Origin of the sequence: Streptomyces sp. NPDC048506 (assembly GCF_040651315.1) — a bacterium.
GTDB lineage: Bacteria > Actinomycetota > Actinomycetes > Streptomycetales > Streptomycetaceae > Streptomyces.
This window is the reverse complement of record NZ_JBEZIX010000004.1, coordinates 1-55,447: the sequence shown is the minus strand read 5'-3', so window position 1 is coordinate 55,447 and position 55,447 is coordinate 1. Positions and strand designations below refer to the sequence as shown.

Below are 55,447 nucleotides of genomic sequence, written 5' to 3'. Positions count from 1 at the left end.
CCGCCGACCTCTACGCCACCGGGCTTGCCGCCGTACCGGACTCCACCGAGATGCAGCGCGGCCTCGACCAGGCCACGTACCGCATGCTGCGCGGGGTGCGGTGGCTCGCCCTGCTCTGCGTCGCCTTCGCCGGGACGGGGATGGACCTGTTCGCCGTCGAGGGCAAGGTGCAGAGGGAGCTGCCGCTGCCACTCGGCCAGCGCCTGTGGTTCCTCGTGGTGGCGACTGCCATCTGGCTCGTCGGCGCCCTGCTGCGCTACCGGCGCCGGCGCGCCGGCGTCCAGCTCAATGTGCGGTCACTGATACGCCGCCGCCGGTGGCCCCGCATAGTGCTGGGCCAGGCGGCCTGGGCCATGCTGTGCGCCGTGCTGATTGCCGAAGTCCCCTGGACGGACCGCCTGTTGCCGCAGGTACTGTTCTGGGCAGGGCTCGCGCCGACGTTCGCCACGACCTGGTTCGACCGGGAGAAGACCCGGTGAAGTACGGCCCGAGCCGCGGCCGGGTCTCCTTTCCTCCGCGGCCGTCACGCAGGCGGCACGGCATCGTTGAACGTCAGCCCCGTGAAGGGTTGGCGGTAGGTGTGCTGTGCTGTGTTGAGGAGCCGGCGCAGGAGGCGGCTGTCGGGGGCGACGGCGGTGACGAGTGTCGCGGGGCCTGCGAGCGGTGTCAGCACGGCCTGGCTGTCTTGCCGGGCGCCACCGAGAAGCCGCACTTCAGGGGCGTTCTCCTCGAAGGCCGGGTCGACGACGAGGAGTTGTCCGGTTGCGCGGTTGCCGGCGAGGACGGCCGGGCCGTCCCAGCCGGGTTCGCCCGGCCCGTACGCGGCCTGTTGGTCCAGCAGAGTGCGTCCACCACGTCGGACGGTGAGCCGGGTGGTCACATGGCCGGGCGGTTCGCCGGTGCGTCCGAGGATCTGCTCCTCACGTAGTACGAGCCGTGCGGAGGGGGCGAGGTCAATGGTCCATGTCTGGCGCAGATCACTGCCTGCCGCGCAGATCAGCGGTTTGGGGAGCCAGTGGAGCCGGGCGTGGTCTCCTACGGTCAGGTGCACGTCGTAGGTGGCGGGTGCGGAGGTCGGGCCGCGCAGGGCGAGGGTCGCGGCGGCGGAGGTGATGTGCAGCGCGGCGCCTTGTTGGACGGTGACTTCGAACCGCAGTCGGTCGCCGCCGAGGGGGGCGCTCATGGCTCCGACGATGCAAACCCGGGCCTGGGTACCGAGCGAGCGCAGGCGGCGCAGTTCGAAGGGGCCGTCGCCGTCCAGGACGGGCAGAGCGGTGGTGCCGCTCCGGGCGGCGGCCAGGATGCGGGCGGTGGCGCGCACTCCGACGGCAGTCCGGTCAGTGGCCGAGGCGGTCTTCGGGTGAGTGCAGGTGGTGAGGGTCATGCGGGGCCCGCGCTCCAGTCGGTGAGGCGTTCCCGGATCCAGCCGGTGACCGGCTTGATGCCGCCGTCGGTGATGAGGGAGGTGAAGGCGACGGGGAGTTCGCCGCGCTGGGCCTTGGCGTCGCGCGCCATGCCTTCCAGGTCGGATCCGACGTAGGGGGCGAGGTCGGTTTTGTTGATCACCAGGAGGTCGGCGGTGGTGACGCCGGGGCCGCCCTTGCGGGGGATGTCGTCGCCGCCGGCGACGTCGATGACGAAGATCTGGGCGTCGACCAGGCCCTTGGAGAAGGTCGCGGTGAGGTTGTCGCCGCCCGACTCGACCAGGACGAGGTCCAGCGGGCCCACCGCGTCCTCCAGGTCCTCCACGGCCTCCAGGTTGGCGGAGATGTCGTCGCGGATGGCGGTGTGCGGGCAGGCGCCGGTCTCCACGGCGGCGATCCGCTCGGCGGGCAGGACTGCTTCCCGGAGCAGGAATTCGGCGTCCTCGCGGGTGTAGATGTCGTTGGTGACCACGGCGATGGACAGCTCGTCGCGCAGTACGCGACACAGCGCGGCGACGGTGGCGGTCTTGCCCGAGCCGACCGGCCCGCCCAGGCCGATACGCAGGGCACGCCGGCGCCCGCTCTGCTGCGCTCCGCCTCGGCTCTCTTTGCGGTCTTCGGGTGCCGAGCCGGGCTCTACGGGATCGGCGGCGCTGTAGGTGCGGCGCTCGGGGAAGGTCTCGTCGTGGTCGCGGTGCATACCGGCTCCGGTTCTGCGTGGTGTGCGTGTGGCGTTCGGGGGTTTGGAGGGTTCTTGACAGTCAGGAGGCGAAGAGGCGTACCGGCCAAGCGGCGTGCTGCTGGGCGTTGATGTCGAGCAGCGGTGCGGAGGCGGCGGGCAGCGCGTCAAACCCTTCGTCGGGAATGCGCGCGGCGGCCGCAGTCGCCGCGGTGGCGGTCCGATCGAGGTCGGGGGCGAGGCGGGCGAGGACGGCGGTGGCGTCGAAGGGGTCCAGGCTCAGCAGCCGGACCGCCGCCGTGGCCGGCCCGCTGACCGCTTCGTACGCCGCCGTGTACGCGGCATCCAGCGGGGTCAGTCCGGCGGACCGTGCGGCCAGGCCGAGTACCACCGGTTGGTGAGCGCCCTGTGGCCGGGCCGTGGCCAGTGCGTCCAGCTCGGCCGAGGGCCAGGTCGCGCGGGCTGCCCGCATCATCTGCCGTCCCAGCTTGCGGGCGGTGATCCGTAGCGCCAGGACGGGTGTGCGGGCGTCGGCGGCCTCGTCGACCGCCACCGGATCATGGCCCGCGGCGGTCGCGGCGGCGAGCGCCGCGGCCACCAGGCCCGCGGTGTGCAGTCGCCCACGGCAGAAGTCCTCCAGCGAGTGCGGGTCCTTGATACGGCCCGCTGCTATGGCGGCTTCGGCCCCGCCGGAGTGCGCGTGTCCTCCGGCGGGGAACCGGCCATCGGCCAGGACGAGCAGTGCGGCACGACTCATCTTTCGCAGTTCACCTTCCGTTGCCCGGCTCCATGGCGCGGGCCTCTGTGCCGTCGCCTCGCCTGCTCGTCAGGGCTCAGAAGAGGAAGTACCTCTGGGCCATGGGGAGTTCGCTCGGATACTTCCGCTCGACGACCTGGCCCGCGACGGATGTCGTCACGTCCGCCACCTTCGCGCCCCCGGCGATCACCTCGTAGGTGTCGGGGTCGACCTCGACGTCGGGGGTGGCGTCGTTCTCCTTCATGTCCGTCTTGCGGACGCCACGCGTGCTGGTGATGGCCTTGAACTGCTTGGCCAGCCCGAGCCGTTCGGCCAACCCGCTGTCGATGGCCCGTTGGGTGACGAAGTTGAAGGAGGTGGCGCGAGGCGCGAGGCCGGTGGCGCCCCACATGGCGCGGGGGAGGACCGGCTGCGGGGTGGGGATGGAGGCGTTGGCGTCGCCCACCTGCGCGTACGCGATCTGCCCGCCCTTGATGATCTGGTGCGGCTTGACCCCGAAGAACTTCGGCTCCCACAGCACCAGGTCGGCCAGCTTGCCGGGCTCCACGGACCCGACCACCGCATCGATGCCCTGGGCGATCGCCGGGTTGATCGTGTACTTCGCGACGTACCGGCGGGCGCGCCTGTTGTCGGCACCCTTTTTGCCCGTTGGGCGTTCCTCCTCCGGCAGCCTGTCCTCCTCCAGGAAGCCCCGGCGGACCTTCATGACGTGCGCGGTCTGCCAGGTGCGCGTGATCATTTCGCCGATGCGGCCCATGGCCTGGGCATCCGACGACATGATCGAGATGGCGCCGAGGTCGTGCAGGATGTCCTCGGCGGCCATCGTGGAGGGTCGGATCCGGGAGTCCGCGAAGGCCAGGTCCTCCTCGATCTTCGGGTTGAGGTGATGGCAGACCATCACCATGTCGAAGTGCTCCTTGACCGTGTTGATGGTCAGCGGCCGGGTGGGGTTGGTGGAGGCGGGCAGGACATTCGGCTCCTTCACCATCTTGATCATGTCGGGGGCGTGCCCGCCACCCGCACCCTCGACGTGGAAGACGTGGATGGAGCGAACGGGGCGGCCGTCGCTTCCGTCGCTTCCGTCGATCGCCGCGATGGTGTCGTCGACGAAACCCGCCTCGTTCAACGAGTCGGCGTGCAACGCGAGTTGGACGCCGGTCTGCTCGCAGACCTCCAGGCACTTCTTCAGGACGGCCGGGGTGGCACCCCAGTCCTCGTGGATCTTGAAGCCGATGATGCCCGCGTCCACCTGGTTGAGCATGGAGTCCTCGGACATGGTGGCGCCCTTGCCGAGCAGCCCGACGTTGACCGGGAAGGCGTCCAGTGCCTCGAAGGTGCGGGCGATGTGCCAACAACCGGGCGTGACCGTGGTGGCGGTACTCCCCTCCGCCGGCCCGGTACCGCCGCCGATGAGCGTGGTGACACCCGCGGACAGCGCCTCGCCGACCTGCTCGGGGCAGATGAAGTGGACGTGCGTGTCGACCCCGCCGGCGGTCAGGATCTTCCCGTTGCCCGCAATCACCTCCGTCTCGGGACCGATGACGAAATCCGTGGGCGCCGGGCCGTCGTCGTTGTGCCGGTCGGCCCCGTCATGGAGACGATCCATCGTCTCGTCGTTGTACGCCTTGCCGAGCGCGGTGATGTGGCCGTCGCGGATGGCCACATCGGCCTTGACGATGCCCCAGTGGTCCAGGATGACGGCGCCGGTGATGACGGTGTCCGGGGGTTCGATGATGTCGCCGGCGTCGGAGTCACCGGACGCGTCCGGCTCGACGGGCTTGTCGTCACAGCGACGGTCGCGTGGCGCGATGGACTGCCCCATCGACTCACGGATCACCTTGCCGCCGCCGAAGACCATCTCGTTCCCGCTGCGCCCGGGACCGCCGGCCCAGTCGTCCTCGATCTCGATCCGCAGTTCCGTGTCGGCGAGGCGGATGCGGTCGCGGGTCGTCGGGCCGAACCGGTCCGCGTACTGGGCGCGGGTCAGGGGGTCGGACGGCTTGGGGGGCTCAGGGCAGCAACACTCAGTCATTGAGCTCACCCCCGACCTCATCGGAGGAATCTTGGATACTGCCGAGGGGGCCGCCGATCTCGCCGCGCAGGCCGTGCACCACACGCCTGCCCTCGATGGGTACGAGCTCGACGTCCTCGGGCACGTTGGGCTCGAAGCGCACGGAGCTGCCGGCCGGGACGTGGAGGCGCTTGCCCCGGGCGGCCTCACGGTCGAAATCCAGGCCGGCGTTGGCTTCGTGGAAGTGGTAGTGGGAACCGACCTGGATGGGACGGTCGCACGGGTTGTTCACGGTCAGCGGTGTGACCTCGCGGCCCTCGTTGAAGCGCACGAACTCGTCGTCCGGCTGCGTGGAGAAATCCACCTGGCCCGGGCACACGAGCGGCTTGTCCTCGTCGCCCGCTTCAGGGAAAGGGTCGTGGACGGTGACCAGCTTCGTACCGTCGGGGAACGTGGCCTCCACCTGCACGTTCTTGATCATCTCCGGGACGCCCTCCATGACCTCCTCCCGGGTCAGCAGCTTCTTCCCGGAGGACATGAGTTCGGCGACCGTTCTGCCCTCGCGCGCACCTTCAAGGACATGGACGGTTAACAGCGCAACGACCTCGGGGTAGTTGAGCCGAATCCCCCGTGCCCGACGCTTCTCGGCGACATCCGCCGCCACATGAATCATCAAGCGCTCTTGTTCGTGTGGAGTCAGGTGCATAGCCCTACCCTGCGTTCGCCCTGTCCAGAGCTCATGCCCTGGACATCGGAGCCGGGACCGGTCATGACCGTCGACAGCCCGGGGTGGGGCCTCCACGGCCTCACTCCCACGCCGCGCGGCGCAGCTTCCTTGGCCATCCGGCCCCAACCCTCGTGACGACGAACATGGACACACGGGCAGAGTCGAAAACGCCCCACAGTCACACCACGCCCGTACGAGTGAGCCGTAAGGATTCTTCCGAGAAAAGCGAGGGATTCAGCTGTATGGCCTGGTCGACTGCCCCCTCAGTGGGGATGCCCTCCGACAGACCTGCGTCGTGGAGCACCGGCTGTCCTTGCCGCACTGGCACCCCGGGTGGCCGTCGCTTCCCCTCACGGCTGTGGCATGAAGATCCACAGGTTTCCGCTGCCGTTCGGCTGCCCGTCCATCGACCATCGCAGACAGCAGCACAATGGCACCGATGAGCATCGCCCTCTGCCGGAGCCGGCCGCGCTGGAGCGATCTCGACGTCGTGGGCATCGCCACCGACCACTGCGTGAAGGCCACCGCGCTGGACGGCGTACGAGCGGGCTTCGCGGTACGGGTCCTGCTCGACTACGCCGCCGGCGTTGCCGCCGACAGGACCAGTGCCGCGATCAGCGAGCTGCGCCAAGCGGGTGCCGACGAAACAGCGCGCCCGGGAACCGCCCCTGCGGCCGGGTCCTCGCGCCCGTTCTCCGCCCGAGCCGCCGACCGCGGGTGGGGCGGGACCTTCTCCATGCGGGCGGGCTCACACCCCCGTCAGTCGTCCTCCTCGTCCTGTTGATCCATCAGGCGGTACTCCTCGTACACAGCTGTCCCTGGCGCCGCCACATGCACCTCGGAGTCCGACCAGTCGGAGTCGTGGAATTCGCGGAAGAACAAGTTGGCGATGCTGTCGTTGATTTCGATGCCGGCCACGTGCAGGGCCGGAACGCGGAACGGCTTCTCACGCGGCCAGGGATCATCGCCCGCGTCGTCCACATGGATGTCGATGCCGAGCAGCGGCAGATCGTCGGAGGCGAAGGTCTCCGCGTCAGCCAGATAAAGGTGGTCGTACGGCAGGCCGTGGCCGGTGTCGGGGGCGGCGGCGAGCACCGTCTCGGGCACCAGGCCCCGGTACTTCTCCTTGTCGATCGGGGTGACATACGAGATGGCTCGCTCGTAGTCGCAGACGTCCTGCGAGCCTTCCTCGAAGGTGACGGGCATCTCCAGGGCCCGCAGCAGGCGAGCCCAGCCGACAGGGTCGGTGAAGTCGGTCCGGAGAACGGGAGCGGCGTCCATGCGGGGCAGGCGTATCGGTCGTGGGTCGTGATTCATGCCGTGGACGTTAGCGTTGGGCTCTGACAGGACGAGGAGTCCTCGACTCACAAGGGCGACTGTCACAGGCCCTGCACAGCCACGAGTGAACCAGTGCCGCATCAGAGAACCTTTGCCCTGACGCTTCGGCGTGCGTTCCTCGGGACGAAGAAGTCCGCCGTATGAGTCGGCGCCTGCCCCAGTACTGTGGCTTCGTATGACCGACGCCGAGATCGAGATCACCGCAGACCTGGTCCATGACCTGTTGCAGGAGCAGCATCCGGACCTTGCAGGGCTGGTCATCCGCGAGGTAGCGGGCGGGTGGGACAACCAGCAGTGGCGCCTTGGGGACGAGTTGGCCGTGCGCATACCGCGTACAGAACGTGCCCCGGACCTTCAGCGCAAGGAGCGCCGGTGGCTGCCCGTCCTGGCCCCGCGCCTGCCGCTCCCGGTCCCGAACCCTGTACGGATCGGTGAACCGTCCGCGCGCTTCCCTAAGCCCTGGACCATCATGACGTGGGTTCCCGGCGAGCCGCTGGACTACACCGCGATCAGCCGCGGCGACCACGCGGCCGACACTCTGGCGGGCTTCCTCAGCGCGCTCCACGTGGAGGCGCCCGCCGAGGCGCCGATCAGTTCGGACCGCGGCGCTCACCCCAAGAAGTGCACGGACGGCTTCGACCGCTTCTTTCAAGCCGTTGTCCCCGGCGGCATTGCCGACGATGTCCGGGCCATCTGGGACGATGCCGCTGCGGCGCCCGAGTGGCAGGGTCCGCCGGTTTGGGTGCACGGTGACCTTCATCCCGCGAATGTCGTCGTCTCGGACGGGACGCTCTCAGGCGTGATCGACTTCGGTGACATGTTCGCCGGCGATCCGGCGTGGGACCTCGCGGCCGCATGGGTAGTCCTTCCTGCGGGCGCCGCCTCACGCTTCTTCGACGTGTACGCGCATGCGGACGAGGCGACGATCCGGCGCGCCCGCGGGCTGGCTGCTCTGAAAAGCCTGTTCCTCATGCTGATGGGTCAGAACGGAGACCGGGGCCTTCCTGGCGGCAAGCCGACATGGGGACCCGCGGGCCGGGCAGCGCTCGATCGTGTTCTGAGAGGCGGTTTGATGTAGGCACGGAGCGACGATCCTCATCCGATACTCGCTGCCGGAACTGCCGGAACTGCCGGAACTGCCGGAACTGCCGGAACTGCCGGAACTGCCGGAACTGCCGCGACGTCGCTCTCGCGTCGCTCACGATGCCCTCCTCGTGGAGACGAACAGACCCTGTCGGCTCGTGACGCCCTTGAGGCGGTCCTCTAACTGGTCGGTACCGTGCGGCAGGTGTGGAACGGGCTCCCGGCCGGGCAGCGCGCGAACGCGGTGATCTTCGCGGCGGACTACAGCGAGGCCGGCGCCATCAACGAACTGGGCCGCAGCGCCGGGCTGCCCACCGCCGCGGGCTCCCGGAACACCGACTGGTGGTGGGGTCCGGGCAACCCGCACGCGACGACCGTGGTGGCCGTCGCTCCTGGCCCCGCCTACGCCTCCGGGTTCGAGACCCACCTGCGCCAGTACTTCCGGAGCGTCCGCGTAGCCGCCACCCTCGCCAACCCCGATGGCGCGCGAAACATCGAATGGGGCGGACACGTTTACGTCTGCACCGGCCTCGTCCGCGCCCTGGGCGCGATCTGGCCCGAAGGAGTAGGCCCGGCACGCCGGCATCTGGACATCGCGCGTGAACTCGCCGATGGCACCATCGGCGAATAGCCACCGAGCTGAACGCTGTTCACCGGATGAGCCGTTCTCAAGGCCAACGAGAGTGCTTCGGCAGCTCACCCACGCCAAAGGCCCGTGAAGGCGTAAGACAGGTGCGTCGGGATGGGCGACGTCGCTCGTTGATGAGGTGAGAGGAGTCGGGGATGCGTTGTGTGGCGATCGCCGCGGGCGGCGCCAGTTCGGCGTCGTCGTCAGGGCCGGTATCGGAGTGGATGGTCCGCTGGGATTTCCACGATGACGACTTTGTGGCCGTCCGGGTCGGCGATCCACATCTCGATCAGGCCCCAGGGCTCCTGCACGGGCGGCCGCAGCACCTCCACCCCGCGCGCCAGCAGCTCCGAGTGGGCCGCCGCCGCGTCCGCCACCTGGAGCCACAGTTGGAGGGTGTCCGCCGGGGCCTGCGCGGCGCGGCCGGAGACCTCCAGGAAGCCGCCGCCGAGGAAGTACACCGTGCCGCGCTCCGGTCCGGTACCGAACTCCCGGTAGATCTCCAGCCCCAGCGCCTCGCCGTAGAACGCCCGTGACCGCTCGGGGTCGGACGGCCGCAACAGCACCCTGCTGCTCAGTACGTGCACCATGGCAGGACCCTATGTCGCCGGGCCGCGCGGCCCGGTGCAAGACCCGGGGCGCATGGCCCTGACGAGACCCCAGGGGCGCTTGTTAGCCTCGATTCAGCCATTTGCCCGGCTGTGACCGTCCCGGCTGAGAGGACCCGAGGCACCATGCCCACCACCGAGCTCACCTTTCGCACCGCTCTCGACACCGACATCCCCGGACTCGTCGAGTTGATCGAGTCGGCGTACCGCGGGGACGCGAGCCGGGCCGGCTGGACGACCGAGGCGGACCTGCTGGAGGGGCAGCGCACCGACCCCGACGGCGTGGCCGCCGTGGTGCGCAACCAGGACGGCCGGCTGCTGGTCGCCGAGCGGGACGGCGAGCTGATCGCCTGCTGTCAGATTGAACACCGCGGGGACCACGCGTACTTCGGGATGTTCGCGGTGCGCCCGGCGCTTCAGGGCGGCGGGCTCGGCAAGGTCATCATCGCTGAGGCCGAGCGCACCGCCCAGGAGATCTGGGGCGCCCGCGAGATGCGGATGACCGTCATCAAGCAGCGCGAGGAGCTGATCGCCTGGTACGAGCGGCGCGGCTACCGGCGCACCGGCGAGCTCTCCCCGTTCCCGTACGGCGACGAGCGGTTCGGCATCCCGCAGCGGGCCGACCTGGAGTTCGAACTGCTGGTCAAGCCGCTGGGGTAGGACGTCCGCACGCCGGGCCGGCTGCCGGGCGGGCCGCCGTGCTCACAGCCGGCCCGCCCGGATGATCCGCTGGAGGAACTGCCGTGTGCGGTCGTGCTGCGGGTCCCCGAAGACCTGCTCCGGGGTACCGCGTTCCCGGACCACCCCATCGTCCAGGAAGCAGACCTGGTCGGCGACCTCCCGCGCGAAGCCCATCTCGTGGGTGGCGATGACCATGGTCATACCGTCCTCCTTGAGGTCCCGGACCACGCCGAGCACCTCGCCGACCAGCTCGGGGTCGAGCGCCGCGGTGATCTCGTCGAGCAGCAGCAGCCGGGGCCGCCCGGCCAGCGCCCGGACGATCGCCACCCGCTGCTGCTGGCCGCCGCTGAGCCGGTCCGGGTACTCACCGGCCCGCCCGCCGAGCCCCAGCCGTTCCAGCAGCTCCCGGGCGCGCGCCTCGGCCTCGGCGCGCGGCACCCCGTGCACCCGGCGCGGCGCCAGCGTGACGTTGTCCAGGACCGTCATGTGCGGGAAGAGGTTGTAGGCCTGGAAGACCACACCGATCCGGCGGCGGACCGCGTCCGCGTCGGCCCGCGGGTCGGTGATCTCCTCGCCGTCCAGGAAGATCGCGCCGTCGTCGATCTCCTCCAGCAGGTTCGCGCAGCGCAGCAGCGTGGACTTGCCCGAGCCCGAGGCGCCGATCAGCGTGGTCACGGTGTGCGGGGCGACCTCCAGGTCCACGTCCCGCAGCACCACCGTCCCGCGCCCGTACGTCTTGCGCACGGACTCCAGCCGCAGCACCGGCCCGCTGCCTACAGCGTCCGTCCCGAGGCTCACCGCGCCCTGGTCGGCGGGGCGGGCCGTGTCGTCCGTCGTGGTCATACGAGGCCTCCCTGGGAGCGTCGGCGGTCCATCCGGGTCGTGACCCAGTCCGTGAAGCGGGTCATCGGAATCGTCAGCGCGACGAAGACCAGTCCGGCCACGACGTACGGCGTGAAGTTGAAGTCCTTGCCGGCGATGATCTGCGCCGCGTACACCGCGTCCACCGCGCCCGCGACGGACACCAGGCCGGTGTCCTTCTGTAGCGAGACCAGGTCGTTGAGCAGCGGCGGCACCACCCGCCGCACCGCCTGCGGCAGCACCACGAACCGCAGCGCCTGGCCGCTGGAGAGACCCAGCGACCGGGCCGCCGCCCGCTGCGAGGGGTGCACCGATTCGATACCGGCCCGGAAGACCTCGGCCACATACGCCGAGTACGTCAGCACCAGCGCGGAGCCGCCGAGCACCACCGGATCGGTGGTCACGCCCTGCAACCGCAGCGCCGGCACCCCGAAGACCACCATCAGCAGGCAGATGATCAGCGGCAGCCCGCGGAAGAAGTCGGTGTACGCGGTGGCCAGCGCGCGCAGCGGGAAGAACACCGGTCCGCGCAGGGTCCGGGCTACCGCCAGCAGCAGCCCGAGCACCAGCACCGCCGCCCCGCACACCACCAGCAGCTGGAGGTTGAGCAGCAGCCCGTCCAGCACCTTCGGCAGCGCCTTGCGGGCGTACTCGGCGCTGAAGAAGGTCGCGCGGGTGCGCGGCCAGCCGGGGGAGTGGGTGATGACCAGGACCAGCACGAGGCCGGTGACCAGGGTGCTCAGCGCGGCGACCGCGGTGGCCCGCCGGGCGCGGGCCCGCCGGAAGCGCTCCCGCTCGATGCGCCGCTGCGAGGGCAGGTAGCCGTCGTCGGCCGGCCGTCCCGTCGGTGCCGTCAACGTCCCTTTTCCGTACGTCACTTGAGCACCGGTGCGTCGACCGCGTCGGACAGCCACTTCTTCTCCAGCGCGGCGAGCGTGCCGTCCTTGCGCAGCGCATCGACCGCGGCCGTCACACACCCGGTGATCCGGCTCTCCTTGTCCAGGACCAGGCCGAACTGCTCCGCGGCCCTGCCGGTGCTCGCGAACTGGCCGACCACCTCGGCGTCCTTCACCTCCGCCGAGGTGATGTAGAAGGCCGTCGGCAGGTCGGTGACGATCGCGTCGACCTGACCGTTCTTCAGGGCGGTCTTGGCGAGGTCGTTCTTCTGGAAGGGCGCGGCGGGGCGGGTGGGCCGGATGGTGTCGTTGACGACGTCCAGGCTGGTGCTGCCGACCTGGGCGCCGAGCCGGACGCCCCGGAGGTCGGCGATGCTCCTGGCCCGGGCGGCCTTGGAGCCCTTGAGCGCGATGACCGCCTGCCGCACGTCGTAGTAGCCGGCGGAGAAGGCGACCGCGCGCTTGCGTTCGGCGCTGATGGACACCTGGTTGATGTCGAAGTCGAACCTCTTCTCACCGGGCGCGAAGGCGCTGTTGAACGGCACGGTCTGCCAGTCCACCGCGCTCCTGCCGTACCCCAGCCGCTTGGCGACGGCATAGGCGACCGCCGACTCGAAACCCTTGCCGCTGGCCGGGTCGTCGTCGATGAACCACGGTGCGTAGGCGGGCTTGTCCGTGCCCACCGTGAGCTTCCCGGCGGCCACGGTGGGCAGTTTGCCGCGGTCACAGCTCTGCTTGCCCTGCCCGGCGGCCCGCGGGCCACCGGGGGACGCGTCCTGCGGAGCGCAGCCGACGGCCGCGGCGAGCAGCACGACGGTGGCGCAAACGGCAAGGCGACGAGGGCGGTTGACTAGGCGCATGCCCGGAGAGTGGCAGTGCCCGAGCCCGTCTGTCGAGATCAACGGGGCGAATGTCCGCATGGTGGAAGCCTGTTGCGCCTCTGTGAACTGCGGATTTCCCCGGTCCGGGACGTTACGCGGTGAATCGCACCGCGCGCCTGATCTCCGGACGGTCGGTCACCACGCCGTCGAGCCCCAACCCGCGTGCCAGCCGGAGGTGATCGTGGGTGTTGACCGTCCAGCCGAGCACCTTCAGCTGCGCGGCGTGGGCGCGCTCGACCAGTTCGAGGGTGAGCCGGCGGATGTTGAGGGAGAGCATCGTGGCGCCGACGGCCTGGGCGCGGTCGACGACGTCGGTGCCGTAGCGGCTGCCGACCAGCGCGGTGCGCACGCCGGGCAGCAGGGTGCGGATCGCGGCCAGCGCCTCGTCGTGGAAGGAGATCACGTCGACCCGGCCGACCAGGTCGCGTGACCGCATCACCTCGGCGAGCGCCTGCGCGGCCGCCACGTCCTTGATCTCCGCCTGCAACGGGGCCTTGACCGCCTCGACGACCTCCTCGAAGACCGGGATCCGCTCGCCCTGCCCGGCGTCCAGCTCGCGCAGCTCGGCGAGGGTGCGCTCGCCGATCGGACCGGTGCCGTCGGTGGTCCGGTCCACGTCCGCGTCGTGCATCACCACCAGCGCGCCGTCCTTGCTCAGGTGCAGATCCAGTTCGATGACGTCGAGGCCTTCGTGCTCGGCGCGTACGAACGAGCGCAGGGTGTTCTCCGGCTCGACGCCCATGATCCCGCGGTGCCCGATGGTGAGAAAGGACAAGGCTGCCTCGCTTCTGTCGGCTCGGTACTGCTGTCGGCTCTACGTCTCTGCGTCAGTACATCGCTACGTCAGTGTCGACCGTCGACCGTCGGCAACGGCGGTACGAAATGGCGCTCAGCCTAACGGGCAGGGGTGCGGCGAACCGGGTTGCCGAAGGGACCGCGGTGTGTCCAGTACGGGTACCCGCCATAGCACGCTTCAGACCGTCTCACCCGTGCGTGGGCGAGTCCTGCCCGCACTGACCCGCGTGTGGCATATGCCACTGCCGTGGCCGACGGAGGAACCGCGGAATCCCTTGCCGCAGCGGGCAGGAAGTGTGGCGGATGCCGTTGGAGGCAGGAAAAATGGGCGTGAGGGCGGGGTGTGGACAGAATAATTTTCAGCTACCCCACTTGAGTGGGGGCTCCTGAGCTGGTTACCGTGTGCTCACCACACGATCTACCGCCGGAGGGCAGTCATGACGGAAATTCTTTCGCCTGTGGGTGTCCCGTGGGGCACTCTGACCGCAGAACGTGTGGTCGACAACCCGGCGTGGCCCGTGCTCAAGGGCGCGGTCGAGACCATCCGCCCCTGGCAGTCCAAGGACGGTTCGATCGACCTGACCGCCGAGGGCGCGCCCACCGCCGAGGCCGTCCGTGCCGAGGTCGAGCGGGTGATAGCGGCCGTCGAGGAGCTCGCCCCGCTGCTCCCGCACGACGCCGCCTACCACCAGGCGCTCGTCGTCGACCTGCGCCGATGGGCCGACGACGGCTTCGCGGTGCCGGACTTCCTGGACTCGCTGCTGGCCTTCCAGCCCGCCCGGCACCGTGCCGACGGCCTCCAGCACCTGGTGCTGTTCCCCATGTACACCCAGAACGGCAACCCGGACCGCAACTTCGAGGCCGTCGTGCTGCGGATGGTCTGGCCGGACTGGCTCGCCGAGCTGGAGCGCACCCGCTACGACAACCCCCTCTTCTGCGGCATCACCTTCGAGGACTTCACGGCGGGCTACGACACCAACTCCGCGGTGCTGTTCCCGGAGACGATCGCGGTGCGCCAGGCCCCCGAGCGGTTCAGCTGGGGCGGCATCTTCTGCGACCGTGAGGCCGCCCGCTTCCGCCGGGTCAGCGCGGCCGCCGTCGACACACTGGGCATCGAACTGCCCGAGGACGTCCGCGAGATGCTCGACGACCAGGAGCGCTGCCAGGAGGCGTTCGTCCTGTGGGACATGGTCCACGACCGCACCCACAGCCACGGCGACCTGCCGTTCGACCCGTTCATGATCAAGCAGCGCCAGCCGTTCTGGATGTACGGCCTGGAGGAGCTGCGCTGTGACCTCACCGCCTTCAAGGAGGCCGTGAAGCTGGAGGCCGAGGGGTACTCCCAGGCCCGCGACGTGCAGTTCGCAGTGATCTTCGACCGGATGTTCCGCTTCCCCGTCACGGGCGACCGGGTCCGCAACTACGACGGCCTCGGCGGCCAGCTGCTCTTCGCGTACCTGCACAAGCACGACGTCGTACGCTGGACGGACAACACCCTGCATATCGACTGGGAGCGGGCGCCGAAGGTCACCAACCAGCTGTGCGGCGAGATCGAAAAGCTCTACCGCGACGGCATCGACCGGCCCAAGCTGGTCCACTGGTTCGCCGCCTACGACCTCGTCTCGACCTACCTCGCACCGCACCCGGGTTCGGTCTGGGCCAAGGGTCCCGACGCCCTGGACCTGGACCAGCCGCCGCGCAAGCTCGTGGACGACGTGCTGCCCGACGAGTTCCCGCTGAGCATGTTCTACGAGGCACTCGCCAAGAAGCTGCGTGCTGTGATCGTCTCTACCAAGGGCATCACGGCCCACAGCGACGCGCTGGCGGCGGCATGAGCACCGACCGGAACGACCGGCCGAAGGCCGTCCAGCAGCAGGACGAGGAGGCGACGGAGATGGTTACTTCGACGGGCGGCCAGGGGCCGCTGGAGGGCGCGGTCATCGCAGTGGCGGGGGCGGCCGGACCGGCCGGCCGGGCCACCCTGCTGCGGCTGGCCGAAGCGGGCGCGGTGGTCGTCGGCTCTGACTCCAACCCCGAGCGGCTGGCGGAGGCCGTGGACGCGGCCCGCTACGCACACGGCGGCGCCACGGTGATAGGGGACACCGTCGACCTCCTCGACCTGGATCAGACCCGTGAATGGGCGGCCCGTACGGAGAAGGAGTTCGGCCGGATCGACGGTCTGGTACACCTGGTCGGCGGCTGGCGCGGCTCGTCGACCTTCGCGGAGACCGACCTGGCGGACTGGGACGTCCTGCACAAGCTGTTGATCCGCACCGTCCAGCACACCTCCCTCGCCTTCCAGGACGCCCTGGAGCGGAGCGGCAACGGCCGCTTCGTGCTGATCAGCGCGGCGGGGGCGTCCAAGCCCACCGGCGGAAACGCCGCCTATGCGTCCGCCAAGGCCGCGGCCGAGGCGTGGACGCTCGCCCTGGCGGACGGCTTCCGCAAGTCGGGGGGTGAGCAGGGGCCGGACGCAGCGGCTGCCATCCTGATCGTGAAGGCGCTCGTCAACGACCAGATGCGCGCCGAGCGACCGAACGCAAAGTTCGCGGGCTTCACGGACGTCACGGAGCTGGCCGAGGCCATCGCCGGGGTCTGGAGCCGGCCCGCGCAGGAAGTGAATGGAAAGCGTCTGTGGCTGACCCCCGAGCCGTGACCGGAGCGAAGACCGACGCCCGGCAGCACCACGACCCAGAGATACGTGGCTTCGCCAGCGACAACTACGCGGGTGTCCACCCGGAGGTGCTCGCCGCGATCGCCCTCGCCAACGGAGGGCACCAGATCGCCTACGGCGAGGACGACTACACCGCGCACCTCCAGCGGGTCTTCCGCAGCCACTTCGGGCAGCGCGCCCAGGCGTTCCCGGTGTTCAACGGCACCGGCGCCAACGTCGTCGCCCTCCAGGCCGTGACCGACCGCTGGGGCGCGGTGATCGCCGCCGAGACCGCGCACATCAACGTCGACGAGGGCGGTGCGCCCGAGCGGGTCGGCGGGCTGAAGCTGCTGACCGTACCGACCGAGGACGGCAAGCTCACCCCCGAGCTGATCGACCGCCAGGCGTGGGGCTGGGAGGACGAGCACCGCGCCATGCCGCAGGTCGTCTCGATCGCCCAGAGCACGGAGCTGGGCACGGTCTACACGCCCGAGGAGGTCCGGGCGATCTGCGAGCACGCGCACGAGCGCGGCATGGTGGTGCATCTGGACGGTTCGCGGATAGCCAACGCCGCGGCCACGCTCGACGTCCCGATGCGGGCCTTCACCAATGCGGTCGGCGTCGACATCCTCTCGTACGGCGGGACGAAGAACGGCGCCGTCTTCGGCGAGGCCGTGGTGGTGCTCAACCCCGACCGGGTGCGGGCGATGAAGCACCTGCGCAAGCTGTCCATGCAGCTGGCCTCCAAGATGCGCTTCGTCTCGGTCCAGTTGGAGGCCCTGCTCGCCAAGGACCTGTGGCTGCGCAACGCCCGGCACGCCAACACCATGGCGCAGCGGCTGGCGGCCGGCGTCCGGGAGATCGACGGGGTGAAGATCCTCTACCCCGTGCAGTCGAACGCGGTCTTCGCGCGGTTGCCGCACGACGTCAGCGAGCGGCTTCAGAAGCGCTACCGCTTCTACTTCTGGGACGAGCAGGCCGGCGACGTGCGGTGGATGTGCGCCTTCGACACCATGGAAGAGGACGTCGACGGGTTCCTCGCGGCGCTGCGGGAGGAGATGGCTCGCTAGCCGCGCGCCGGATCCCCCACCCGGCGGGCGTGGTGCGTTTGCGGGAGGGGCCGCTCCTCGGGACGACGTCCCGAGGAGCGGCCCCTCCCGTGCGTGGGGGTGGCGGGCGTGGTTCGCGCACCACTCGGGGTTCGCGCACCACTGACAGTGAGTGCAGTGGACTGGACTGCTCGGTGCTATTTGCTGAACCGTGCCCGAGCGTGCTCCAATGCCTCCACGCATCCCACCGCACTCCGAGGAATGGCCCGATGCCCAGCGAGTCCCTGTCCCTGCACGTTTCCGACGAGGTGCGCACGCTGGCGCCCGGCTTCGGCTATCTCGCCGTCGAAGCGCGCGGACTGACCAACGGGCCCAGCGACACGGCCGGCGCGGCGCTCCTGGACGAGGCCACGCGTCGGCTCACCGAGCGCCTCGACGGGCGCGCTCCGCAGGACGATCCGCACATCGCCGCCTGGCGCGCCGCGTACACCGCCTTCGGCAGCAAGCCGTCGCGGACCCGTAACTCCGCCGAGGCGCTCGCCAGGCGTGCCCTCGCCGACGGCGGACTGCCGCGCATCAACCGGCTCGTCGACGTCTACAACGCCCTCAGCGTCGCCCACCTCATCCCCGTCGGCGGTGAGGATCTGGACCGCATCCAGGGCGGGATGAGGCTCGTACGGGCCACCGGCGACGAGCCGTTCGCCACCGCGGCCGGCGGTGCCGAGGTCGTCGAGCACCCCGACGCGGGCGAGGTGGTCTGGTGCGACGACGCGGGCGTCACCTGCCGCCGCTGGAACTGGCGCCAGGGCGTCCGTACCCGGCTGACCGAGGACTCCGTCAGCGCCCTCTTCCTGCTGGAGCGGATGGCCCCGATGGGCCTCGACGCGCTGCGGGCCGCGGGCGCCGAACTCGCCGAGGCGCTCCAGAAGGCCTGCCCCGACGCCCGGATCGAGATCGGGGACGTCCGGACCGCATGATCACGGTCGGCCGGCCCGGGTGGGCCGGCCGGCGCCGTTACGCCCCGGGTGCCGGTGCGGTGCCGCCGAGGTGGGCGGGGACCCACCAGGTGTCGTCCGGACCCTTGGGGCGTACCGGGTAGGCGCGCTGGGCCGCCTCCAGCAGGTCCTGCACCCGGGACCGCAGACGGTCGGTGATCTTCTCGGCCTGCTCGGCCGGATCGGCCTCGAGCGGCTCGCCGACCCGGATGGTTATCGGGAAGTGGTTGCGGCCCAGGTTGCGCTTGTGGCCCTTGGTCCACAGTCGCTGGGTGCCCCACAGCGCCACCGGCAGCAGCGGTACGCCGGCCTCCTGCGCCAGTCGCGCCGCACCCGACTTGAAGTTCTTCAGGGTGAACGACTCGGAGATCGTCGCCTCCGGGAAGACACCGATGATCTCGCCCGAACGCAGCGCGGACAGCGCGTGCTTGTAGGCGTGCATCCCCTGGGCGCGGTCCACCGGAATGTGCTTCATCGCCCGCATCAACGGCCCCGACACCTTGTGCCGGAACACCGACTCCTTCGCCATGAAGCGCACCAGTCGCTTGGCGGGCCGCGCCGCCAGGCCGGCGAAGACGAAGTCCAGGTACCCGATGTGATTGCTCACCAGGACCGCCCCGCCGCGGCGCGGAATGTGGTCCGTCCCGGCGATGTCGAACTTGAGGTCGAGCGCCTTGAAGACGGTACGCGCGGCGCCGATCACGGGCGGATAGACGAGCTCTGCCATTGTGCGGGGGACCCCTTTTCCGTGCCTGGGGAGGGTTCTCCCGGCGGAAACCTACGCAGCCGTAACTGCGGCTTTCGGGAGATCGTGCCCCATCGCGGCCGCGGCGGCCAGCGTCCCGGGCGCCGCGGTCGGGAGATTCTCGTCACGTGGCGACCGGATCAGCCGGTCGCCCTCCGCAACAGAAGATACATCTCGCACCCCAGGCAGTACCCGAAAGCGGCGTTGAGGAAGGCCGCCGCGAACGCGCAGGCGGTGGCCGCGAGTCCCAGCCACTGCGGTCCCACGGCGTACCCGACGAGCCCCACCAGGGCGAAGAACAGCCCGACGCTCTGGGCGAAGCGCGGCGGAGCGGCGTCCTCGAACGCGGACGGCGGGGACAGCCGCGGGCGGACCGCCACCCTGAACAGCCAGGCGTAGGGCGCGTGCTGGACGCCCGCCAGCGCCCCCACGGCGAAGACCAGCGCCTGGAAGGCGAGCAGCCGGTCGCTGCCGCTGATGAGCACGGCCGCCAGTACGACGGTCGTCAGCACCGCCCCGAACCTCGCGCCCCGTACGTCCACCACAGTCCTGTCCGCAGTCATGCCCCCACCCTCCCGCAGACCGGGCCGTTCGTGGGGCCGGGAATCTTTGCGGTCTCGTGAACGCTGCACCCGGAGATGACAGGACTCATGGTGTGCATCGCGGTACTCGTGGCGGCGAGCGCCTTCGGCGTGTGGCACCAACGCCGTAACGGGAGGCTGACGGTGCAGAAGCGGAAAAACCTGGATGATCAGGACGATGGGGACGGGCTGCCGCGGCTGGGCGCGGCCGAGATCGGCGCGGAGCTGGGGGAGCGGGCCACCCTCCTCCAGTTCTCCAGTGCCTTCTGCCAACCCTGCCGGGCCACCCGCCGCACCCTCGCCGAGGTCGCCGGCATGGTCGAGGGGGTGGCGCACGTCGAGATCGACGCGGAGGACCACCTCGACCTCGTGCGGGAGCTGAACGTCCTGCGGACCCCCACGGTGCTCGTCCTCGACGCGGCCGGCCGGATCGTGCGCCGCGCCTCGGGCCAGCCCCGCAAGGCCGATGTCATCGCGGCGCTCGGGGCGGCCGTCCGTGATTGATCTCCCAGATGCCGGGTGGCCCTTGACGCTGTGGGTCACGCATCGTCACTCTGACGTGATGCGGCAAGGATTCCTTCTCTACGGACGCGCCCACGTGGACCTGCTGCGGACCGCCAGTGCCCGCTGTCCGGGCGTGTGAGCACCGACGACACCCCAGCCGCCGGCCCCCGTACGGCCGGCCCAGGCCCTGCCTCGGCTCGTCCGCCCCAGCAGAAGGACAACTCCATGACGGCCTCGCCCGATCTCGGTACGCCCCGCACCGCCTCCCCCGAACTCCTGCGCTCCGTCTTCCGGCAGCACGCCGCCGGCGTCGCGGTGATCACCGCACACGGCTCCGGCCCGGTCGGCTTCACCGCCACCTCCCTCACCTCCGTCGCCGCCGAACCGCCGCTGCTGTCGTTCGGCATCGGCACCGGCGCATCGAGTTGGCCGACCGTCTCCGAGGCCGCGTACATAGGGGTCCACATACTCGGCGAGCACCAGCAGGAGCTGGCCGCCACCTTCGCGCGCAGCGGCGCCGACCGCTTCGGGCCGGCCACCTCCTGGCGGACGGGTCCCGAGGGCGTGCCCCTGCTGGACGGCGTGCTGGCCTGGCTGGTGTGCCGGGTCGTGGCACGGGTGCCGGCCGGCGACCACCGGATCGTCCTCGCCCAGCCCGTCGTCGGCGACCCCTCGGTGCCCGGCCGTCCCCTCCTCTACCACCAGGGCCGCTTCAACGCGCTGCGGGACTGAGGGGTTCCTGCGCGGTGCCTGTTTCCCGCGTTCGGGGCCGTTGGCAAGGTCACATTTCGACGGCCTTGATTCGGGGCACAAGACTGGATGTACTGGCGAGTAATATGACGGTCGGCGTGGGGAACCGCATCCGACCGGGAGCCGCCCCAACAGGCGCCTATGCTGCCAACACAAGGCAGTTCTGAAGAGACGAAGCAGGTAGGAGAGCCGGCGTGAGCTTGAGGATCGTTGTCTGTGTGAAGTACGTGCCCGACGCCACCGGCGACCGGCACTTCGCCGAGGACCTGACCGTCGACCGTGACGACGTGGACGGTCTGCTCTCGGAGCTCGACGAGTACGCGGTCGAGCAGGCCCTTCAGATCAAGGAAGCCGCCGACGACGACGCGGAGATCACGGTCCTGACCGTCGGCCCCGAGGACGCCAACGACGCGCTGCGCAAGGCCCTGTCGATGGGTGCCGACAAGGCCGTCCACGTCGAGGACGACGACCTGCACGGCACCGACGCGCTCGGCACCTCGCTCGTGCTCGCCAAGGCCATCGAGAAGACCGGCTACGACCTGGTCGTCTGCGGTATGGCCTCCACCGACGGCACGATGGGCGTGCTGCCGGCGCTGCTCGCCGAGCGGCTGAACGTCCCTCAGGTCACCCTGCTCTCCGAGGTTTCCGTCGCCGGCGGCAAGGTCACCGGCCGCCGGGACGGCGACACCGCCAGCGAGCAGCTGGAGGCCGCGCTGCCGGCTGTCGTGTCCGTCACCGACCAGTCGGGTGAGGCGCGCTACCCCTCCTTCAAGGGCATCATGGCCGCCAAGAAGAAGCCGGTGGAGTCCCTGGACCTGGACGACCTGGAGATCGACGCGGACGAGGTCGGCCTGGAGGGCGCCTGGACCAAGGTCGAGGACGCGGCCGAGCGCCCGGCCCGTACGGCGGGCACGATCGTCGAGGACGCGGGCGAGGGCGGCAAGCAGCTCGCCGAGTTCCTCGCGGGCCAGAAGTTCATCTAAGGCCCGTCCGCACCTCAACCGCCCGCATTCTTCCCGCAGGAGAGCAATCCCATGGCTGAAGTCCTTGTCTACGTCGACCACGTGGACGGCGCCGTCCGCAAGCCCACCCTCGAACTGCTCACCCTCGCCCGCCGCATCGGCGAGCCGGTAGCCGTCCACCTCGGCGCGAACGCCGAGGAGGCCGCCAAGGTCCTCGCCGAGCACGGCGCGGTGAAGGTGCTGACCGCCGACGCTCCCGAGTTCGCCGAGTACCTCGTCGCCCCCAAGGTCGACGCGCTCCAGGCCGCCTACGACGCGGTCTCCCCGGCTGCTGTGCTGCTGCCGTCCTCCGCCGAGGGCAAGGAGATCGGTGCCCGCCTCGCGGTGCGCATCGGCTCCGGCATCATCACCGACGCCGTCGACCTGGAGGCCGGCGACGAGGGCCCGGTGGCGACCCAGTCCGTCTTCGCGGCCTCGTACACCACCAAGTCCCGCGTCAGCAAGGGCACCCCGGTCATCACCGTCAAGCCCAACTCGGCCGCTCCGGAGGCCGCGCCGGCCGCCGGCACCGTCGAGCAGCTCGCGGTGACCATCGCGGACTCCTCCAAGGGCACCAAGATCGTCTCGCGCACGCCGCGCGAGTCGACCGGCCGCCCGGAGCTGACCGAGGCCGCGATCGTGGTCTCCGGTGGCCGCGGCGTCAACGGCGCCGAGAACTTCCCGGTCATCGAGGCCCTCGCCGACTCGCTCGGCGCGGCCGTCGGTGCCTCGCGCGCCGCGGTGGACGCCGGCTGGTACCCGCACACCAACCAGGTCGGCCAGACCGGTAAGTCGGTCTCGCCGCAGCTGTACATCGCGGCGGGCATCTCCGGCGCGATCCAGCACCGCGCCGGTATGCAGACCTCGAAGACCATCGTCGCCATCAACAAGGACTCCGAGGCGCCGATCTTCGACCTGGTCGACTACGGGGTCGTCGGCGACCTCTTCGACGTCGTCCCGGCCCTCACCGAAGAGGTCAAGGCCCGCAAGGGCTGAACCCGTCCGGCCCCTCGGGGTCGCTTCGGCAGACGCCTGGGGCCGCGGCCCCAGGCACGAGGCCCCGTACGCGCGCTGCGTACGGGGCCTCGTGCTTCTGGGCGCCTCAGGTGTTGGGCAGTCGGTCCTTGCCCGGTTCGCCGGCCGGTACCGGCTGGAGCACCGCGATGTCCAACGGCGCGGCCAGCGCCTCCGCGATCTCCGCGCCCAGCGCCTCCAGTGCCGGCCCCGCCGAGTGCGCGTCGAGGCTCGCCTGGTCGGCCCAGTTCTCGATGACGGTGACGCGGTCGTCGCCGGCGTGCGCCGCGTAGAGCAGGCAGCCGGGCTCGGCGTGCACGGCGGGGGCGTGCCGGCGGAACGCATCGAGGACGTGGTCACGGCGGCCGGGCTTGGTCCTGATGGTGGCGACGACTACGGGCACGGGTCCTCCTGTGGTGCGACGGCCGACGTGGTCCGGGCATGGGCGGCAGTGCCCGTGGCCGGACCGCGGCCGTGATCGTGTTCCAGAGCGGTGATCTTAGTCGCCCGTCACTCCGTCGATCTGTTCGCGCAGCAGATCCGCATGCCCGTTGTGGCGTGCGTACTCCTCTATCAAGTGGACGTAGATCCAGCGCAGGGAGAGCGTGCGGCCACCCGAGGCCTGGAACGTCTCGTCCAGCCCGTGGTCCGCCACCGCCGCGTCACAGGCGTCGATCTCGGCGCGGAAGGTGGCGAAGTCCGCCTCGGCGGTGGCCGGGTCGAGGTCGTTGAAGTCGGCGTCGGGGTCGTCCTTGGTGGCGTAGAGGGCGCTGACCTGCTCCCCGACGAAGCGCCGGCGGAACCAGACGCGTTCGACCCACGCCATGTGGCGCACCAGGCCGAGCAGGGTGAGGGTGGACGGCGCGCTGCTGGCCTTTATGAGCTGGTCGGCGCTGAGGCCGGCGCACTTGGTGAGCAGGGTGTCGCGGTGGTAGTCGAGCCAGCCCTGAAGCATCTGCCGTTCGCCGGCGACGGTCGGGAGGTCTCTGCGCGTGAGGGAGGGAGCGATCCAGGTCATGACGGCGATTGTGGCGGCGATGATCGCGGGGCGCCATGGGGTTTCCGGGCGGTGGCGCCGCGCCCGTGACCTGCGCCGCCTCGGCGCGGGGGGTGTTGACCTCGCCAACTGACCCGGATAACTTCGCTCTACGGATTGTTGATTCCATTAAGCGGAAAAACGTGCGGGCGAGGGTCCCGGGCGTCACCACCGGGAGGGTATCGAATGGGGCAGCAGGAGACCGTGGCGACGAGCCTCGCGGACACCGTACGCGAGGGGATCGGAGCCGCCCTCGCCGAGGTGGACGCGGACCTGGCCCGCCGCTACCCCGGAGACCCCGGCACCCGCCAGCCGGTGCACACGGTCTACGTCCCCGGCGACGTCTTCGCCGCCGACACCCTGCGCTCCTGGGGGGACCAGGCGCTAGCCGCCCTCGACGAGCACGCCCCCGACGCCGACGCCCTCGCCGCCGTCCTCGGTCTGCCCGACGAACTCGCCGCCGACGTCCACGACCGCGTCCGCGCCAAGCTGACCCGCGAGCCCGTCGAGGACCTGCGGATCGACTTCGAGGACGGCTACGGGCCACGCCCCGACGCCGAGGAGGACGAGGCCGCCGCCCGCGCCGCCGCTCTGGTCGCCGAGGCCTTCCGTGGGGGCACCTCCCGGCCGGAGGCTGGGGGAGGCACCGCGGCCCCCTACATGGGCATCCGCATGAAGTGCATGGAGGCCGCCGTCCGGGACCGCGGCATCCGTACCCTCGACATCTTCCTCACCGGCCTCATGGCGGCCGGCGGACTGCCCGACGGCCTCGTCCTCACGCTCCCCAAGGTCACCTACGCGGAGCAGGTCACCGCCATGGTCCGGCTGTTGGAGGCCTTCGAGAAGGCGCATGGCCTGGAGAGCGGCCGGATCGGCTTCGAGATCCAGATCGAGACCACCCAGGCGATCCTGGGCGCCGACGGCCGCGCCACCGTCGCCCGCATGATCGAGGCGGCCGAGGGCCGCGCCACCTCCCTGCACTACGGCACCTTCGACTACAGCGCCTCCTGCGGCGTCAGCGCCGCCCACCAGTCCCTCGACCACCCGGTGGCCGACCACGCCAAGGCCGTGATGCAGGTGGCCGCCGCGGGCACCGGCGTCCGGCTGTCCGACGGCTCGACGAACGTGCTGCCGGTCGGCCCCACCGCCCAGGTGCACGACGCCTGGCGGCTCCACCACGGCCTGGTCCGCCGCTCGCTGGCGCGCGCCTACTACCAGGGCTGGGACATGCACCCGGGCCATCTGCCGACCCGCTACGCGGCGGTCTACGCCTTCTACCGCGAGGGCCTGGAGCAGGCCGCGGCCCGGCTCGCCGCGTACGTGGCCAAGGCCGGCGGCGACGTCATGGACGAGCCCGCCACCGCCAAGGCGCTCAGCGGCTACCTGCTGCGCGGCCTGGACTGCGGCGCGGTCGACTCCGCCGAGGTCACCCGCCTCACCGGGTTGAGCCGGGGGGAACTTGAGGTGCTCACCGGCCGGCGGTCCGCTGCGCTTGGCTGACCTCCCACGTTTTTGGCTTTCCCGCCGTGGCCTGGCGGCCGGCGTTCTCCCCACGTTGTTCGCCTTCTCGCCGTGGGTGTTGCTCGCCGTTGCGCCTGCGGCGGGCGGGGGTTTGTCGGGTGCGGTGCCGGGCCTCCGGGGTAGGGGTGTGGGACTGCTTCGCTTTACGTCCCACACCCCTGCCCCTCCGGCCCGTCCCCTCCCGCGAGTGGGAGGAAAGGCGGTCGTGGGGGCGGGTGCGAGTGGTCCACTGCACGTAGACGACGCTCTACGGGCACCCCCACCGGTCTTCTCCACCCATCCACGGGAGGGGGCGGACCGCAGGACGAAGTCCGGAGGGGCGCACCCGCAGCCGAACAGCCCCGCGCAGCGGCAACCGCCCGCCGCAGGCGCAATGGCGAGAAAGCCGACAACGGCCGGCCGCCAGGCCAAACGGCGAGCAACATCCACGGCGGGGCGGCCGAAAACGTGGGGAGGTCAAGCCAAGGGCAAGATCTCGCCGGAGCCGCGGGCGATCAGGCGGGTGGGGATCTCCACGCTGTGCGGGGGCTCGGCGATGCCTTCGAGGCGGCGGAAGAGCAGGCCGGCGGCGGTCCGGCCCATGCGGGCCGGGTCCTGGGCGACGACCGTGATCGCGGGCCGGACGAGGTCGGCCAGCTCGAAGTCGTCGAAGCCGACGAGCGCGACCGGCCGGGGGCGTTCGCCGAGGACGCGGACGGCGGTGACGGTGACGCGGTTGTTGCCCGCGAAGAGCGCGGTGACCGGCTCGGGGGCGTCCAGCATCGCGGTGGCGGCGGCGCGCACCCGGTCTGGGGCGGTGGAGCCCAGGGAGACCCAGGAGTCGTCAACGGGCAGGCCGGCGGCGGCCATTGCGGTGCGATAGCCGCGCAGCCGCTCTCGCGCGGTGTGGATCCGCGGCTGGTCGCCGATGAAGCCGATCCGGCGGTGGCCGTGGGCGATGAGGTGGGCCACCGCGTCCTGTGCGCCACCGAAGTTGTCGGAGAGCACGGCATCGGCGTCGATCCGGCCGGCCGGGCGGTCCACGAACACGGTCGCCATGCCGGCCGCGATCTCCGGTTCGAGGTACCGGTGGTCGTCACCGGCCGGGATGACGACCAGGCCGTCGACCCGCCGGGCGCAGAGCGCGAGCACCAACTCCTGTTCGCGGGCCGGGTCCTCGGCGCTGGAGCCGTTGATCAGCAGGGCGCCGTGGCTGCGGGCGACCTCCTCTACGGCGCGACTGAGCGGGCCGTAGAAGGGGTCGGCGAGGTCCTCCAGTACGAGGCCGATGCTGGCCGTACGGCCCTTGCGCAGGATGCGGGCGGAGTCGTTGCGGCGGAAGCCCAGGGCCGTGATGGATTCCTGGACGCGCCGTTCGGTGTCCGGGGTGACGCCCGGTTCGCCGTTGACCACACGGGAGACCGTCTTGAGGCCGACCCCGGCGCGCGCCGCGACATCCTTCATCGTGGGCCGGGTGCCATAGCGGCGGGACGTGCCCCGCGCGGTGTCGGTCACGGTGTGCGGTCCTGTTTCTCTCGGCGTCGAGGTGTGGCGTCGAGCATAGCCTCTAGACAACGTTGTCAATCGAGGGAAGACTGGCGTTCACATGCCGGGCCGGTACCCCCGGCCCCCAGGCCCACCAGGAGATTCCACACCGATGCAGACGGACCTCAGCGCAGCGTTGGACATTGGCGGCACCAAGATCGCCGGCGCTCTGGTGGACGCGGACGGCAGACTGGTCGTTCGGGCCGGTCGGCCCACCCCGGCCGGCGCGGACGGGGCGACGGTGATGCGCGCGGTGGCGGAGGTGGTCCGGGAGCTGTCCGCGGGGCCCCACTGGGCGCGGGTGGCGTCGGTCGGCATCGGCAGTGCGGGCCCGGTGGACGCCGTGGCCGGCACGGTCAGCCCGGTCAACATCCCCGGCTGGCGCGACTTCCCACTGGTGGCCGGGGTCCGGGAGCTGGTCGGCGAGCGCCCGGTGGTGCTGGTGGGCGACGGCGTGGCGATGACCGCGGCCGAGCACTGGCAGGGTGCCGCGCGCGGCCACGCCAATGCGCTGTGCATGGTCGTGTCCACGGGCGTGGGTGGGGGGTTGGTCCTCAACGGGCGGTTGCACCCGGGTCCGACGGGCAACGCCGGGCACATCGGCCACATCAGCGTCGATCTGGACGGGGACCTCTGCCCGTGCGGGGCCCGTGGCTGTGTCGAGCGGATCGCCAGCGGCCCCAACATCGCCCGCCGGGCGCTGGCCAACGGCTGGCTGCCGGGCCCCGACGGGGACGCCAGTGCGGCCGCGGTCGCCGCGTCCGCCCGCGCGGGGGACGGGATCGCGCTGCGCTCCTTCGAGCGTGCCGCCCAGGCGCTGGCGGCCGGGATCGCGGCCACCGCCACGCTCGTCGAGATCGACATCGCGGTCATCGGCGGCGGGGTCGCGGGCGCGGGGGACGTCCTCTTCGCCCCGCTGCGCTCGGCGCTGCGCGACTACGCGACGCTGTCGTTCGTCTCGGGGCTGACGGTCGTACCCGCCCAAATGGGGACGGACGCCGGGGTGGTGGGCGCCGCCGCGGCCGCTGCACAACAGTCCCGTCTCGATGCCTTCGCCCCTGCACCCTGACGGCACCCACGGGCCCCCGCGCGCCCCGTAGTCTGGTGCCGACCGCACCGTGCGCCGATGCACGACGACGCTTCGTCGACGTGCGGGCGGGCACGGCGTACCGGCAGAGCTACGGGTATCGAGGGGATCGGCGACGGTGACACCGGGGGAGCGCGAGCAGCACGGGGCGGACGAGGCCGGTGGCGCGAGCGCCCCGAGCGGGCCCGGGGCGGCGGGCGGCACCCCGCCGCCGGACGCCGGCAGTGGTGCGGCCGACGGCGCGCCGGTGGCCGCCGCCGCGAGCGGGCCGGCGCCCGGCACCGACGCCGATCTGACCGGGCGTGTGCTCGGCGGCCGGTACCGGGTGACCGGACGGATCGGGCGCGGTGGCATGGGGGTGGTCTGCCGCGCCGTCGACGAGGTGCTGGGCCGTGAGGTCGCGGTGAAGGTCCTGCGTGCCTACACCGATGCCTCCGCCCCCGAACTTGCCGACCTGCGTACCCGTATGCAGCGCGAGGCGCGGGCCGCGGCGCGCATCCGGCACTCCGGTGTGGTCACCGTCCACGACGTCATCGACGAGGACGGCCGGCCGGTCATCGTGATGGAGCTGGTGGACGGCCCGTCGCTGGACGACGCCCTGGAGCAGCGCAGCCTCGACCCCCGGGAGATCGCCCGGATCGGTGCCGAGGTGATGGACGCCCTGGACGCCGCCCATCAGGTCGGCGTGCTGCACCGCGATGTGAAGCCGGGCAACGTCCTGTTGGACGGCTGGGGGCACCGCCCAGGCCGTTCAGGCACTGGGGGAGGGCGCGTGGTGCTCACCGACTTCGGCATCGCCAGCATCGAGGCGCCCGGTGACGGTGCGACCACCAACATCACCCGCAGCGGCGAACTGGTCGGCTCGCTCGACTACTTGCCGCCCGAGCGGGCGCAGGGCCAGGACCCCACTCCGGCTTCGGACATCTGGTCGCTGGGCATGACGCTGTACGCGGCCGTCGAGGGCGGTGGCGCGCCGTTCCGCCGGACCTCGGTGTGGTCGACGCTCACCGCGATCGTCACCGAGCCGCTGCCCGAGCCGCGCCGGGCCGGCCCGCTCACCCCCGTTCTGCACGCCCTGATGGCCAAGAACCCGGCCGACCGGCCGTCCGCCGCGCAGGCCCGGAGCCTGTTGCGGGCGGTGGCCGAGGGCCGCGAGCCCGCGCCGATGCCGACGCCCGGCGCGCCGCACCTGCCCACGGCGACGGACCTGCGGGCGGTCGCCCCGCCGCCTCCGCCACAGCCGTTCGACCCGCCGGCCGACGCCGCCGGTGCCACTTGTGCCGGGGGCGCGGCCGGCCCTGCCGGAGGTGCCAACGCGGCTGGGCCACCGGCTGGTTGGCCGGCGGGTGGCCCCGGAGGCCAGGGGCAGTCCCCGTCGGCGCCGGCCCCGCAGCCCATGTCCGCGCAGACGCCGCCCGCCGCCCCCGCCCCTGCGCAGGCGCCGGGGTTCTCCTACTCCACCGCCGGCCAGGCGTGCGATCCGCCCGGTGTGGTGGCGGGTCCGCCGGTCGGCAGTACGGAGACGCATCCGTACCGGGGGAGCCCGTCCGAGCGGGACACCGAGCGGCTGCCGGCCCGTGGGCGCCGCCGTGTCGTGCTCGCCGTGGCTGCGGTGCTCGCCGTGCTGGCGGCCGGCGGCGGGGTGACGTATGCGCTGGTCGGCGGCGGCCCGAGCGACACCGTCGCGAACGGCGGGCGGGAGTCGGCGGCGCCGGCTTCGACACCCGGTGGGCCGGGCACACCGAGCGTGGCCACCGGCAGGACCGATCCCAAGCACCCGGAGCGGGAGGCCGGCAAGGGGAAGGGCGACGGGCGGGGCGCGTCGCCGTCCACGTCCGGCAAGCCCTCGGACGGCGGAGCGTCCCCGGCCCCCGGGCCCGGTGGCGCGGACGGAGGTTCCGGCACCACCGGCGGCGGTACGAGCGGCGGCCACGGCGGTACCGACGGCGGCACCGCCTCGGGTGGTGCGCACGGCGGCGGCTCCGGCGGCACGGACGGTTCCGGGGGCACCACCGCCACCGGCGGCAGCGGCGGCGACCCGACGCCGTCGACGTCGTGCGTGTCCATCGGCGGTGGCAAGACCAACTGCGACGTCTGGCGCACCGCGAACTCGTACACCCAGTCCTTCCAGCAGGTCGGCACCCTGAACATGGGCACCAACTACTTCTACTGCCAGGCGCAGTTGGGGCGCCGTGAGACGTACGGGAAGTGGACCAACGTCTGGTGGGCCAAGACCGACGACGACAGCGGCAACACAGGGGTCTATGTGAGCGTCGTCTACCTCAAGGGCGGCGCGAACGACCAGCCCATCCCCGGACTGCCGGTCTGCTGACCCGCGCTCGCGAAGGCCGGCTGCCGGGGGCCGTACGCCCGCCCGGCAGCCGGCCGCTCGATGCGCCGCTCAGCAGGTGAACGTGGCGTCCGCCCAGTCGGCGTGGTCGTAGTCGATGCCGTCCCCGCCGTCGGTCACCACGAGCCGGACGGTCCGGGCCCCGGCGATCGAGGCGTGGACCGCCGTGGCGGCGTCCGTGCCGGTCACCGTGCCGGTCCCGGCGACGCGGGCGCCGTCGGCCCACACCTCGAAGCGGACCGAGCCCCGGTCGCCGACCTCGTCGTCGATCCCGACCCGGGCGTTGAAGGCGGTACAGCGCCCGCCGGTGTAGAAGCCGACCTCGCTGGTCGCATGGGTGCCCAGGCCCGTCGCGAAGCCGGTGCCGCCGATGCTGATCGGCCGGCCGTCGCCGGCGTCGCTCTCCCCGACGCTGGTGTCCTTCTCGACCGGGCCCCAGCCGTTGCCGGCGGTCAGCCAGGGCAGCGCGGCGGCGCTGGTGGTCCCGGCCGGCGGCGGTACCACGATGTGGGCGGTGCCGGGCAGGGTGGCGGTGACCCGCGCACCGCGGGGTGAGCGGTAGGCGGCGGTGAGCGGCAGGGCGTAGCGGCCGGGTGCGGCGCCGGCCGGTGCGGTGATCCGCCAGCGGGTGGTGAGCGCCCGTCCGCCGGGCAGCGCACGGGAGGTCGCGGGCGAGGTGGCCTTGACCTGCCAGCCCCGTGGGGCACGGAGCGTCACGGTGAGCTGCTCGGCGGGGGTGCCGCCGAGATTGCGCACCGTGGAGCGGAGACCGGTGGGGGTGCCGGCCTCGACCAGCGGCGTACGGTCGGTGCCGGTCTCGACGGCGGGCGGGTAGCTCGCCCAGTGCGCGTCGGCGGTGACGCGGTAGACGACGGTGCCGTGGGCGGGCACGGTCGCGGAGACGGTGCCGGTGGTGTGGGTGTCGTGGTGCTGCCACAGGTCGCGCAGCCGGTAGCCGGCGGCCTGTGGGAGGCCCGCGGCGGCGGCGGTGGTGGAGATCCGCTGCGGTTGGTCGGTCTCGTTGAACAGCGCCACCGCACGGGCGCCGTCGGCCAGTTGCTTGACCAGCGTCCAGCGGCCGGATTCGGAGGCCAGCACGGTGGCCTGCTTGCCCAGGGCGTCCTGGTCGAGGGCGATGACGTCTTTGTTCGACAGGATCTCGAAGGTCTCCGGGGCGGCCTTGCGCAGATCGGAGCCGATCAGCAGCGGCGCGGACATCATCGACCACAGGGAGAAGTGGGTGCGGTACTCGGTGTCGGTCATCCCGCCGTTGCCGATCTCCAGCATGTCGGGGTCGTTCCAGTGCCCGGGGCCGGCGTACGGCGCCAGCGGCAGGTTCTGCTTGGCGATGCCGAGCATGCTCGACCAGGAGTCACTGATGTCGCCGGTGGTACGCCACAGATGGCCTACGTCCGACGCCCACTCCCAGGGCTTGTTCTCGCCCCATTCGCAGATGCTGTAGACGATGGGGCGCCCGGTGGCCTTCAGCGCGTCCCGCATGGTGCGGTACCGCTGCTTGGCGTCCACGCCCAGGTTATTGCAGTTGTCGTACTTGAGGTAGTCCACGCCCCAGTCGGCGAACTGCTGGGCGTCGGACCGCTCGTGGCCGAGTCCGCCGGGGAAGCCGGCCGGGTTGCAGGTCTTGATGCCGGCGCTGGTGTAGATGCCGAATTTCAGGCCCTTGGAGTGCACATAGTCGGCGACCGCCTTGATGCCGTGCGGAAAGCGCTGCGGATCCGGTACGAGCTTGCCGTTCCCGTCGCGCGTGGGCAGCGCCCAGCAGTCGTCGAGATTGACGTACTGATAGCCGGCGTCCTTGAGGCCCTTGGCGAGGAACAGGTCGGCGATGCCCTTGACCATGTCCTCGTTGAACTCCGCGCGGCAGTTGGTGGAGTTCCAGTTGTTGAAGCCCATCGGGGGTGTCGCGGCGAGCCCGCCGGGGAGCCGGGGCGCCGGGGTGGGGCGCGGGGCGCCGGCGGGGCTCGGGGCGGGGGGCGTGTTCGCCGCGGCTGGCAGGGCGGTCACCCCGGCCGTACACAGCAACGCGGCGGACAGCGCTCCGACGATTCTTCGGTGGCGCCGCCCGTGGCTGGTGCGGAAGTGAACGCGCATGGTTCGCGTCCTCCGTCTTCGTGAGAGGTGTGTGTGGGGACGTGTACCTGTCACTGGCGAGTGTTTACGGTAGGGCTTGTTGGAGTCTGTTGGAAGAGGAGCGGTAACGGTTCCCTCTTGGCCTGTCAAAACCCTTGACGCACCGTCCCGTTCGGAGTGAGATCCCACCACTCGCGTTCGGTTCTGTTTGGTTCCACCCCTGAGGAGGGGGACATGGCCCAGTCAACGTTCAGCGGCGCAGCCGCGTACGGGGGAGCGGTAGGACGTCGGATGTCCCGCCGGACGCTGCTGAGGGGCGCGGCGCTCGGCGCGGGTGCCGTGGCCCTCCCGTCCCTGCTCACCGCATGCGGCGGCGGCCCCGACGGCATCACGATCGGTTCCAACGCCTCGGACGCCGTGCCGAAGAAGGCGTTCGCAGAGGCCTTCGCGGCCTACGAGAAGAAGTCGAAGAAGACGGTGAAGGTCAACACCGTCAATCACGAGAACTTCCAGGAGAACATCAACCGTTATCTCCAGGGCTCCCCCGACGACGTGTTCATGTGGTTCGCCGGAAACCGCATGCAGTACTTCGCGCAGAAGGGACTGCTCACCGACATCAGCGACCTCTGGCGGGACTTCGACGGATTCTCCGCGGCGCTGAAGAAACAGTCGACGGGCCTGGACGGCAAGCAGTACCTGGTGCCGTACTACTACTATCCCTGGGCCGTTTTCCACCGGAAGAGCGTGTTCCAGGAAAAGGGGTACGACGTCCCCAAGACCTTCGACCAGTACCGGGCGCTCGCCCGGCAGATGCAGAAGGACGGGCTGGTGCCGTTCGCCTTCGGCGACAAGGACGGCTGGCCGGCGATGGGCACCTTCGACTACCTCAATATGCGCGCCAACGGCTACGACTTCCACATCGCGCTGATGCGGGGCCAGAAATCCTGGAACAGCCCGCAGGTCAAGCAGGTCTTCGACCTGTGGCGCGGACTGCTGCCCTACCACCAAAAGGGCGCCAACGGCCGCACCTGGCAGGAGGCCACACAGGCCCTGGCGCAGAAGAAGGCAGGCATGACCGTTCTCGGACTTCCGCACCCCGGGCAGCAGTTCAGCCCCGCCGACCGCGCGGACCTGGACTTCTTCCCCTTCCCGGAAATCGACCCGGCGCACGGACAGGACGCCGTCGAGGCGCCGATCGACGGATTTCTGATGTCGAAGAAGGCCAGGGACAAGGACGGCGCGAAGGACCTGTTGACGTTCCTCGCCACGCCCGCGGCGGAGGACGTCTACCTGAAGTCCGACCCCAACAACATCGCGGTCAACAGCGGGGCGAACACCGCCGCCTACACCCCGTTGCAGAAGAAAGCCGTCCAACTCGTCGCGGGCGCCCGGCAGATATCGCAGTTCATGGACCGCGACACCCGGCCCGATTTCGCCTCGACCGTGATGATCCAGGCGATCCAGCGGTTCCTCAACGCGCCGGACGACATCGACGGCCTGGTGAACGACATCGAACGCCAGAAGAAGCAGATCTTCGCGGCCGAGTGAGCGCGCCGCCCGATGGCCACCACAGGCGCACCGCCGGTCGACGGCCGTGCACCGTGAACGACGGGGAGCGAACCGCCGTGCCGAAAACCCCCGTACGGCACGCCGGACGGCCGAGAGCGCGGCGGCACACCCGCCGCGACCTCGCCGTCCTCGGCGTGCTGCTGGGCGTACCGATCCTGCTCGACCTCACCCTGATCTGGGGTCCGACGCTCGCCTCCGTCGGCCTGTCCTTCACCACCTGGGACGGCATCGGCGACATCCACTGGGCCGGACTGAAGAATTACCAGGACCTCTTCACCGATTACCCACAGTTCTGGCCGGCGGTCCGCCACAACCTGCTGTGGCTGGCCTTTCTGGGGCTGCTCGCCGCGCCCTTCGGCCTGTTGCTCGCCGTCCTCATCGACCGCGGCGTACGCTTCAGCCGCTTCTACCAGTCGACGCTCTACATGCCGGTGGTGCTCTCGCTCGCGGTCGTCGGCTTCATCGCCCAGCTGATTCTCTCCCGGGACCAGGGCGCGCTGAACGCCGTCATCGGCGGAAAGAATCCCACCGACTGGCTGGGAGACCCCGGACTCAACATCTGGATGGTGCTGCTGGCCGCCTGCTGGCGGCACACCGGCTACGTCATGATTCTCTATCTCGCCGGCCTGAAATCCGTGGACCCCAGCCTCAAAGAGGCCGCCGCCATCGACGGCGCGAGCGAACGGCAGGCATTCTTCCGGGTCGTCCTGCCCACCCTGCGGCCGGTGAACGTCATCGTCGGCGTCATCACCGTCATCGAGTCGCTGCGCGCCTTCGACATCGTCTACGCCGTCAACAAGGGCCGCAACGGCCTGGAACTGCTGTCCGTACTCGTCACCGACAACATCGTCGGAGAGGCCAGCCGGATCGGATTCGGCTCGGCGATCGCCGTGGTCCTGCTCCTGGTCTCACTGGGCTTCATCGTGACCTATCTCGTCCAGGAAATCCGAGGGGAGCAGCACCGATGACCGTCCTCCCTGCCCCGCGCCCGGCGCCCGGCCGCCCCGTCCCGGCCCGACCCCGCGGACGGTTCGGCGTCCAGATCTTCCTGCTCGCCGTCTCCCTGGCCTTCCTCGCCCCGCTGCTCCTGGCCGTCTACGCCTCGCTGCGCCCCTACGAGGAGACCGCCGCACACGGCTACTTCTCCCTCCCGCGCCACCTCTCCTTCGACTACTACCGCCAGGCATTCGTCGACTCCGGAATGAGCAAGTACTTCCTCAACTCACTCCTCATCGCCGTTCCCGGAGTCCTGCTCACCCTCTTCCTCGCATCCTTCGTGGCCTTCGCCGTGTCCCGGCTGCGCATCCGTTTCGGCGTCGTCCTGCTGATGGTCTTCACCGCCGGAAACCTGCTGCCCCAACAGGTGATCGTCACCCCGCTCTACGTCCTGTTCAACAGGATTCCGTTGCCGTACTGGATGTCCGACTCGATGACGCTGTACGACTCCCTCTGGGCCGTCATCGCGGTACAGATCGCCTTCCAACTCGGTTTCTGCGTCTTCGTCCTGGCGAATTTCATGCGCACCCTGCCGCGGGAAATCCTGGAGGCCGCGATCGTCGACGGCGCCGGTGTCTGGACGCAGTACCGGCGCGTCACCCTTCCGCTCTGCCGCCCCGCATTGGCCGCGCTGGGCACCCTGCAATTCACCTGGATGTACAACGACTTCCTCTGGGGCCTGGTCTTCCTCTCCGACGGCGACAAACTCCCGGTCACCTCGGCGCTGAACAATCTGCGCGGCCAGTTCTTCACCGACTACAACCTGCTCGCGGCGGGCTCCATCCTCGTCGCGCTACCGACGATCCTGGTCTTCCTGCTCCTCCAGCGGCATTTCATCGCCGGACTGACGCTGGGCGCGAGCAAGGGGTAGCGGCCGTGCGAGGCAGCGATCGCGGCCCGCCCGACGCGCCGCCGTCATATGCGGATTCCGGTATGCCGGCGCGGGTACAAGCACCGGGTGTGCGGGTGAGGGTTTCGGTACTGGAGGGGCGGGGGAGCGCTTGTTTGCCGGGGGCTTCGCGGCGGGGGAGACGAGACCGGTACCCCCCTCGCGATGCATTTCACGATCGGTGCGTCCACGGGTGTGCGCAAGCTCCCTGGCCGGGCCGGTGGTCGAATGCGCAACGTTCCTGGTCGTGCGCGCGGCCCCTGGTCCCCGGCGTTTCCGTGGCAGGGTGTTGCGGGCAACTCACCTGGGTCTAGGGAAGAGGGGAAACCGTGATCGTCTGGCTGAACGGCACGTTCGGTGCGGGCAAGACCAGTACGGCTCATGAATTGCTCGACCTGCTTCCCGGAAGCACGCTCTACGACCCCGAACTCATCGGCACCGGCCTGCGGTTGATGCTGCCGGCCAAGCGGCTGGAGGAGGTCGACGACTATCAGGACCTGCCGTCCTGGCGGCGGATGGTCGTGGACACCGCCGCGGCGCTGCTCACCGAGGTCCCCGGCCCCCTGGTGACGCCGATGACGCTGCTGCGCCAGGACTACCGCGACGAGATCTTCGGCGCCCTCGCCGCCCGCCGGATACCGGTACGGCACATCCTGCTGCATGCGGAGGAAACGATCCTTCGGCAGCGTATAGCGCACCGCGCCGAGCAACCCGGAGACCCCGGGACCCAGGAGTCCACCCGCCGCTGGAGCCTGGAACACCTGGGGTTGTACGCCGACGCGCTGGCGTGGCTCACCGACGATGCGCACGTCGTCGACACCACCCGGCTGACGCCCCGACAGGCCGCCGAACGGGTCGCCGAGGCGGTCCGGACAGGCGCCGGCGCCTGCGACATCGTGCAGACCCCCGAGCCGACCGCCGAGACGCTCGCCGCCGGCGTACTGCTCTTCGACGACCAGGACCGGGTGCTGCTCGTCGACCCCACGTACAAGGCCGGCTGGGAGTTCCCCGGCGGCGTCGTCGAACGCGGGGAGCCGCCCGCCCACGCCGGCGTACGGGAGGTCGCCGAGGAACTCGGCATCGAGCTGCCGCGCGCGCCCCGGCTCCTGGTGCTGGACTGGGAGGCCCCGCAACCGCCCGGCTTCGGCGGCCTGCGACTGCTCTACGACGGCGGCACCCTCACCGACGACCGGATCAGCAAGCTGCTGCTGCCCGGCTCCGAACTGCGCGACTGGCGCTTCGTCACCGAGGCCGAGGCCGAGCGGATGCTGCCACCGGTCCGCTGGAACCGCCTGCGCTGGGCCCTACGAGCCCGCGAACGCGGCTGCCCACTGCATTTGGAGGCTGGGGTTCCGCTTGGCTGACGTTCCGCTGCGCTTGGCTTGACTTCCCACGTTTTTGTCTGCGGCGCCGTGGCCTTGGCGGCCGGCGTTCCCCGCACGTTTTTGGCTTTCCCGCCGTGGTGGCTTGTCGCCGTTGCGCCTGCGGCGGGCGTGGGTTGTCGGGTGCGGTGACGGTCCTCCGGGGCAGGGGTTCCGGACTGCTTCGCTTTACGTCCGGAACCCCTGCCCCTCCGGCCCGTCCCCTCCCGTGAGTGGGTGGTGAGAGGCCGGTGGGGGCGGGCATCGTCTGTCGACTGCCGGCAGGGGACCACTCGTGTCCACCCCCACCGGTCTCCTTCTCTCCCACACCCGTAGCGAACAGCCCCGCGCAGCGGCACCGCCCGCCGCAGGCGAAAAGGCGAGAAAGCCGACAACGGCCGGGCCGCCAGGCCCAACGGCGAGCAACACCCACGGCGGGAAAGCCAACAACGTGGGAAGTCAGCCAAGCGCAGCGATTCGTTGGAGGAAGAGCGCCTCCGCCAGCGACAACCGTTCCAGCTCCTGTGGCGAGACGCTCTCGTTGACCGCGTGGATCTGGGCCTCCGGCTCGCTCAGGCCGATCAGCAGGATCTCCGCGTCCGGGTAGAGGCCGGCCAACGTGTTGCACAGCGGGATCGAGCCGCCCATGCCGGAGGTCTGCATCTCGACGCCGTCGTACGCCTCCCGCAGCGCCGCCGCCATCGACGCATACGCCGGGCTGCTGGTGTCCGCGCGGAACGGCTGGCCCTGCCCGACCTGTTCGACCGCGACCCGCGCACCCCACGGAGCGGCGTTCTCCAGGTGCGCGGCGAGCAGCTTCGTCGCCGCCGCCGCGTCGATGCCCGGCGGCACCCGCAGGCTCACCAGCGCCCGCGCGCCGGCCTGCACGGACGGGGTGGCGCCGACCACCGGCGGGCAGTCGATGCCCAGCACCGTGACCGCCGGGCGTGCCCAGATCCGGTCCGCGACCGATCCGTTGCCGATCAGCTCGACGCCCTCCAGGACCTTGGCGTCGTTGCGGAAGTCATCCTCCGGGTACGGCAGGCCCTCCCAGGTGGCGTCCGTGGCCAGCCCGTTCACCGTCGTCGAGCCGTCCTCGGCGCGCAGCGAGTCCAGGATCCGGATCAGCGCCGCCAGCGCGTCCGGGGCCGCGCCACCGAACTGGCCGGAGTGCAGGTTGCCCTCCAGGGTGTCGACCTGGACCCGCACCAGCGTCATTCCGCGCAGGGTCGCGGTCACCGTCGGCAGCCCGGCCCGGAAGTTGCCGGTGTCGCCGATGACGATCGCGTCCGCGGCCAGCAGCTCCGGGTGCGCCTCGGCGTAGCGCTCCAGGCCGCCGGTGCCCTGCTCCTCCGAACCCTCCACGATCACCTTGACGTTGACCGGCACCCCGCCGTGCTCCTTCAGCGCCCGCAGCGCCGTCAGGTGCATGATCAGGCCGCCCTTGCAGTCGGCGGTGCCCCGGCCGTACCAGCGGCCGTCGCGCTCGGTCAGTTCGAACGGCGGGGAGACCCAGGCCGCCTCGTCCAGCGGCGGCTGCACGTCGTAGTGCGCGTACAGCAGCACAGTGGGGGCGCCGGCCGGGCCGGGCAGGAAGCCGTACACCGACTGTGTGCCGTCCGGAGTGTCCAGCAGCGCCACGTCCTGGAAGCCGTCCGCCCGCAGCGTGTCGACGATCCAGTTGGCGGCCGCCTCGCACTCGCTCTTGGGGAACTGGGCCGGGTCGGCGACCGACTTGAAGGCCACCAGCTCGGCCAGCTCGGTCCTGGCGCGGGGTTGCAGCGCGGCAACGGTGTGCGCGAGGGGGCTGTCAGACATGGAACGCTCCTTGTGGGCGCGGCGTGGTGTGCAGTACAGCCGTCCTGGGCCTCGTGAGCCGGACGGGCCGGACGGTAGGGGGCGGCCACCGGACCGGACGTCGGGCCGGATCGGTGTGCCACGCCCCACGGGCATCAGTGCCCCGATCTTCCCACAGGCCGTCCCGGCGGCGACGGCCCGTAGGATGCGGGCGGTACGCCAAGCCGGTCTCGAACGGGAGCAGAAGCACAGGTGAGCAGCGAGCGGGCAGCGGAGGACAACCAGCGGGTGTGGGACGTCGTGGTGGTGGGCGGGGGGCCGGCGGGCGCCTCGGCCGCGCACGCCGCGGCGTGTACGGGACGCCGGGTGCTGCTCCTGGAGAAAGCCCGGCTCCCGCGCTACAAGACCTGCGGCGGCGGCATCATCGGCCCGTCGCGGGACGCGCTGCCACCCGGTTTCGAGCTGCCGCTGCGCGACCGGGTGCACGCCGTGACGTTCTCGCTGAACGGGCGGCTCACCCGCACCCGCCGCTCCAAGCGCATGCTGTTCGGGCTGATCAATCGCCCTGAGTTCGACGCCCGGTTGGTCGAGTCGGCCAAGGACGCCGGCGCCACGGTCCGTACCGGCGTCACGGTCGCCCGGGTGGAGCAGCACGGCGCCGAGGTGCCCGACCGGCGCACCGTCGCCGTGGTGCTGGGCGACGGCGAGGTGGTGCTGGCGCGCGCCGTGGTCGGTGCGGACGGCAGCGCGGGCCGCATAGGGGCACACGTCGGCGTCAAGCTCGACCAGGTCGACCTCGGGCTGGAGGCGGAGATCCCGGTGCCGGAGCCGGTGGCCGAGGACTGGTCGGGCCGGGCGCTCATCGACTGGGGTCCGATCCCCGGCAGCTACGGGTGGGTCTTCCCCAAGGGCGACACCCTCACCGTCGGCGTCATCTCGGCCCGCGGCGAGGGCGCGGCGACCAAGCGCTATCTGGACGACTTCATCGGCCGGCTGGGCCTGGCCGGATTCGAGCCGAGCATCTCGTCCGGGCACCTGACCCGTTGCCGGGCCGACGACTCGCCGCTGTCCCGCGGCCGGGTGCTGGTGTGTGGCGACGCGGCCGGACTGCTGGAGCCCTGGACGCGGGAGGGCATCTCCTTCGCGCTCCGTTCCGGTCGGCTCGCCGGTGAGTGGGCGGTCCGGGTCGCCGAGGCGCACGACGCGGTGGACGCCCGCCGGCAGGCCCTCAACTACGCCTTCGCCATCAAGGCCGGCCTCGGCGTGGAGATGGGCGTGGGGCGCCGGATGCTCAAGGTCTTCTCCCGCCGTCCCGGCCTGATGCACGCCGCGGTCACGACCCTCCGCCCGGCCTGGCAGGCCTTCGCGAAGATCACCCGCGGTACGACCACGCTCGCCGAGATGGTGGCCACCAAGTCGGTGGCGCGCCGGGCACTGGAGACGCTGGACCGGGCGTGACGGTCCGGCGGGCGCGGTCCCGCCGGACCGGCGCCGTACGGCTCGGCGCCCGATGAGACGGTGCGGCTCTCGCCCCCGTGGGCTTCCGTGTTCTGTTCGGGGTGTGTGCTCGGGTCAGGATTCGGTGATCCGGAAGACGGGGTGGCGGGGGGCCGCGGCGAGGAGTTCCTCGTCGGTGGAGGCGGCGGTGACGTCGCCGAAGTACCTCTTGACCTCCCAGCCCCAGCGCCGGAGGTAGGCGCGCAGCAGCGCGGGGGTCTCCGCGGGCGGCACCTCCACGGCGGTGAAGGCGCGAGTGCGGCGGCCGACGCGGAGTTCGCCGCCGCCGGCTGCGCGCATATTGCGCACCCACTCGGAATGTCCGCGCGCCGAGACCAGGTACCGGGCTCCCTCGTACGTGATGGGGTTGACGGGGACGCGTCGCATTGCGCCGCTCTTGCGGCCGCGGACGGAGAGGTCGGCGGAGCCGGCCAGGCTGATGCCGCGGCGGGCGAGCCAGCCGATGGTGCCGTTGAGCCAGATGGCGAAGCGGCCGGGCTTGACGTAGTGGGACGTGGCGGACATGGCGGGCTCCTTTGGGGTCGGTTCGGGGGTTCTGCGCTCGGTGGTTCTGCGCTTCGGTGGTTCTGCGGTTCGGGGTGGGGTGGGGCGAGGTGGCGAGGGCTGGGCACTGCTCGCGGTCGGGGGCGCCGCTTGCTGGGCGGAGCGTCGTGACGCGAGTTGAACGGTGATCCGTTTCGTGAGCACTGCTTCGTGAGCACTGCTCTCGCTTGAGAGCAGTGTGCAGGCATGGGGTGTGTCAAAGCAAGAGCAGTGCTCTCGTTTTTGTTCGGTGCTCCAAAAGCTGGCACACTGCTCTCCATGACTGCGATCCGAGGAGCCAGAGAACGAGCCCGTAGCGAGATCACCGAAGCGATCAAGGCCGAGGCCCGTCAGCAGCTCGCTGCCGAGGGTGCCGCCAAGCTCTCCCTGCGGGCGGTCGCCCGCGCACTCGGGATGGCCTCCTCGGCGCTCTACCGCTACTTCCCCAGCCGCGACGACCTGCTGACCGCGCTGATCGTCGACGCCTACAACGCCCTCGGCGAGGCCGCGGAACGCGCCCGGGACGCCGTTCCGGCGTCCGCCGCGGCGAACCCGGTCGCCCGGTGGAGCGCCATCTGCACCGGCGTCCGCATCTGGGCCCTGGCCCATCCGCACGAGTACGCGCTGATCTACGGCTCGCCGGTGCCCGGCTACCACGCCCCGAGCACCACCACCGAGCCGGCCGCGCGGGTCGGCCTCGCGCTGATCGGCGTCGTCCGCGACGCCCACGCCGCGGGTGCGGTGAAGGAGCCCGCGGAGCCGTTGCCGGACGCGGTGGTGGGCGACGCCCTGGCGCTCGGCGCGGAGCTGGGAGTGGAGCTGCCCGGCACGGTGCTGGCGCGCCTCGTCGGGGCCTGGGCGCAGCTCTTCGGGCTGCTGAGCTTCGAGCTCTTCGGCCAGTTCAACCGGGTGGTCGAGGCCCGCGCCGCCTTCTTCGAGCAGGCGGTCCTCCAACTGGCCCGCAGCGTCGGCCTCAGCACACCGCGCTGACCCGTCGGCCGCGCCGGTCCCTACTCCCGTGGGAGTACGGGCGATCACTGCGCCCGGCGGACGCCGCCGGGCCCCGCCGCGGTCTAGCGTGACGACATGGAGAACGCACGGCCGCGGTGGGCGCGGCGCTGCCTCGGCCCGGCGTGGGAGCGGTGGCTGACGGTCCCGCCCGATGCGCCGCACGGCCGGTCCGGCACCCGGTTGCCGTGGCTCTCGACGCTCGTCGTGACGGTGTTCGTGACCGTCGGCTCCGGCTTCGCCGGCCACAACCAGCCGGACCGGGTCCCGCTCGACGCCCTCGGCCGCGCCCTCCTGATCCTCGGCGCGGCCGTCCTCCTCTTCCGGCACCGCCACCCCCGCACCGTCACCGTCGGCACCGCCGCGGTCGGCACTGCCTACCTCGCCGCCGGCTATCCGTACGGACCGGTCTTCCTCCCCCTCGCCCTCGGCGCCTTCGCGGCGATCGTCGCCGGACACCGCCGGGTGGCCTGGTGTGCGCTGGGCGGGGTGTGGGCCGCCCATCTCCTGGTCGCCCACTGGCTGTACCGCTGGCTGCCGCCGGCGCACGACGGCCCGGCCCCGTGGGGGCAGGAACTGTTCGTCGCCGCCCTGGTGGTGGCCGTGGCGGCGCTCTCCGAGCTCGTACGGGTGCGCCGTGAGCAGCTGGCGAGGGCGCGCGCCGAACGGGCCGCCGCGGAACGCCGCCGGGCCGACGAGGAGCGGCTGCGGATCGCCCGCGAGCTGCACGACGTCCTCGCGCACAGCATCTCGGTCATCAACGTCCAGGCGGGCGTGGGACTGGCGCTGCTGGACCACGACCCGGAGCAGGCGAGGACCGCGCTGACCACCATCAAGGTCGCGAGCAAGGAGGCGCTCGGCGAGGTCCGCCAGGTCCTCGACACCCTGCGCACCGCGGGCGACGCGCCGCGCTCCCCGGCGCCCGGACTGGACCGGTTGCCGGAACTCACCGCACAGGCCGGGAGTGCCGGTCTCGTCGTGGACGTCACGACGGAGGGCACCCCCACGCAGCTGGCGCCCGGCAGCGACCTCGCCGCCTTCCGCATCGTCCAGGAGGCGCTCACCAACATCGTCCGCCACTCGGGTTCGCGCACCGCCCGGGTGCTGCTCGACCACGGCCCCGCGGCGCTGGAGATCACGGTCGACGACGACGGCCCGGCGACGTCCGGTACGGGCGAGTCGGCCGGCGGTGGCAACGGCCTGATCGGGATGCGCGAGCGGGCCGCCGCGCTGGGCGGCACCGTCCAGGCGGGTCCGCGCGCCGACGGCGGCTTCCGCGTCCGGGCCCGCATCCCGCTGGCGCCGAGGGCGGAGGCGAGGGCGGCGGCCGGGGCGCGCCCCGGGGCCGGGCCGGAGCCGACCGCCCCCGGTCGGCCGGCCGACCCGGACGCGGCCCCGGGCGCCGATACGGTGGCCCCGACGACCGGCACCGAGGAGGAGTCGTGATCCGGGTACTGCTCGCCGACGACCAGCTGCTCGTCCGAGCCGGGTTCAAGGCGCTGCTGGACGCCCAGCCCGACATCGAGGTGGTCGCGGAGGCCGCGGACGGGCAGCAGGCGCTCGCCGCGGTGCGTCAACACCGGCCGGACATCGTCCTGATGGACATCCGGATGCCGGTGGTGGACGGTCTGGTCGCCACCCGGCGGATCACCGAGGATCCGCGGCTGCCCGAGGTGAAGGTCGTCATGCTGACCACCTTCGAGCTGGACGAGTACGTCTTCGAGGCGATCCGCTCCGGGGCGTCCGGCTTCCTGGTCAAGGACACCGAACCCGAGGAGCTGCTACGGGCCGTGCGCGCGGTCGTCGCCGGCGATGCGCTGCTCTCGCCCGGCGTCACCCGCCGTCTGATCGCCGAGTTCGCCGCCCGTTCCAAGGAGCCGGCCGCCGCCGACGCGCTCGGTGAACTCACCGACCGGGAACGGGAGGTGATGGCCCTGGTCGGCATCGGCCTGTCCAACGAGGAGATCGCCCGCCGTCTCGTCGTCAGCCCGCTCACCGCCAAGACCCATGTCAGCCGGACCATGGTCAAGCTGGGCGCCCGCGACCGCGCCCAACTGGTCGTCCTGGCCTACGAGTCGGGGCTCGTCCGCCCCGGCTGGCTGGGCTGAGGCGGCGCGGACCAGATGACGTCCGGCCAGGTGGGGCGGGCCGGCGGCAGCGCGGGCCGGTGGCGCGGCACCCGGACGGTCCGGACCGCGCACACCACCCCGCCGATCGCCGTCAGTCCCCCGGTCGCGGAGCGCGCCCGGGGCCCGGCGTTCCCTCCGTCGCTCAGATGCCCCCGTTCTCCCGCCACAGCCGGGCCAGTGCGGCGTCGCCGGTGATCGTCACCGCGTCCCAGGGGAGGCGGTTCCAGAGCGTCAAGTAGAGCTCCTCGGCGGGGCCCTCGATCGTGCAGTCGGCCGGCTTGTCGGACGCCGGGGCGTCGGCGCCGGTGTCCGTACCCGCGGTGCGCAGCGCGCGCGCCGGACCGTCGGAGAGCTGGACGGTCCACTCCGCGTCGGGGGTGTCCGTCGCGCGCACCCTGAGCGTCCGGGGGACGTCCGTGCGCAGTCGGCTGCGGTCGAGGCTGTGGATGCCCGCCAGGAGTTCGTCGATGCCGTCGGCGGCGAAGGCGGAGGGGAGCGGGGTGAGGGCCGCGCCGGTCGCCTGCTGGGCGTCCACGCGGTGCACCGACGTTTCGTGCGCCTGCCGGCGCGCCCAGAACTCCAGTGGGGACGCTGCGGGCCAGAACGACCAGGCCGTCAGGTCCCGGGGGGCGGAGTGCAGCGCCAGGACGAGGTGGTGGTGGCCCTCGCGCAACCAGCCGACCAGTGCGTCGTCGGCCAGATCGGGCGCCTCGGCGGGCCGGCTGGGCTGCTGCGCCCCCTGCGTCACGATCTCCGTCGCCCAGCGGTGGACCCGCCCGACGTGGGTGACCAGATCGCGCATCCGCCACTCCGGACAGGCCGGGACGGCGGCGTCCGGCCCCGCCTCCTCGGCGGCGTCGGCGAGCAGGCCTCCGTCGAGGCGAAGCGTTTCGACGAACTCAGTGATCTCCATGTTCCCGAGTGTGCCAGCCGGCACTGACAGCCACCTCCCCGCGGGTCGCGGCGGCCGTCGCCGCGACCAACTCCCCTGCGGACGCGGCAGATCCAAGACCGCGCGAAAGCTTGAGCGCCGGCACGGGGGAGGCCCGGCACCCGTAGGGCCGGTGCCGGTGCCTCATGGCCGTACGGGGTGGTGCGCACCGCGGGTGGCGTACGCGATGCCGGCGGCGAGCGCGGCGAGCAGGGCGACCGTGGTCAGCGCGGCCGGCAGGGTGGCCGCCTCGGCGAGGAACCCGATGGCGGGCGGGCCGAGCAGCATCCCGCCGTAGCCGACCGTGGAGGCCACGGCGACGCCGTCCGCGCCGCCGGCCTCGCCGGCCCGGGCGATGGCGATCGGGAAGATGTTGGCGAGCCCGATTCCCGCGACGGCGAAGCCGAGGCAGGCCGCCCAGGCGGTCGGGGCGAGCGCGCCGAGCAGCATGCCGGCGGCCGCCGTGGTACCGCCCGCCACCAGGGCACGGGCCGGTCCGAAGCGCTGCACCACCGTGGTCCCGGACAGCCGCCCGGCGGTCATCGCCAGCGCGAACACCGCGTATCCGGCGGCGGCCAGGCCGGGCCCGGCGGCCAGGTCCTGGGAGAGGTGCAGTGCGCCCCAGTCGGCCAGCGCCCCCTCGCCGTACGCGGTGCACAGCGCGATCAGCCCGAAGACCAGCACCAGGCGCCGTCCGCGGACGGCACCGCCGGCGCCTCGCGGACGGCCCGGCTGCTCCGCCGGCAGCCGCTCGGGCACGACCGGGGCCGGGTGGGTGTGCAGCGCGCGTCCCGCAACGGCCGTCACCAGCAGGCCGATCGCGGCGAGCAGGGACAGGTGGACGAGCGGGGAGAGGCGGCCCGCGAGCAGTCCGCCGAGCCCCGCGCCGAGCATGCCGCCGAGGCTGAAGGCGGCGTGGAAGCTCGACATCACGGGGCGTCGCAGGGCGGCGATGAGGTCGACGGCGGCGCTGTTCATGGCGACGTTCAGGGAGCCGTAAGCGGCGCCGAAGACCAGCAGGACCAGCCCCAGCGCGGTCGCGGAGCGGGCGAGCGGCGGCAGCAGGATGCTCAGCGCCAGGGCGGCGGCGGAGGCGGTCGTCACGGCGTGGCTCCCGAACCGCCGGCACAGCCGCCCGGTGAGCATCATGAAGGCGACCGCGCCGGCCGACACGCCGAGCAGGGCGAGCCCGAGGGCGCCCGCGCCGGCGCCGGTCTGCGCCTTGATGGCGGGGATGCGGACCACCCATCCGGCGAAGAGGAAGCCGTCCATGGCGAAGAAGGCCGTGACGGCGATGCGCAGCCGGGGCAGGGAGCGGTCGAGGGGCGGGTGCGACGGGTGGACGGGGTGTCGATCGGTCGGGACGGAGCCACGGCCCCGGGAAAGGACCCTCCGTATTTTGTTTAGTGTCGGCACAAAGCCAGAATAGGGGTGTGACCCAGACTCGGACAACCAGGTTGGAGCGGGGCCGTAGCGCCCTCGGCCCCGCACTGGAGCTCGTACACACCGGACGCGCGCCCACCCGTGCCGTCCTGACCTCCGAACTCGGCGTGACCCGCGCGACCGCGGGCGCGGTGGCCGCCGAGCTCGAAGCGCTCGGCCTGATCACCGTCGACTCCCGGCCCACCGCCTCGGCCGGCTCCCAAGGGCGCCCCTCCCACAAGCTGTTCGTCGCCGAGAACGGTCCCGTCGTGCTCGCCGTGCAGATCCACGCGGACGGCTTCCGGGTCGCACTGGTCGGCCTCGGTGGGCGCATCGTCGCCACGTCGAGCGGCTGCGGCACCATCCCCGCCGACCCGGCCCACGTCCTCGCCGACGTCGTCGCGGCCGGCTCGGCCCTGCTGCGCGAGACCGGGCGGCGCTGCCTGGGCGCCGGCCTCGCCGTGCCCTCCGCGGTCGCCGAACCGGACGGGGAGGCCCTCAATCCGCTGCACCTGGCCTGGCCGTCCGGCGCCCCCGTACGCGCACTCTTCCGGCAGGCGCTCGCCGACGCCGGCATCACCGGCGCCACCGAGGCGATCGGCTTCACCGGCAACGACGTCAACCTCGGCGCCCTCGCCGAACACCGGCACGGCGCCGGCCGGGGCGCGCGCGACCTGCTCTGCGTGGCCTCGGGCCACCGCGGCGTCGGCGGGGCGCTGGTGCTCGACGGCCGCCTGCACAGCGGGAGTTCCGGCCTGGCGCTGGAGGTCGGCCATCTGACCGTCAATCCCGAGGGCGCGCCCTGCCACTGCGGCAGCCGCGGCTGTCTGGACGTCGAGGCGGACCCGCTGGCCTTCCTCGTCGCCGCCGGGCGCGAACCGGGTCCCGAGGTCTCGCTGCTCCAGCAGGCCGCCGACCTGCTCCGGAACGCGTACGCCGACCCGGGCGTGCGCGCCGCGGCGGATCTGCTCATCGACCGCCTGGGCCTCGGCATCGCCGGACTCGTCAACATCCTCAACCCCGACCGGATCATCCTCGGCGGGCTGCACCGCGCCCTGGTGGAGGCCGACCCGGAGCGGCTGCGCGCGGTGGTCGCCGACCGCAGCCTGTGGGGGCGCAGCGGCGGCGTGCCCATCCTGCCGTGCAGCCTCGACCACAACAGCCTGGTGGGCGCCGCGGAGTTGGCCTGGCAGCCGGTGCTGGACGATCCGCTGGTGGTGCTGGAGCGGTAGCCCCGGTCGACGGCCGGCGGGGTTTTGACCGCTGAGAGCGGCTGGGGACCGTCCGACGGGTCATGGCCGGGTCCGCGGCGTTCCCCGGCCAACGCGGGGAGGCGCCCCCGGCACGGCCTTTCCGACCCTGACCCGTCGGACAGACCTCAGCGGCCGGCCGCCGGCCACCGGGCGGCGAACGCCCGCCCCGGATTGGCGGTCAGGAACCGCGTCACCAGGTCCTTCCCCAGGGTGCGGGCGAGCCGCTCCCGGTGGCCGCGCAGCAGATGCGGCATCCCGGGGCCGCCGTTGACCGACCGGGCGTCCGCCGTCGTGGTGTCCCCGCCGAGCAGGATCCGGTCCCCGAAGCCCGCGTCGGCGAGCGCGGCCAGCGCCTCGGGCAGCCGCCAGTCGGTCGCGTGGTGGGCGCGCGAGGGGCCGTCGAACGCCAGATACGCCCCGGCCTCGGCGGCCGCGCGGTGCACCACCGGATCCGGCGAGCGGTTGAGGTGTCCCAGGACCACCCGGTCCGGGGACACCGCCAACTCCCCGCAGAGCAGGTCGAGCACGTCCAGGGCCCCGGTGCCCAGCTCCAGGTGGACGCCGATCGCCGCACCGGTCGCCCGCTGCGCCTCGGCGGCCGCGGCCATGGTGTACCGGGCATGCCGGTCCAGGCCGTGGAAGCCGCCGGCGACCTTGATCATCCCGGCGCGGGGGCCGGCGCCGCCGATCCCTTCGGTCAGCTCGGCGACGAACAGCCCGGCCAGATCCGCACGGATGCGGTCCAGCACCTCGGGGGCGTAGTGCACCGCCTGGTGGAGTCCGGTGGCGGCGACGATCCGCACCCCCGACTCCCGTGCCAGCCGCGGGAGTTCGTCCGCACGTCGCCCCATGCCGTACGGCGTCCACTGGATCACCGCGGCACCGCCGGCCGCGCGGAAGGCGGACAGCTCGGCCGCCGCGGCCCTGGGATCGGCCAGCTCCTGGCCGGGCAGCCGGGGGCTGCGGAGGAAGAGGTGGTCGTGCGCGTCGCACACGCCGAGGTCGGCGGGGGAGAGGTCGCCGAGGACCGTGCGGACGGCGGGAGCCGGCCCGTCGGCCCGCCCGTGCCCGGTGGGCGGCGTCACCACTGCCGCCCCGGACGCAGTCGGGCGGTGCCGGGGGCGGACAGGTGCAGCACCTGGAAGCGGTCGCCCGCGCGCTCCGGTGCGGCATCCGCCCAGAGCGTGACGTGGACGAGTTCCCAGTGCCGAGGGTCGAGGCCCAGCGCGGTGGAGTGCACCCCGTCCGCGGTGGCCAGCTCCTCGTGCTCGGCCACCGCGTCCGCCACCGCGGTGGCCGGATCGGTGCCCTCGCCGAGCGTCTCGGTCCGCCGGGTGAAGGCGCGGGGGAGCGCCCCGGCAGCGGGCCCGGGCCGGTGGAAGAGCCCCTGCCAGTGCCGGACGACCGGCCGCCCGAAGTCGCCGACCACCCCGCGGAACCCGTCGCCGAGGAGGAACCGGTTCATCGCCTCCGGGTCGGCCCACAGGTAGAACGGCGCGTACTGGTTGACGGGCGAGCCGTCGACCCCGCGCTCGCGGATTCCGTACGCCTTGAGGCCGAGCCCCTCGAAGGCGTCCAGGAGGTGTCCCCGGGACGCCACGCGGCGCCGGATGATCTGCATGTCGTAGTCGGCCGGCAGGGTGATCGTGTACTGCATGGCGTGCATGGGCAACTCCGTGCGGGTGGGGAGGGGCGGCGAGGAGCGGGCGGTGGCGTGCGGGCGGTGGCGCGCGCCGTGACGGGCCGCGGGTGCGGTGTCAGGCGCCCGGGTACTCCTCCGCGGTGACCGGGTCCGCCCATGTGGTCGTGGTGCCGTCCGGGGCCGCTTCGACAGTCGCCAGATGGGTCATGAAGGTGTCCGGTGCCGCACCGTGCCAGTGCCGCTCGCCGGGCGCGATCCAGACCGTGTCCCCGGCGCGGATCGGCTCGACCGGACCGCCCGCCCGCTGGACCAGGCCGGCGCCCTCGGTGACGTGGAGGACCTGGCCGTGCGGATGGGTGTGCCAGGCGGTGCGGGCGCCGGGCGCGAAGTGCACGCTGAACATCCGGAGGCGGGACGGCGCCGGCGGGGCGGCGAGCTCGTCGAGCCAGACGGTGCCGGTGAAGTGCGCGGCCGGGCCCGGCCGGCTGGCGGGACGCTGTCGGGTGATCTCCATGGGGGTCAACTCCTGTGAAAGGTGCGGGACTTCGCCGTGCGTCCGGGGCGGGGCGGCGGCACGGGGGCGTCCCAGACCGGTCGGGCGCCGGTCAGTCGGTGGTGGCGCCGGAGTCGGGGCGGCCGGCGGTCGTCTGTGCGGCGAGCAGGGCGAGCACGCCGTGGACGGCCGCGTCGAACGGCGCCGGGTCGTCGGCCGCGCGGGCCAGCACATAGCCGCCCTGGACCACGGCCGCGACGGTCGTCGCGGTGGCCGCCGGGTCCAGCGTCGCGGACACCTCGCCGCGCCGCTGCCCCTCGGCGAGCACCTCGCCGATCCGCCCGCGCAGCCAGCCGAACATCTCGTCCAGCGGCGCCCGCAGCGCGGCGCTCCGCACCACGTCGCGGTCCTGCGTCATCCGGCCGATCGGGCAGCCGCGCAGCACCTCACGCTCGCGCAGCAGATAGGCCGCGACCCGGTCGTACGCCGTGCCGGGCGCGGACAGGCACTCCTCGGCGGTCGCCTGCATGGCCTCCGCGGTGCGTCGGATCGCCGCCAGCGCAAGGTCGGACTTGCCCGAGAAGTGGTGGTACATGCTGCCCTGGCCGACGCCCGCGCGGTCCAGGATCGCCTTGGGGCTGGTGCCGACGTAGCCCCGCTCCCACAGGAGTTCCTGGGTGCTCCGCACCAGGCGTTCCTGTGTGCCGGGTCGTTCCTGAGTACTCATGATCGGAGTGTACATACCAGTAGTTACAGAGATCAAGAGCGGGCGGAGCAGGCGCCCGTGCCCCGTCTACTACCCGGGCGGTACGGACGAAGCCGCTGGCCGTACGACGACGGCGGGCCGCCGAACGGCGAGGCTCGGCAGGGACGGGGCGCACCCGAAGGGGCGGGCAGACCCGTCACCGACCCCGCCGCAGTGAGGAGTTGATCGTGATGTTCGCACTCGCCGAGCCCTGGTCCACAGGTGGCCCCGGCCCCTGGATCCTGCTCGTTCCCGTCCTGTGGGCGCTCGCCGTCTTCGGCGTGGTGACGCTGCTCCGCCGCACCGTCCGGCGCCACGGAGGACCCGGCCGGCCGCCGTACGGCCCGCGGGCCGCCGCCCGTGCCGAGGTGCCCTCGCCGCTCGCCGTCCTCGGGCGGCGCTTCGCCTCGGGTGAGATCGACGAGGAGGAGTACTGGCGCCGACTGTCCGTCCTGGAGGAGCACTTCGGCGCCGGCCCCAAGGGGGGCACGGCATGACGGCCGCCGGCCCCACCGGCGCCTGACCTCCGGGTCCGCTGACGCCGGCCGGAGGTCTGCCGGCCACCAGTCGTCAGCCGTCAGCCGTCAGCCGTCAGCCGTCAGCCGCCAGTCGTCAGCCGACCTTTGTGCCCGGGAGCAGGGTCCGCGGGCCGGCCGTCGGGTGGGCGTCCTCCAGTGGCGGCGGCGCCCAGAGGGGGCGGACCGTCCGGACCCCCTCGGGGCCGGCGGCCGGCGCCGGAAGGGTGAACCACACGACCTTGCCGTGGTCCTCCGGGCGTATCCCCCAGCTCTGGCTGAGCGCCGCGATCAGTGCCAGGCCGCGGCCGCAGGTCTCCCAGTCGTCGGCGGTCCGCAGTCGCGGCAGCCGGGGGTCCTCGTCGTGCACCGAGACCGTCAACTGGTCGAGGAGCACCCACAGTTCGACCGTGCAGTGTTTGCTGGGGCGGGCGTGCCGGTGGACATTGGCGAGGAGTTCGGTCACGCCGAGTGCGGTGGGGTCCACCAGGGCGTCGAGACGCCAGTAGCGCAGCTGCGCCGAGACGATTCTTCGCACGTGCCCGATGCGGGCCGGAGCGGCTTGGAGCTCCACCGTGCAGTGCCTGCTGGGCTGCCTGATCACGACCGCGACTCCCTGATGAGGCCGGGCGCCCCCGTGCCTGGCGGGGGCGAAGATCGGATCCAGCGATGCCGGCTGCACCACAGCGTCACCGCTGGTGAACCCTCAGTGATACGAATCCAGGGTCAGTCAGACGGTGCGCTCCCGCAACCGCACCGGCGCGGTGGCAGCGGGCCCTCAGGAGCGGGGCGGACGCGCGGCCTCCAACGCCTTGAGGAAGAGCTCGGGGGTGCCGAGGGTGAGCGAGTAGCGGTTTCCGTTCAGTCGCGCCAGCGCCCGGTCTCGCGCCGCGAACAGCGGCCGGTGGGCCTGCACGGCCTGTAGTGGAGCGCTGTCGATCTCCGTGCCGTAGCTGGTCAGCAGGGCCAGCCGGCCGTCCCGGATGACGACCTGCCCGGCACGGGTCAGCGAGCGCAGCCAGCGCTCGATCCGTACGCCGGTCGCATTGAACTCCGGCTCCGCCATGGCCGGCACCTCCTCGGTGAGACGGGCAGCTGCCCTCCACCGCCCCTTGTGGGAAGTTTGCCGCCACCGCGCCCGGTGCACCAGTGCCCCTGCTGGACGGCGGCTTGTACAACGGGCCTGCCCCAGGGCCGCCTTGGAGTCTCCCAAAGCGATGTTTATGCAGGTGAGAAGGGTGCGGAGGGTGGCTATAGTCGGAATCGGCCCGGCGATTCGCGCGGGCTCTGTCACCCCCTGAGGAGCGCGCCGGTGAGCACCGCACAGCAGCCGCAGAGCCGGCCCGACCACGAGGCCGCGGCGAAGACCCCGATACCGACCGTCGACGTCGACCGTTCGGATCCGGACTACCGAAGCTGGCTCAAGGAAGCCGTACGCAAGGTCCAGGCGGACGCCAACCGCACCGCCGACACCCACCTCCTGCGCTTCCCGCTGCCCGAGAAGTGGGGCATCGACCTCTACCTCAAGGACGAGTCGACGCACCCCACCGGCAGTCTCAAGCACCGGCTGGCCCGCTCGCTGTTCCTCTACGGGCTGTGCAACGGCTGGATCCGCCCCGGCAAGCCCGTCATCGAATCCTCCAGCGGCTCCACGGCCGTCTCCGAGGCGTACTTCGCCTCCCTCATCGGGGTGCCGTTCATCGCGGTGATGCCGGCCACCACCAGCCGCGAGAAGACCCGCCTGATCGAGTTCCACGGGGGCACCTGCCACCTGGTCCAGGACCCGCGGACCGTCTACGAGGTCTCCGCCCGGCTCGCCGCCGAGTCCGGCGGGCACTACATGGACCAGTTCACCTACGCCGAACGGGCCACGGACTGGCGCGGCAACAACAACATCGCCGAGTCGATCTACCAGCAGCTGCGGCTGGAGCGCTACCCCGAGCCGGCGTGGATCGTGGCCACCGCGGGCACCGGTGGCACCTCCGCGACCATCGCCCGCTACGTCCACTACATGCAGTACGACACCCGTATCTGCGTCCCCGACCCGGAGAACTCCTGCTTCTTCGACGGCTGGCTCACCGGTGACGCCGCGACGCACTGCACCACCGCCTCCCGCATCGAGGGCATCGGGCGGCCGCGGATGGAGCCGAGCTTCGTGCCCGGTGCCATAGACCGGATGATGAAGGTCCCGGACGCGGCCAGCATCGCCGCCGTGCGCGCCTTGGAGACGGCGATCGGCCGCAAGGCGGGCGGCTCGACCGGCACCGGCCTGTGGAGCGCTCTGAGGATCGTCTCGGAGATGGTCGCCGAGGGGCGCAGGGGATCCGTCGTCACCCTGCTCTGCGACCCCGGCGACCGCTACCTCGACAAGTACTACTCCGACGACTGGCTGGCCGCCCAGGGCCTGGACATCGCGCCCTACGCGCGCACCATCGAGGACTTCCTGGCGACCGGTTCCTGGCCGGCCGCCTGAGCCTCCTCGCCGACCCGGTCAAACGGCGCTCAGTCGCCGGTCCAGGGCGCGCGCCGACTTTCGGAAGGCCCGGCCGAGCCCCGGCCGGGCCAGCGTCATCACCCAGCGGAACGCCGCCGGACCGTCCGCCGCGAACGTCCACCGCAGCCGGGTGCCACCGCCCGCCGGTGTCAGCCGCCAGTCCTCCAACAGGGCCCGTAGGCCGGGGGCGTTGGTGGTGTCGACCCGGTAGGCGTAGTGCGCGTCCGGCTCGGCCGCCAGGACCGTCTCGGTGAAGCGGGTGCCGCCGGTGAGCCGCACCTCCCGGCCGCGGCCGTCGTGCGTGGACGCCGCCCGCGCGACGCCGGTGAACCAGCACGCCCAGCCCGGCACGTCGTCCACCAGCGCCGGGTACACCGCCTCGGGCGGGGCCGCGATCTCGGCGGCGAACACCAGCCGCAACGGAGCGGACTCGACGAAGTCGAGCTCGACGGGGCGGAGTCGGCGCGCCATGGGGACGAGCACCCCCTCGGGGACGGTCGGCGAACGCCGGGCGACGCGCCCGGCGCGCACACCATAACTGGCGGCCCGTCAGATGTCTGCGGTCCGCACAGCGCGGCTTCGCCACCGCCCCTGCCCACCGCTTTTACGGCGTATGCGCATCCGCCCGCCGTCGCTGGTGCAGCCGGCAGCGGCTGCCTCAAACACCAGCGGCTGTCGGCTGCGCCATCGGTCGCCGCCGGACGCACGCCGCCGGACGTGTGCCGCCGGACGTGTGCCGTCGGACGTACGCAGCCGGACGTGCGCCGCCGGACGTGCGGTGCCGTCCGGACCCCGTGGTGCGGCCCGTCGTCAGACCTCCAGGTCCGCCGGCGGCTCGCCCGCCACCACCAGCTCCGGCGGCAGCTCCGCGAACTCCGCCCGGGCCCCGGCCGGCAGTCCGGAGTCCGTCACCAGCACATCGACCTCGTCCAGTGTGGCGAACGAACTCAGCCCGACCGTGCCCCACTTGGTGTGGTCGGCGACCACTACTACCCGGCGCGCGGAGCGCACGAAGTGCCGGTTGGTCTCCGACTCGGCCAGATTCGGCGTCGACAGCCCCGCCTCCACCGATATCCCGTGCACCCCGAGGAACAGTACGTCGAAGTGGAGCGAGCGGATGGCGGCGTCCGCCACCGGCCCCACCAGCGTGTCCGACGGCGTCCGCACGCCACCCGTCAGCACCACCGTCGCCGCCCCGGCCAGCGGCCCGGAGCCGCCGCTCTCCGCCGCCCGCTGCGCGGTGTAGAACACGTCGGCGACCCGCACCGAATTCGTCACCACCGTGAGGTCCGGGACGTCCAGCAGCTGCTGGGCCAGCGCGAACGCGGTCGTGCCGCCCGCCAGTGCGATCGCGCTGCCCGGCGCCGCCATCTCGGCCGCCGTCTTGGCGATGTCCTCCTTCGCCGTCAGCTCCAGCGTCGACTTCGCCTCGAAACCGGGCTCGTGCGTGCTCGGCTCGCTGACCGGCACCGCGCCGCCGTGCACCTTCTCCAGCATGCCCTGCCGGGCCAGCACGTCCAGGTCGCGACGGACCGTCATGTCCGACACGTTCAGCCTGCGGGTGAGCTCGTTGACCCGCACCCCGCCGCGCCGCCTGACCTCGTCGAGAATCAGGGCCCGCCGCTGCTCCGCAAGGAGGTTCTGGTTGTCGCTCACCCCGGCCCGTCCCTTCCGCCCGGCTCGCCATGTCGGGTCGTACACGCCGGCTCCCGCCCGCGATCACTGGTTCCCTCATCCTCGCACGAGGCACTGACAGCGACGCCGCTCCGTCCGCTCCCGACCCGCCGCGCCGTCGCCACCCCCGTTATCTTCTCCACGGCCCCGCAACGGGGCTCCCGGCCTCCGGGCCCGGCATGACTTCTCCCCCCTGTTGGACCACATGATCCGGGGGGT

General features: G+C 72.0%; 55 protein-coding genes and 1 pseudogene (1 of these 56 cut by a window edge). 27 read left to right on the top strand and 29 right to left on the bottom strand.

Annotated elements, in window-relative coordinates; translation table 11 throughout:
- A protein-coding gene (locus AB0C96_RS04145) for a tetratricopeptide repeat protein (protein WP_362913458.1) crosses the window boundary here: on the top strand, positions 1-479 show its 3' portion. Its footprint begins 649 nt before the window's first position; the window shows 479 of its 1,128 coding nt (coding positions 650-1,128); its start codon lies off the left edge, out of view; the stop codon is at positions 477-479.
- 44 nt (positions 480-523) lie between these two features.
- On the opposite strand, the gene AB0C96_RS04140 is transcribed toward AB0C96_RS04145, so the two are convergent.
- The 5 genes from AB0C96_RS04140 to AB0C96_RS04120 all read right to left on the bottom strand — a co-directional run bounded on the left by AB0C96_RS04140 (position 524) and on the right by AB0C96_RS04120 (position 5,577).
- Complete coding sequence (locus AB0C96_RS04140) at positions 524-1,384, bottom strand: urease accessory protein UreD (protein WP_362913456.1); 861 nt, start codon at positions 1,382-1,384, stop codon at positions 524-526.
- Positions 1,381-2,124, bottom strand: a complete 744-nt coding sequence (gene ureG / locus AB0C96_RS04135; protein WP_362913454.1) for an urease accessory protein UreG — start codon at positions 2,122-2,124, stop codon at positions 1,381-1,383. The genes AB0C96_RS04140 and ureG overlap by 4 nt, the downstream gene beginning before the upstream one ends.
- 61 nt (positions 2,125-2,185) lie before the next feature.
- Positions 2,186-2,860 carry an urease accessory UreF family protein gene (locus tag AB0C96_RS04130; RefSeq protein ID WP_362913452.1) on the bottom strand — a complete coding sequence of 225 codons (675 nt, stop codon included), beginning with the start codon at positions 2,858-2,860 and terminating at the stop codon, positions 2,186-2,188.
- Positions 2,861-2,936: 76 nt separating this feature from the next.
- The gene (gene ureC, locus AB0C96_RS04125; RefSeq protein WP_362913450.1) at positions 2,937-4,892 is read right to left on the bottom strand and encodes an urease subunit alpha; all 1,956 of its coding nucleotides are present in this window, start codon (positions 4,890-4,892) and stop codon (positions 2,937-2,939) included.
- Positions 4,885-5,577 (bottom strand): urease subunit gamma, encoded by a 693-nt coding sequence (locus AB0C96_RS04120; protein WP_362913448.1) that lies wholly within the window; start codon positions 5,575-5,577, stop codon positions 4,885-4,887. The genes ureC and AB0C96_RS04120 overlap by 8 nt, the downstream gene beginning before the upstream one ends.
- 496 nt (positions 5,578-6,073) lie before the next feature.
- Between AB0C96_RS04120 and AB0C96_RS04115 the strand changes: the two are divergent.
- Positions 6,074-6,256 (top strand): annotated as a pseudogene (locus tag AB0C96_RS04115) (isochorismatase family protein); the annotation flags it as partial.
- Between the two features lie 101 nt (positions 6,257-6,357).
- Here AB0C96_RS04115 and AB0C96_RS04110 read toward each other — a convergent pair.
- Positions 6,358-6,915 (bottom strand): hypothetical protein, encoded by a 558-nt coding sequence (locus tag AB0C96_RS04110; RefSeq protein ID WP_362913446.1) that lies wholly within the window; start codon positions 6,913-6,915, stop codon positions 6,358-6,360.
- A 196-nt stretch (positions 6,916-7,111) separates the two neighbouring features.
- Between AB0C96_RS04110 and AB0C96_RS04105 the strand changes: the two genes are divergently transcribed.
- The gene (locus tag AB0C96_RS04105) at positions 7,112-8,014 is read left to right on the top strand and encodes an aminoglycoside phosphotransferase family protein (protein ID WP_362913444.1); all 903 of its coding nucleotides are present in this window, start codon (positions 7,112-7,114) and stop codon (positions 8,012-8,014) included.
- Between the two features lie 210 nt (positions 8,015-8,224).
- Positions 8,225-8,650, top strand: a complete 426-nt coding sequence (locus AB0C96_RS04100) for a hypothetical protein (protein WP_362913442.1) — start codon at positions 8,225-8,227, stop codon at positions 8,648-8,650.
- 200 nt (positions 8,651-8,850) lie between these two features.
- Here the strand turns inward: AB0C96_RS04100 and AB0C96_RS04095 are convergent, their stop codons facing one another.
- Positions 8,851-9,237: a VOC family protein gene (locus tag AB0C96_RS04095; protein WP_362913440.1), complete on the bottom strand. Its 387-nt coding sequence runs from the start codon at positions 9,235-9,237 to the stop codon at positions 8,851-8,853.
- A 144-nt stretch (positions 9,238-9,381) separates the two neighbouring features.
- On the opposite strand from AB0C96_RS04095, the gene AB0C96_RS04090 reads away from it, so the two are divergent.
- Entirely contained in the window at positions 9,382-9,915 is a 534-nt protein-coding gene (locus tag AB0C96_RS04090) for a GNAT family N-acetyltransferase (RefSeq protein ID WP_362913438.1), read from the top strand.
- Positions 9,916-9,957: 42 nt separating this feature from the next.
- Here AB0C96_RS04090 and AB0C96_RS04085 read toward each other — a convergent pair whose 3' ends face one another.
- From AB0C96_RS04085 to AB0C96_RS04070, 4 genes are all read right to left on the bottom strand, one after another.
- Entirely contained in the window at positions 9,958-10,779 is an 822-nt protein-coding gene (locus tag AB0C96_RS04085) for an amino acid ABC transporter ATP-binding protein (protein WP_362913436.1), read from the bottom strand.
- Positions 10,776-11,654, bottom strand: coding sequence for an amino acid ABC transporter permease (locus tag AB0C96_RS04080; protein WP_362913434.1), 879 nt, complete (start codon positions 11,652-11,654; stop codon positions 10,776-10,778). The genes AB0C96_RS04085 and AB0C96_RS04080 overlap by 4 nt, the downstream gene beginning before the upstream one ends.
- A 17-nt stretch (positions 11,655-11,671) precedes the next feature.
- Complete coding sequence (locus tag AB0C96_RS04075; RefSeq protein ID WP_362913432.1) at positions 11,672-12,553, bottom strand: ABC transporter substrate-binding protein; 882 nt, start codon at positions 12,551-12,553, stop codon at positions 11,672-11,674.
- A gap of 112 nt (positions 12,554-12,665) precedes the next feature.
- Positions 12,666-13,349 (bottom strand): glycerophosphodiester phosphodiesterase family protein, encoded by a 684-nt coding sequence (locus tag AB0C96_RS04070; protein ID WP_362913430.1) that lies wholly within the window; start codon positions 13,347-13,349, stop codon positions 12,666-12,668.
- Between the two features lie 457 nt (positions 13,350-13,806).
- Between AB0C96_RS04070 and AB0C96_RS04065 the strand changes: the two genes are divergently transcribed.
- The 4 genes from AB0C96_RS04065 to AB0C96_RS04050 all read left to right on the top strand — a co-directional run bounded on the left by AB0C96_RS04065 (position 13,807) and on the right by AB0C96_RS04050 (position 18,048).
- A complete protein-coding gene (locus AB0C96_RS04065) occupies positions 13,807-15,204 on the top strand; it encodes a DUF6421 family protein (RefSeq protein WP_362913429.1) in 1,398 nt (465 codons plus the stop codon).
- Between the two features lie 59 nt (positions 15,205-15,263).
- A complete protein-coding gene (locus AB0C96_RS04060; protein WP_362913749.1) occupies positions 15,264-16,025 on the top strand; it encodes an SDR family NAD(P)-dependent oxidoreductase in 762 nt (253 codons plus the stop codon).
- Positions 16,004-17,092 carry a low specificity L-threonine aldolase gene (locus AB0C96_RS04055; RefSeq protein WP_362913427.1) on the top strand — a complete coding sequence of 363 codons (1,089 nt, stop codon included), beginning with the start codon at positions 16,004-16,006 and terminating at the stop codon, positions 17,090-17,092. The genes AB0C96_RS04060 and AB0C96_RS04055 overlap by 22 nt, the downstream gene beginning before the upstream one ends.
- A gap of 248 nt (positions 17,093-17,340) precedes the next feature.
- Positions 17,341-18,048, top strand: a complete 708-nt coding sequence (locus AB0C96_RS04050) for a phenylalanine--tRNA ligase beta subunit-related protein (RefSeq protein ID WP_362913425.1) — start codon at positions 17,341-17,343, stop codon at positions 18,046-18,048.
- A gap of 37 nt (positions 18,049-18,085) precedes the next feature.
- On the opposite strand, the gene AB0C96_RS04045 is transcribed toward AB0C96_RS04050, so the two are convergent.
- On the bottom strand, positions 18,086-18,793 hold the full coding sequence (locus tag AB0C96_RS04045; RefSeq protein WP_362913423.1) for a lysophospholipid acyltransferase family protein: 708 nt from the start codon (positions 18,791-18,793) through the stop codon (positions 18,086-18,088).
- 158 nt (positions 18,794-18,951) lie between these two features.
- Positions 18,952-19,374, bottom strand: coding sequence for a DUF4395 domain-containing protein (locus AB0C96_RS04040; protein ID WP_362913421.1), 423 nt, complete (start codon positions 19,372-19,374; stop codon positions 18,952-18,954).
- A gap of 75 nt (positions 19,375-19,449) precedes the next feature.
- On the opposite strand from AB0C96_RS04040, the gene AB0C96_RS04035 reads away from it, so the two are divergent.
- From AB0C96_RS04035 to AB0C96_RS04020, 4 genes are all read left to right on the top strand, one after another.
- Complete coding sequence (locus AB0C96_RS04035) at positions 19,450-19,896, top strand: thioredoxin family protein (protein WP_362913419.1); 447 nt, start codon at positions 19,450-19,452, stop codon at positions 19,894-19,896.
- 225 nt (positions 19,897-20,121) lie between these two features.
- The gene (locus tag AB0C96_RS04030) at positions 20,122-20,628 is read left to right on the top strand and encodes a flavin reductase family protein (protein ID WP_362913418.1); all 507 of its coding nucleotides are present in this window, start codon (positions 20,122-20,124) and stop codon (positions 20,626-20,628) included.
- Between the two features lie 212 nt (positions 20,629-20,840).
- Entirely contained in the window at positions 20,841-21,629 is a 789-nt protein-coding gene (locus AB0C96_RS04025) for an electron transfer flavoprotein subunit beta/FixA family protein (protein ID WP_362913416.1), read from the top strand.
- A gap of 51 nt (positions 21,630-21,680) precedes the next feature.
- Positions 21,681-22,643, top strand: coding sequence for an electron transfer flavoprotein subunit alpha/FixB family protein (locus tag AB0C96_RS04020; protein WP_362913414.1), 963 nt, complete (start codon positions 21,681-21,683; stop codon positions 22,641-22,643).
- 106 nt (positions 22,644-22,749) lie between these two features.
- Here the strand turns inward: AB0C96_RS04020 and AB0C96_RS04015 are convergent, their stop codons facing one another.
- Both AB0C96_RS04015 and AB0C96_RS04010 read right to left on the bottom strand, forming a co-directional pair.
- The gene (locus AB0C96_RS04015; protein ID WP_362913412.1) at positions 22,750-23,064 is read right to left on the bottom strand and encodes a putative quinol monooxygenase; all 315 of its coding nucleotides are present in this window, start codon (positions 23,062-23,064) and stop codon (positions 22,750-22,752) included.
- Positions 23,065-23,160: 96 nt separating this feature from the next.
- Positions 23,161-23,679 carry a DinB family protein gene (locus tag AB0C96_RS04010; protein ID WP_362913411.1) on the bottom strand — a complete coding sequence of 173 codons (519 nt, stop codon included), beginning with the start codon at positions 23,677-23,679 and terminating at the stop codon, positions 23,161-23,163.
- 204 nt (positions 23,680-23,883) lie between these two features.
- On the opposite strand from AB0C96_RS04010, the gene AB0C96_RS04005 reads away from it, so the two are divergent.
- Positions 23,884-25,197: an aldolase/citrate lyase family protein gene (locus AB0C96_RS04005; RefSeq protein WP_362913409.1), complete on the top strand. Its 1,314-nt coding sequence runs from the start codon at positions 23,884-23,886 to the stop codon at positions 25,195-25,197.
- Between the two features lie 477 nt (positions 25,198-25,674).
- On the opposite strand, the gene AB0C96_RS04000 is transcribed toward AB0C96_RS04005, so the two are convergent.
- Positions 25,675-26,712 carry a LacI family DNA-binding transcriptional regulator gene (locus AB0C96_RS04000; protein WP_362913407.1) on the bottom strand — a complete coding sequence of 346 codons (1,038 nt, stop codon included), beginning with the start codon at positions 26,710-26,712 and terminating at the stop codon, positions 25,675-25,677.
- 142 nt (positions 26,713-26,854) lie between these two features.
- On the opposite strand from AB0C96_RS04000, the gene AB0C96_RS03995 reads away from it, so the two are divergent.
- A complete protein-coding gene (locus tag AB0C96_RS03995) occupies positions 26,855-27,811 on the top strand; it encodes an ROK family protein (protein ID WP_362913405.1) in 957 nt (318 codons plus the stop codon).
- Positions 27,812-27,947: 136 nt separating this feature from the next.
- Positions 27,948-30,161, top strand: coding sequence for a serine/threonine-protein kinase (locus AB0C96_RS03990; RefSeq protein WP_362913404.1), 2,214 nt, complete (start codon positions 27,948-27,950; stop codon positions 30,159-30,161).
- A gap of 69 nt (positions 30,162-30,230) precedes the next feature.
- Here the strand turns inward: AB0C96_RS03990 and AB0C96_RS03985 are convergent, their stop codons facing one another.
- A complete protein-coding gene (locus tag AB0C96_RS03985; protein WP_362913403.1) occupies positions 30,231-32,291 on the bottom strand; it encodes an NPCBM/NEW2 domain-containing protein in 2,061 nt (686 codons plus the stop codon).
- 270 nt (positions 32,292-32,561) lie between these two features.
- Between AB0C96_RS03985 and AB0C96_RS03980 the strand changes: the two genes are divergently transcribed.
- From AB0C96_RS03980 to AB0C96_RS03965, 4 genes are all read left to right on the top strand, one after another.
- The gene (locus AB0C96_RS03980; RefSeq protein WP_362913747.1) at positions 32,562-33,818 is read left to right on the top strand and encodes an ABC transporter substrate-binding protein; all 1,257 of its coding nucleotides are present in this window, start codon (positions 32,562-32,564) and stop codon (positions 33,816-33,818) included.
- A 77-nt stretch (positions 33,819-33,895) separates the two neighbouring features.
- Positions 33,896-34,807, top strand: coding sequence for a sugar ABC transporter permease (locus tag AB0C96_RS03975; protein ID WP_362913402.1), 912 nt, complete (start codon positions 33,896-33,898; stop codon positions 34,805-34,807).
- Complete coding sequence (locus AB0C96_RS03970; protein ID WP_362913401.1) at positions 34,804-35,706, top strand: carbohydrate ABC transporter permease; 903 nt, start codon at positions 34,804-34,806, stop codon at positions 35,704-35,706. Before AB0C96_RS03975 ends, AB0C96_RS03970 begins: the two co-directional genes overlap by 4 nt.
- Before the next feature lie 347 nt (positions 35,707-36,053).
- A complete protein-coding gene (locus tag AB0C96_RS03965; RefSeq protein ID WP_362913400.1) occupies positions 36,054-37,088 on the top strand; it encodes an NUDIX domain-containing protein in 1,035 nt (344 codons plus the stop codon).
- A gap of 456 nt (positions 37,089-37,544) precedes the next feature.
- On the opposite strand, the gene AB0C96_RS03960 is transcribed toward AB0C96_RS03965, so the two are convergent.
- Positions 37,545-38,903 (bottom strand): dipeptidase, encoded by a 1,359-nt coding sequence (locus AB0C96_RS03960; protein ID WP_362913399.1) that lies wholly within the window; start codon positions 38,901-38,903, stop codon positions 37,545-37,547.
- A 231-nt stretch (positions 38,904-39,134) separates the two neighbouring features.
- Here AB0C96_RS03960 and AB0C96_RS03955 point away from each other — a divergent pair, with 231 nt between their 5' ends.
- The gene (locus tag AB0C96_RS03955; RefSeq protein WP_362913397.1) at positions 39,135-40,340 is read left to right on the top strand and encodes a geranylgeranyl reductase family protein; all 1,206 of its coding nucleotides are present in this window, start codon (positions 39,135-39,137) and stop codon (positions 40,338-40,340) included.
- Between the two features lie 114 nt (positions 40,341-40,454).
- Here the strand turns inward: AB0C96_RS03955 and AB0C96_RS03950 are convergent, their stop codons facing one another.
- Entirely contained in the window at positions 40,455-40,904 is a 450-nt protein-coding gene (locus AB0C96_RS03950; RefSeq protein WP_362913395.1) for a nitroreductase family deazaflavin-dependent oxidoreductase, read from the bottom strand.
- Positions 40,905-41,201: 297 nt separating this feature from the next.
- Between AB0C96_RS03950 and AB0C96_RS03945 the strand changes: the two genes are divergently transcribed.
- The 3 genes from AB0C96_RS03945 to AB0C96_RS03935 all read left to right on the top strand — a co-directional run bounded on the left by AB0C96_RS03945 (position 41,202) and on the right by AB0C96_RS03935 (position 44,038).
- A complete protein-coding gene (locus AB0C96_RS03945) occupies positions 41,202-41,912 on the top strand; it encodes a TetR/AcrR family transcriptional regulator (RefSeq protein ID WP_362913393.1) in 711 nt (236 codons plus the stop codon).
- 96 nt (positions 41,913-42,008) lie between these two features.
- Entirely contained in the window at positions 42,009-43,376 is a 1,368-nt protein-coding gene (locus AB0C96_RS03940) for a sensor histidine kinase (protein ID WP_362913391.1), read from the top strand.
- A complete protein-coding gene (locus AB0C96_RS03935; RefSeq protein WP_362913389.1) occupies positions 43,373-44,038 on the top strand; it encodes a response regulator transcription factor in 666 nt (221 codons plus the stop codon). The genes AB0C96_RS03940 and AB0C96_RS03935 overlap by 4 nt, the downstream gene beginning before the upstream one ends.
- Before the next feature lie 163 nt (positions 44,039-44,201).
- Here the strand turns inward: AB0C96_RS03935 and AB0C96_RS03930 are convergent, their stop codons facing one another.
- Both AB0C96_RS03930 and AB0C96_RS03925 read right to left on the bottom strand, forming a co-directional pair.
- Positions 44,202-44,972: a maleylpyruvate isomerase family mycothiol-dependent enzyme gene (locus tag AB0C96_RS03930; RefSeq protein ID WP_362913387.1), complete on the bottom strand. Its 771-nt coding sequence runs from the start codon at positions 44,970-44,972 to the stop codon at positions 44,202-44,204.
- Between the two features lie 162 nt (positions 44,973-45,134).
- Entirely contained in the window at positions 45,135-46,262 is a 1,128-nt protein-coding gene (locus AB0C96_RS03925; RefSeq protein WP_362913745.1) for an MFS transporter, read from the bottom strand.
- Between the two features lie 161 nt (positions 46,263-46,423).
- Between AB0C96_RS03925 and AB0C96_RS03920 the strand changes: the two genes are divergently transcribed.
- Complete coding sequence (locus AB0C96_RS03920) at positions 46,424-47,644, top strand: ROK family protein (RefSeq protein ID WP_362913385.1); 1,221 nt, start codon at positions 46,424-46,426, stop codon at positions 47,642-47,644.
- 146 nt (positions 47,645-47,790) lie between these two features.
- On the opposite strand, the gene AB0C96_RS03915 is transcribed toward AB0C96_RS03920, so the two are convergent.
- The 4 genes from AB0C96_RS03915 to AB0C96_RS03900 all read right to left on the bottom strand — a co-directional run bounded on the left by AB0C96_RS03915 (position 47,791) and on the right by AB0C96_RS03900 (position 50,527).
- The gene (locus AB0C96_RS03915; protein ID WP_362913383.1) at positions 47,791-48,753 is read right to left on the bottom strand and encodes a phosphotriesterase; all 963 of its coding nucleotides are present in this window, start codon (positions 48,751-48,753) and stop codon (positions 47,791-47,793) included.
- A complete protein-coding gene (locus AB0C96_RS03910; protein WP_362913381.1) occupies positions 48,747-49,331 on the bottom strand; it encodes a DUF4865 family protein in 585 nt (194 codons plus the stop codon). The genes AB0C96_RS03915 and AB0C96_RS03910 overlap by 7 nt, the downstream gene beginning before the upstream one ends.
- Before the next feature lie 91 nt (positions 49,332-49,422).
- Positions 49,423-49,821 (bottom strand): cupin domain-containing protein, encoded by a 399-nt coding sequence (locus AB0C96_RS03905; protein ID WP_362913379.1) that lies wholly within the window; start codon positions 49,819-49,821, stop codon positions 49,423-49,425.
- 91 nt (positions 49,822-49,912) lie between these two features.
- Complete coding sequence (locus tag AB0C96_RS03900) at positions 49,913-50,527, bottom strand: TetR/AcrR family transcriptional regulator (protein ID WP_362913377.1); 615 nt, start codon at positions 50,525-50,527, stop codon at positions 49,913-49,915.
- A 209-nt stretch (positions 50,528-50,736) separates the two neighbouring features.
- On the opposite strand from AB0C96_RS03900, the gene AB0C96_RS03895 reads away from it, so the two are divergent.
- Entirely contained in the window at positions 50,737-51,042 is a 306-nt protein-coding gene (locus tag AB0C96_RS03895; RefSeq protein WP_362913743.1) for an SHOCT domain-containing protein, read from the top strand.
- A 115-nt stretch (positions 51,043-51,157) separates the two neighbouring features.
- Here the strand turns inward: AB0C96_RS03895 and AB0C96_RS03890 are convergent, their stop codons facing one another.
- On the bottom strand, positions 51,158-51,664 hold the full coding sequence (locus AB0C96_RS03890) for an ATP-binding protein (RefSeq protein WP_362913375.1): 507 nt from the start codon (positions 51,662-51,664) through the stop codon (positions 51,158-51,160).
- A gap of 174 nt (positions 51,665-51,838) precedes the next feature.
- A complete protein-coding gene (locus AB0C96_RS03885) occupies positions 51,839-52,126 on the bottom strand; it encodes a hypothetical protein (RefSeq protein WP_362913373.1) in 288 nt (95 codons plus the stop codon).
- Between the two features lie 306 nt (positions 52,127-52,432).
- Between AB0C96_RS03885 and AB0C96_RS03880 the strand changes: the two genes are divergently transcribed.
- Positions 52,433-53,533, top strand: coding sequence for a PLP-dependent cysteine synthase family protein (locus AB0C96_RS03880; RefSeq protein WP_362913741.1), 1,101 nt, complete (start codon positions 52,433-52,435; stop codon positions 53,531-53,533).
- A gap of 18 nt (positions 53,534-53,551) precedes the next feature.
- On the opposite strand, the gene AB0C96_RS03875 is transcribed toward AB0C96_RS03880, so the two are convergent.
- Both AB0C96_RS03875 and AB0C96_RS03870 read right to left on the bottom strand, forming a co-directional pair.
- Entirely contained in the window at positions 53,552-54,025 is a 474-nt protein-coding gene (locus AB0C96_RS03875; RefSeq protein ID WP_362913739.1) for an SRPBCC family protein, read from the bottom strand.
- A 339-nt stretch (positions 54,026-54,364) separates the two neighbouring features.
- Positions 54,365-55,210, bottom strand: coding sequence for a DeoR/GlpR family DNA-binding transcription regulator (locus tag AB0C96_RS03870; RefSeq protein WP_362913371.1), 846 nt, complete (start codon positions 55,208-55,210; stop codon positions 54,365-54,367).
- Between the last annotated feature and the right edge of the window lie 237 nt (positions 55,211-55,447).

Bases quoted from the DNA above. Each gene is read 5' to 3' on its own strand.
- AB0C96_RS04045 (WP_362913423.1), bottom strand. From the start codon at position 18,793: ATGGCAGAGCTCGTCTATCCGCCCGTGATCGGCGCCGCGCGTACCGTC.
- AB0C96_RS04050 (WP_362913425.1), top strand. From the start codon at position 17,341: ATGCCCAGCGAGTCCCTGTCCCTGCACGTTTCCGACGAGGTGCGCACG.
- AB0C96_RS04075 (WP_362913432.1), bottom strand. From the start codon at position 12,553: ATGCGCCTAGTCAACCGCCCTCGTCGCCTTGCCGTTTGCGCCACCGTC.
- AB0C96_RS03875 (WP_362913739.1), bottom strand. From the start codon at position 54,025: ATGGCGCGCCGACTCCGCCCCGTCGAGCTCGACTTCGTCGAGTCCGCT.
- AB0C96_RS04095 (WP_362913440.1), bottom strand. From the start codon at position 9,237: ATGGTGCACGTACTGAGCAGCAGGGTGCTGTTGCGGCCGTCCGACCCC.
- AB0C96_RS03900 (WP_362913377.1), bottom strand. From the start codon at position 50,527: ATGAGTACTCAGGAACGACCCGGCACACAGGAACGCCTGGTGCGGAGC.
- AB0C96_RS04030 (WP_362913418.1), top strand. From the start codon at position 20,122: ATGACGGCCTCGCCCGATCTCGGTACGCCCCGCACCGCCTCCCCCGAA.
- ureC (WP_362913450.1), bottom strand. From the start codon at position 4,892: ATGACTGAGTGTTGCTGCCCTGAGCCCCCCAAGCCGTCCGACCCCCTG.
- AB0C96_RS03995 (WP_362913405.1), top strand. From the start codon at position 26,855: ATGCAGACGGACCTCAGCGCAGCGTTGGACATTGGCGGCACCAAGATC.
- AB0C96_RS04040 (WP_362913421.1), bottom strand. From the start codon at position 19,374: ATGACTGCGGACAGGACTGTGGTGGACGTACGGGGCGCGAGGTTCGGG.
- AB0C96_RS04065 (WP_362913429.1), top strand. From the start codon at position 13,807: ATGACGGAAATTCTTTCGCCTGTGGGTGTCCCGTGGGGCACTCTGACC.
- AB0C96_RS04060 (WP_362913749.1), top strand. From the start codon at position 15,264: ATGGTTACTTCGACGGGCGGCCAGGGGCCGCTGGAGGGCGCGGTCATC.
- AB0C96_RS03930 (WP_362913387.1), bottom strand. From the start codon at position 44,972: ATGGAGATCACTGAGTTCGTCGAAACGCTTCGCCTCGACGGAGGCCTG.
- ureG (WP_362913454.1), bottom strand. From the start codon at position 2,124: ATGCACCGCGACCACGACGAGACCTTCCCCGAGCGCCGCACCTACAGC.
- AB0C96_RS03950 (WP_362913395.1), bottom strand. From the start codon at position 40,904: ATGTCCGCCACGTCCCACTACGTCAAGCCCGGCCGCTTCGCCATCTGG.
- AB0C96_RS03985 (WP_362913403.1), bottom strand. From the start codon at position 32,291: ATGCGCGTTCACTTCCGCACCAGCCACGGGCGGCGCCACCGAAGAATC.
- AB0C96_RS03910 (WP_362913381.1), bottom strand. From the start codon at position 49,331: ATGCACGCCATGCAGTACACGATCACCCTGCCGGCCGACTACGACATG.
- AB0C96_RS04085 (WP_362913436.1), bottom strand. From the start codon at position 10,779: ATGACCACGACGGACGACACGGCCCGCCCCGCCGACCAGGGCGCGGTG.
- AB0C96_RS03980 (WP_362913747.1), top strand. From the start codon at position 32,562: ATGTCCCGCCGGACGCTGCTGAGGGGCGCGGCGCTCGGCGCGGGTGCC.
- AB0C96_RS04090 (WP_362913438.1), top strand. From the start codon at position 9,382: ATGCCCACCACCGAGCTCACCTTTCGCACCGCTCTCGACACCGACATC.
- AB0C96_RS04005 (WP_362913409.1), top strand. From the start codon at position 23,884: ATGGGGCAGCAGGAGACCGTGGCGACGAGCCTCGCGGACACCGTACGC.
- AB0C96_RS03945 (WP_362913393.1), top strand. From the start codon at position 41,202: ATGACTGCGATCCGAGGAGCCAGAGAACGAGCCCGTAGCGAGATCACC.
- AB0C96_RS03960 (WP_362913399.1), bottom strand. From the start codon at position 38,903: ATGTCTGACAGCCCCCTCGCGCACACCGTTGCCGCGCTGCAACCCCGC.
- AB0C96_RS03895 (WP_362913743.1), top strand. From the start codon at position 50,737: ATGTTCGCACTCGCCGAGCCCTGGTCCACAGGTGGCCCCGGCCCCTGG.
- AB0C96_RS04035 (WP_362913419.1), top strand. From the start codon at position 19,450: ATGACAGGACTCATGGTGTGCATCGCGGTACTCGTGGCGGCGAGCGCC.
- AB0C96_RS04130 (WP_362913452.1), bottom strand. From the start codon at position 2,860: ATGAGTCGTGCCGCACTGCTCGTCCTGGCCGATGGCCGGTTCCCCGCC.
- AB0C96_RS03925 (WP_362913745.1), bottom strand. From the start codon at position 46,262: ATGGACGGCTTCCTCTTCGCCGGATGGGTGGTCCGCATCCCCGCCATC.
- AB0C96_RS03905 (WP_362913379.1), bottom strand. From the start codon at position 49,821: ATGGAGATCACCCGACAGCGTCCCGCCAGCCGGCCGGGCCCGGCCGCG.
- AB0C96_RS04120 (WP_362913448.1), bottom strand. From the start codon at position 5,577: ATGCACCTGACTCCACACGAACAAGAGCGCTTGATGATTCATGTGGCG.
- AB0C96_RS04010 (WP_362913411.1), bottom strand. From the start codon at position 23,679: ATGACCTGGATCGCTCCCTCCCTCACGCGCAGAGACCTCCCGACCGTC.
- AB0C96_RS04105 (WP_362913444.1), top strand. From the start codon at position 7,112: ATGACCGACGCCGAGATCGAGATCACCGCAGACCTGGTCCATGACCTG.
- AB0C96_RS04110 (WP_362913446.1), bottom strand. From the start codon at position 6,915: ATGAATCACGACCCACGACCGATACGCCTGCCCCGCATGGACGCCGCT.
- AB0C96_RS03970 (WP_362913401.1), top strand. From the start codon at position 34,804: ATGACCGTCCTCCCTGCCCCGCGCCCGGCGCCCGGCCGCCCCGTCCCG.
- AB0C96_RS04140 (WP_362913456.1), bottom strand. From the start codon at position 1,384: ATGACCCTCACCACCTGCACTCACCCGAAGACCGCCTCGGCCACTGAC.
- AB0C96_RS03885 (WP_362913373.1), bottom strand. From the start codon at position 52,126: ATGGCGGAGCCGGAGTTCAATGCGACCGGCGTACGGATCGAGCGCTGG.
- AB0C96_RS03940 (WP_362913391.1), top strand. From the start codon at position 42,009: ATGGAGAACGCACGGCCGCGGTGGGCGCGGCGCTGCCTCGGCCCGGCG.
- AB0C96_RS04020 (WP_362913414.1), top strand. From the start codon at position 21,681: ATGGCTGAAGTCCTTGTCTACGTCGACCACGTGGACGGCGCCGTCCGC.